The sequence below is a fragment of the Enterobacter cloacae complex sp. P40C2 genome (assembly GCF_014930695.1).
GTDB lineage: Bacteria > Pseudomonadota > Gammaproteobacteria > Enterobacterales > Enterobacteriaceae > Enterobacter > Enterobacter pasteurii.
In genome coordinates this window covers 1-57,671 of sequence record NZ_JADBRP010000018.1, presented here as the reverse complement: position 1 = coordinate 57,671, position 57,671 = coordinate 1, and the positions used below count along the sequence as shown (strand labels likewise).

General features: G+C 57.5%; 45 protein-coding genes (1 of these 45 running past the window's edge). 23 read left to right on the top strand and 22 right to left on the bottom strand.

All coding sequences use genetic code 11. The features are described from left to right. Together ilvD and ilvA are read left to right on the top strand one after the other, a co-directional pair. Positions 1-464 carry the end of a dihydroxy-acid dehydratase gene (gene ilvD, locus IM304_RS21445; RefSeq protein ID WP_193355539.1) on the top strand. It extends 1,387 nt beyond the left edge of the window, so the window shows 464 of its 1,851 coding nt (coding positions 1,388-1,851); the start codon falls outside the window, past its left edge; its stop codon occupies positions 462-464. 2 nt (positions 465-466) lie between these two features. Next, complete coding sequence (gene ilvA / locus IM304_RS21440; protein WP_176611159.1) at positions 467-2,011, top strand: threonine ammonia-lyase, biosynthetic; 1,545 nt, start codon at positions 467-469, stop codon at positions 2,009-2,011. Here ilvA and ilvY read toward each other — a convergent pair. Continuing rightward, on the bottom strand, positions 2,008-2,898 hold the full coding sequence (ilvY, locus tag IM304_RS21435; protein WP_148422466.1) for an HTH-type transcriptional activator IlvY: 891 nt from the start codon (positions 2,896-2,898) through the stop codon (positions 2,008-2,010). The two genes, ilvA and ilvY, sit on opposite strands and share 4 nt — an antisense overlap. Positions 2,899-3,050: 152 nt before the next feature. On the opposite strand from ilvY, the gene ilvC reads away from it, so the two are divergent. Further along, positions 3,051-4,526 carry a ketol-acid reductoisomerase gene (ilvC, locus tag IM304_RS21430; protein WP_148422467.1) on the top strand — a complete coding sequence of 492 codons (1,476 nt, stop codon included), beginning with the start codon at positions 3,051-3,053 and terminating at the stop codon, positions 4,524-4,526. A 39-nt stretch (positions 4,527-4,565) separates the two neighbouring features. On the opposite strand, the gene trmL is transcribed toward ilvC, so the two are convergent. From trmL to lldP, 5 genes are all read right to left on the bottom strand, one after another. Next, a complete protein-coding gene (gene trmL, locus IM304_RS21425) occupies positions 4,566-5,039 on the bottom strand; it encodes a tRNA (uridine(34)/cytosine(34)/5-carboxymethylaminomethyluridine(34)-2'-O)-methyltransferase TrmL (RefSeq protein ID WP_193355538.1) in 474 nt (157 codons plus the stop codon). 45 nt (positions 5,040-5,084) lie between these two features. Further along, on the bottom strand, positions 5,085-6,425 hold the full coding sequence (locus IM304_RS21420; RefSeq protein WP_193355537.1) for an aromatic acid/H+ symport family MFS transporter: 1,341 nt from the start codon (positions 6,423-6,425) through the stop codon (positions 5,085-5,087). Positions 6,426-6,604: 179 nt separating this feature from the next. After that, positions 6,605-7,792 carry an FMN-dependent L-lactate dehydrogenase LldD gene (gene lldD / locus IM304_RS21415; protein ID WP_193355536.1) on the bottom strand — a complete coding sequence of 396 codons (1,188 nt, stop codon included), beginning with the start codon at positions 7,790-7,792 and terminating at the stop codon, positions 6,605-6,607. Next, positions 7,789-8,562, bottom strand: coding sequence for a transcriptional regulator LldR (gene lldR / locus IM304_RS21410; protein ID WP_148422470.1), 774 nt, complete (start codon positions 8,560-8,562; stop codon positions 7,789-7,791). Before lldR ends, lldD begins: the two co-directional genes overlap by 4 nt. Continuing rightward, complete coding sequence (gene lldP / locus IM304_RS21405) at positions 8,559-10,214, bottom strand: L-lactate permease (protein ID WP_003860175.1); 1,656 nt, start codon at positions 10,212-10,214, stop codon at positions 8,559-8,561. Before lldP ends, lldR begins: the two co-directional genes overlap by 4 nt. A 1,098-nt stretch (positions 10,215-11,312) precedes the next feature. Between lldP and IM304_RS21400 the strand changes: the two genes are divergently transcribed. Genes IM304_RS21400 through IM304_RS21385 form a run of 4 tightly spaced genes read left to right on the top strand, consistent with a single transcriptional unit; the run spans position 11,313 to position 16,185 of the window. After that, entirely contained in the window at positions 11,313-11,894 is a 582-nt protein-coding gene (locus tag IM304_RS21400) for a fimbrial protein (RefSeq protein ID WP_193355535.1), read from the top strand. A gap of 31 nt (positions 11,895-11,925) precedes the next feature. Next, the gene (locus tag IM304_RS21395) at positions 11,926-12,597 is read left to right on the top strand and encodes a molecular chaperone (RefSeq protein ID WP_193355534.1); all 672 of its coding nucleotides are present in this window, start codon (positions 11,926-11,928) and stop codon (positions 12,595-12,597) included. 3 nt (positions 12,598-12,600) lie between these two features. After that, the gene (locus tag IM304_RS21390) at positions 12,601-15,081 is read left to right on the top strand and encodes a fimbria/pilus outer membrane usher protein (RefSeq protein WP_193355533.1); all 2,481 of its coding nucleotides are present in this window, start codon (positions 12,601-12,603) and stop codon (positions 15,079-15,081) included. Between the two features lie 9 nt (positions 15,082-15,090). Further along, positions 15,091-16,185, top strand: coding sequence for a fimbrial protein (locus tag IM304_RS21385; RefSeq protein WP_193355532.1), 1,095 nt, complete (start codon positions 15,091-15,093; stop codon positions 16,183-16,185). Between the two features lie 33 nt (positions 16,186-16,218). On the opposite strand, the gene IM304_RS21380 is transcribed toward IM304_RS21385, so the two are convergent. The 4 genes from IM304_RS21380 to IM304_RS21365 form a co-directional block, all read right to left on the bottom strand. Continuing rightward, positions 16,219-16,581 carry a YibL family ribosome-associated protein gene (locus IM304_RS21380; RefSeq protein WP_148422476.1) on the bottom strand — a complete coding sequence of 121 codons (363 nt, stop codon included), beginning with the start codon at positions 16,579-16,581 and terminating at the stop codon, positions 16,219-16,221. A gap of 58 nt (positions 16,582-16,639) precedes the next feature. Beyond that, a complete protein-coding gene (gene mtlR / locus IM304_RS21375) occupies positions 16,640-17,230 on the bottom strand; it encodes a mannitol operon repressor MtlR (RefSeq protein WP_193355531.1) in 591 nt (196 codons plus the stop codon). After that, positions 17,227-18,375 (bottom strand): mannitol-1-phosphate 5-dehydrogenase, encoded by a 1,149-nt coding sequence (gene mtlD / locus IM304_RS21370; RefSeq protein WP_193355530.1) that lies wholly within the window; start codon positions 18,373-18,375, stop codon positions 17,227-17,229. The genes mtlR and mtlD overlap by 4 nt, the downstream gene beginning before the upstream one ends. A 102-nt stretch (positions 18,376-18,477) precedes the next feature. Then, on the bottom strand, positions 18,478-20,385 hold the full coding sequence (locus IM304_RS21365) for a PTS mannitol transporter subunit IICBA (protein WP_148422479.1): 1,908 nt from the start codon (positions 20,383-20,385) through the stop codon (positions 18,478-18,480). Between the two features lie 436 nt (positions 20,386-20,821). Between IM304_RS21365 and IM304_RS21360 the strand changes: the two genes are divergently transcribed. The 3 genes from IM304_RS21360 (at position 20,822) to selB (ending at position 24,754) form a co-directional block, all read left to right on the top strand. Further along, on the top strand, positions 20,822-21,430 hold the full coding sequence (locus IM304_RS21360; RefSeq protein ID WP_148422480.1) for a glutathione S-transferase: 609 nt from the start codon (positions 20,822-20,824) through the stop codon (positions 21,428-21,430). Between the two features lie 103 nt (positions 21,431-21,533). Next, positions 21,534-22,919 (top strand): L-seryl-tRNA(Sec) selenium transferase, encoded by a 1,386-nt coding sequence (gene selA / locus IM304_RS21355; protein ID WP_193355529.1) that lies wholly within the window; start codon positions 21,534-21,536, stop codon positions 22,917-22,919. Continuing rightward, positions 22,916-24,754, top strand: coding sequence for a selenocysteine-specific translation elongation factor (selB, locus tag IM304_RS21350; RefSeq protein WP_193355528.1), 1,839 nt, complete (start codon positions 22,916-22,918; stop codon positions 24,752-24,754). The genes selA and selB overlap by 4 nt, the downstream gene beginning before the upstream one ends. A 3-nt stretch (positions 24,755-24,757) precedes the next feature. Here selB and IM304_RS21345 read toward each other — a convergent pair whose 3' ends face one another. Beyond that, on the bottom strand, positions 24,758-25,642 hold the full coding sequence (locus IM304_RS21345) for an ROK family protein (protein WP_176609219.1): 885 nt from the start codon (positions 25,640-25,642) through the stop codon (positions 24,758-24,760). Between the two features lie 166 nt (positions 25,643-25,808). Between IM304_RS21345 and aldB the strand changes: the two genes are divergently transcribed. Next, the gene (aldB, locus tag IM304_RS21340; RefSeq protein WP_176609220.1) at positions 25,809-27,347 is read left to right on the top strand and encodes an aldehyde dehydrogenase AldB; all 1,539 of its coding nucleotides are present in this window, start codon (positions 25,809-25,811) and stop codon (positions 27,345-27,347) included. A gap of 87 nt (positions 27,348-27,434) precedes the next feature. Here the strand turns inward: aldB and IM304_RS21335 are convergent, their stop codons facing one another. Both IM304_RS21335 and IM304_RS21330 read right to left on the bottom strand, forming a co-directional pair. After that, on the bottom strand, positions 27,435-29,384 hold the full coding sequence (locus IM304_RS21335; protein WP_193355527.1) for a glycoside hydrolase family 127 protein: 1,950 nt from the start codon (positions 29,382-29,384) through the stop codon (positions 27,435-27,437). A gap of 10 nt (positions 29,385-29,394) precedes the next feature. Beyond that, entirely contained in the window at positions 29,395-30,795 is a 1,401-nt protein-coding gene (locus IM304_RS21330; RefSeq protein WP_193355526.1) for an MFS transporter, read from the bottom strand. A gap of 220 nt (positions 30,796-31,015) precedes the next feature. Here IM304_RS21330 and IM304_RS21325 point away from each other — a divergent pair, with 220 nt between their 5' ends. Beyond that, positions 31,016-31,834 carry an AraC family transcriptional regulator gene (locus IM304_RS21325; protein ID WP_193355525.1) on the top strand — a complete coding sequence of 273 codons (819 nt, stop codon included), beginning with the start codon at positions 31,016-31,018 and terminating at the stop codon, positions 31,832-31,834. Positions 31,835-31,927: 93 nt separating this feature from the next. After that, positions 31,928-32,383, top strand: coding sequence for a 4Fe-4S dicluster domain-containing protein (locus IM304_RS21320; RefSeq protein ID WP_193355524.1), 456 nt, complete (start codon positions 31,928-31,930; stop codon positions 32,381-32,383). A gap of 7 nt (positions 32,384-32,390) precedes the next feature. On the opposite strand, the gene avtA is transcribed toward IM304_RS21320, so the two are convergent. Both avtA and IM304_RS21310 read right to left on the bottom strand, forming a co-directional pair. After that, positions 32,391-33,644 carry a valine--pyruvate transaminase gene (gene avtA, locus IM304_RS21315; protein ID WP_148422487.1) on the bottom strand — a complete coding sequence of 418 codons (1,254 nt, stop codon included), beginning with the start codon at positions 33,642-33,644 and terminating at the stop codon, positions 32,391-32,393. Positions 33,645-33,842: 198 nt separating this feature from the next. Beyond that, a complete protein-coding gene (locus tag IM304_RS21310; protein ID WP_193355523.1) occupies positions 33,843-35,873 on the bottom strand; it encodes an alpha-amylase in 2,031 nt (676 codons plus the stop codon). A gap of 314 nt (positions 35,874-36,187) precedes the next feature. On the opposite strand from IM304_RS21310, the gene IM304_RS21305 reads away from it, so the two are divergent. Next, positions 36,188-37,012: a protein bax gene (locus tag IM304_RS21305; RefSeq protein ID WP_148422489.1), complete on the top strand. Its 825-nt coding sequence runs from the start codon at positions 36,188-36,190 to the stop codon at positions 37,010-37,012. 35 nt (positions 37,013-37,047) lie between these two features. On the opposite strand, the gene xylR is transcribed toward IM304_RS21305, so the two are convergent. The 4 genes from xylR to xylF form a co-directional block, all read right to left on the bottom strand. Beyond that, positions 37,048-38,226, bottom strand: coding sequence for a D-xylose utilization transcriptional activator XylR (gene xylR, locus IM304_RS21300; protein WP_148422490.1), 1,179 nt, complete (start codon positions 38,224-38,226; stop codon positions 37,048-37,050). Between the two features lie 34 nt (positions 38,227-38,260). Continuing rightward, positions 38,261-39,442 carry a xylose ABC transporter permease XylH gene (gene xylH, locus IM304_RS21295; RefSeq protein WP_193355522.1) on the bottom strand — a complete coding sequence of 394 codons (1,182 nt, stop codon included), beginning with the start codon at positions 39,440-39,442 and terminating at the stop codon, positions 38,261-38,263. Next, the gene (locus IM304_RS21290; protein ID WP_193355521.1) at positions 39,420-40,961 is read right to left on the bottom strand and encodes a xylose ABC transporter ATP-binding protein; all 1,542 of its coding nucleotides are present in this window, start codon (positions 40,959-40,961) and stop codon (positions 39,420-39,422) included. Before IM304_RS21290 ends, xylH begins: the two co-directional genes overlap by 23 nt. Positions 40,962-41,033: 72 nt before the next feature. Further along, the gene (gene xylF, locus IM304_RS21285) at positions 41,034-42,026 is read right to left on the bottom strand and encodes a D-xylose ABC transporter substrate-binding protein (protein ID WP_176609227.1); all 993 of its coding nucleotides are present in this window, start codon (positions 42,024-42,026) and stop codon (positions 41,034-41,036) included. 370 nt (positions 42,027-42,396) lie between these two features. Here xylF and xylA point away from each other — a divergent pair, with 370 nt between their 5' ends. Next, positions 42,397-43,719: a xylose isomerase gene (gene xylA, locus IM304_RS21280; protein WP_148422505.1), complete on the top strand. Its 1,323-nt coding sequence runs from the start codon at positions 42,397-42,399 to the stop codon at positions 43,717-43,719. A gap of 58 nt (positions 43,720-43,777) precedes the next feature. After that, the gene (gene xylB, locus IM304_RS21275) at positions 43,778-45,232 is read left to right on the top strand and encodes a xylulokinase (RefSeq protein ID WP_193355520.1); all 1,455 of its coding nucleotides are present in this window, start codon (positions 43,778-43,780) and stop codon (positions 45,230-45,232) included. Positions 45,233-45,284: 52 nt separating this feature from the next. Here the strand turns inward: xylB and IM304_RS21270 are convergent, their stop codons facing one another. Further along, entirely contained in the window at positions 45,285-46,280 is a 996-nt protein-coding gene (locus IM304_RS21270) for an acyltransferase (RefSeq protein WP_193355519.1), read from the bottom strand. A gap of 184 nt (positions 46,281-46,464) precedes the next feature. On the opposite strand from IM304_RS21270, the gene IM304_RS21265 reads away from it, so the two are divergent. The 3 genes from IM304_RS21265 (at position 46,465) to glyS (ending at position 49,921) form a co-directional block, all read left to right on the top strand. Continuing rightward, a complete protein-coding gene (locus IM304_RS21265) occupies positions 46,465-46,770 on the top strand; it encodes a YsaB family lipoprotein (protein ID WP_148422496.1) in 306 nt (101 codons plus the stop codon). A 160-nt stretch (positions 46,771-46,930) separates the two neighbouring features. Further along, complete coding sequence (glyQ, locus tag IM304_RS21260; protein WP_003860141.1) at positions 46,931-47,842, top strand: glycine--tRNA ligase subunit alpha; 912 nt, start codon at positions 46,931-46,933, stop codon at positions 47,840-47,842. A gap of 9 nt (positions 47,843-47,851) precedes the next feature. After that, on the top strand, positions 47,852-49,921 hold the full coding sequence (gene glyS / locus IM304_RS21255) for a glycine--tRNA ligase subunit beta (RefSeq protein ID WP_148422497.1): 2,070 nt from the start codon (positions 47,852-47,854) through the stop codon (positions 49,919-49,921). Between the two features lie 79 nt (positions 49,922-50,000). Here the strand turns inward: glyS and fadA are convergent, their stop codons facing one another. Further along, a complete protein-coding gene (gene fadA, locus IM304_RS21250; RefSeq protein WP_193355518.1) occupies positions 50,001-51,164 on the bottom strand; it encodes an acetyl-CoA C-acyltransferase FadA in 1,164 nt (387 codons plus the stop codon). Between the two features lie 9 nt (positions 51,165-51,173). Beyond that, positions 51,174-53,363 (bottom strand): fatty acid oxidation complex subunit alpha FadB, encoded by a 2,190-nt coding sequence (gene fadB / locus IM304_RS21245; protein WP_148422499.1) that lies wholly within the window; start codon positions 53,361-53,363, stop codon positions 51,174-51,176. 190 nt (positions 53,364-53,553) lie between these two features. Between fadB and pepQ the strand changes: the two genes are divergently transcribed. The 4 genes from pepQ to hemG are packed head-to-tail and all read left to right on the top strand — an operon-like array spanning position 53,554 to position 57,548. Beyond that, complete coding sequence (gene pepQ / locus IM304_RS21240) at positions 53,554-54,885, top strand: Xaa-Pro dipeptidase (protein ID WP_148422506.1); 1,332 nt, start codon at positions 53,554-53,556, stop codon at positions 54,883-54,885. Next, the gene (locus IM304_RS21235; protein WP_176609233.1) at positions 54,885-55,499 is read left to right on the top strand and encodes an IMPACT family protein; all 615 of its coding nucleotides are present in this window, start codon (positions 54,885-54,887) and stop codon (positions 55,497-55,499) included. Before pepQ ends, IM304_RS21235 begins: the two co-directional genes overlap by 1 nt. A gap of 41 nt (positions 55,500-55,540) precedes the next feature. Further along, positions 55,541-56,992, top strand: a complete 1,452-nt coding sequence (gene trkH, locus IM304_RS21230) for a Trk system potassium transporter TrkH (RefSeq protein ID WP_193355517.1) — start codon at positions 55,541-55,543, stop codon at positions 56,990-56,992. 10 nt (positions 56,993-57,002) lie between these two features. Continuing rightward, complete coding sequence (gene hemG / locus IM304_RS21225) at positions 57,003-57,548, top strand: menaquinone-dependent protoporphyrinogen IX dehydrogenase (RefSeq protein WP_193355516.1); 546 nt, start codon at positions 57,003-57,005, stop codon at positions 57,546-57,548. The last annotated feature ends 123 nt before the right edge of the window (positions 57,549-57,671 follow it).

The following is a 57,671-nucleotide window of genomic DNA, read 5'->3' as shown; positions in this document are numbered from 1 at the left end:
AGGCCATCCTCGGCGGCAAAGTGGTGGAAGGCGACGTGGTGGTCATCCGCTACGAAGGGCCGAAAGGCGGTCCGGGCATGCAGGAGATGCTCTACCCAACCACCTTCCTGAAATCCATGGGCCTCGGTAAAGCGTGTGCGCTGATCACCGACGGTCGTTTCTCCGGCGGCACGTCTGGCCTCTCCATTGGCCACGTTTCCCCGGAAGCGGCAAGCGGCGGCAACATCGCGATCATCGAAGATGGCGACCTCATTGAAATCGACATTCCGAATCGCGGCATTCAGCTCAAGCTGAGCGACCAGGAAATTGCGGCCCGTCGTGAAGCGCAGGAAGCGCGCGGCGACAAAGCCTGGACGCCGAAAGATCGCCAGCGTGAGGTCTCCTTTGCCCTGCGCGCTTACGCGAGCCTGGCCACCAGTGCAGATAAAGGCGCGGTGCGCGATAAATCTAAACTTGGGGGCTAATGATGGCCGAGTCACAACCCTTATCCGCCGCCCCCGAGGGGGCGGAATATTTAAGAGCGGTGCTGCGCGCGCCGGTCTATGAAGCCGTGCAGGTCACGCCCCTGCAAAAAATGGAAAAACTCTCCTCGCGCCTCGACAACGTGATCCTGGTGAAGCGCGAAGACCGCCAGCCGGTGCACAGCTTCAAGCTGCGCGGCGCCTACGCGATGATGGCCGGGCTGACGGACGAGCAAAAAGCGCGCGGCGTGATTACCGCCTCGGCGGGCAACCACGCGCAGGGCGTGGCGTTCTCCTCTGCCCGTTTAGGGCTGAAGGCGCTGATCGTGATGCCGGTCGCTACCGCGGATATCAAGGTTGACGCGGTGCGCGGGTTCGGCGGCGAAGTGCTGCTCCACGGCGCCAACTTCGACGAAGCGAAAGCCAAAGCGATCGAGCTGGCGCAGCAGCAGGGCTTTACCTGGGTGCCGCCGTTCGACCACCCGATGGTGATTGCCGGGCAGGGCACGCTGGCGCTTGAGCTGCTGCAGCAGGACGCCCATCTCGACCGCGTCTTCGTCCCGGTAGGCGGGGGCGGCTTAGCCGCGGGCGTGGCGGTGCTGATCAAACAGCTGATGCCGCAGATCAAGGTCATCGCCGTTGAAGCGGAAGATTCTGCCTGCCTGAAGGCGGCGCTGGATGCCGGACATCCGGTGGATCTCCCGCGCGTCGGGCTGTTTGCCGAGGGCGTGGCGGTGAAACGCATTGGCGATGAAACGTTCCGTCTGTGCCAGGAGTATCTCGACGATATCGTCACCGTCGACAGCGACGCAATCTGTGCGGCGATGAAAGATCTCTTCGAGGACGTGCGTGCGGTGGCGGAACCGTCCGGCGCGCTGGCGCTGGCGGGCATGAAAAAGTACGTTGCCCGGCACAACATTCGCGGCGAACGCCTGGCGCACGTGCTGTCTGGTGCCAACGTGAACTTCCACGGCCTGCGCTACGTTTCCGAGCGCTGCGAACTGGGTGAACAGCGTGAAGCGCTGCTGGCGGTGACCATCCCGGAAGAGAAGGGCAGCTTCCTGAAGTTCTGCCAGCTGCTGGGCGGCCGCTCGGTGACGGAGTTTAACTACCGCTTCGCCGATGCCAAAGACGCCTGCATTTTTGTCGGCGTGCGTCTGAGCCGCGGCGTGGAGGAGCGCAAAGAGATCCTCAGCCTGCTGCATGAAGGCGGCTACAGCGTGGTCGATCTTTCTGACGATGAAATGGCGAAGCTGCATGTGCGTTATATGGTCGGCGGTCGTCCGTCGAAGCCGCTAAAGGAGCGCCTGTTCAGCTTTGAGTTCCCGGAATCGCCGGGCGCGCTGCTCAGGTTCCTGCACACGCTGGGCACGCACTGGAACATCTCGCTGTTCCACTACCGCAGCCACGGCACCGACTACGGCCGCGTGCTGGCGGCGTTCGAGCTGGGCGATCACGAGCCGGATTTCGAAACGCGCCTGAACGAGCTGGGCTATGAGTGTCACGACGAAACCCACAACCCGGCGTTCCGCTTCTTCCTGGCGGGCTAGTGGTTCGGCAGAATGTTCCAGAACGCATCGATAAGCGGCTCATGCAGCCGCTTTTTTTGTGCGCATACGCCAAGCTCGAACGGCGTCTTCTCGTCGCTGCGCTCCAGAATCATCACGCGGTTGCGCACCGGCTCCGGGCTGTTTTCCAGCACCACTTCCGGCAGCAGCGCCACGCCGCAGCCGAGCGCCACCATTGACACCATCGCCTCATGGCCGCTGACCGTGGCGTAAATTGACGGGTTGCTGATCTTCTGACGGCGGAACCACAGCTCAATGCGGCGGCGCACCGGGCCCTGATCGGCCATGATAAACGGCACCGTCGACCAGTCCGGTTTCTCCACCGAAACCTGATTACGCACCGGGCAGGGCAGCGCCGGGGCAATCAGCACCACCGCCAGATTCTCCAGCATCGAGAATGCCACCGCGCCCGGCAGCGTTTCGGGCTTCCCGGCGATGGCGAGATCCGCTTCGCCCGTCACCACTTTTTCCATCGCGTCGGCGGCGTCGCCCGTGGTGAGCTTAATTTCAACCGACGGATGCGCCGCGCGGAAGCGGTCAAGGATGGGGGGAAGATGGCTGTAGGCGGCGGTCACGGAGCAGAAAATATGCAGCTCGCCGGAGAGCGACGGCCCCTGCTGGTCGATGGTGTGCCGCAGCTGCTGATACTGCAGCAACGTCTGCTGGGCAAAGATGCGCAGCTCCTCACCGGCCTCCGTGAGCGTGACGGTGCGGTTATCGCGCACGAACAGCGGCTGGCCAAGGTCTTCCTCAAGGCGCTGGATCTGGCGCGAAAGCGTGGAGGGGCTAACGTGCATCGCCCGGGCGCTGCGGCCAAAGTGACGGCTTTCCGCCAGATGCAGGAACATTTTCAAATCGCGTAAATCCACCGATTCCACTCCCTCTTTTTATATTGCAAAAATTGCAACATGACGTTGTGAATATATCAATTTCCGCAATAAATTTCCTGTTGTAATGTGGGTACATTCTCGCTGAAACGCGAACCGAACAATAAGACACACAACATCACGAGGTATCACCCATGGCTAACTACTTTAATACACTGAACCTGCGCCAGCAGCTGGCGCAGCTGGGCAAATGCCGCTTCATGGCGCGCGATGAATTTGCCGATGGCGCGAGCTACCTTCAGGGTAAAAAAGTGGTCATCGTCGGCTGTGGCGCGCAGGGTCTGAACCAGGGCCTGAACATGCGTGACTCCGGGCTGGATATCGCCTACGCCCTGCGCAAAGAAGCGATTGCTGAGAAGCGCGCCTCCTGGCGTAAAGCGACCGAAAACGGCTTTAAGGTGGGTACCTACGAAGAGCTGATCCCGCAGGCAGATTTGGTGGTAAACCTGACGCCAGACAAGCAGCACTCTGACGTTGTGCGTTCCGTACAGCCGCTGATGAAAGACGGCGCCGCGCTGGGTTACTCCCACGGCTTTAACATCGTTGAAGTGGGCGAGCAGATCCGTAAGGACATCACCGTGGTGATGGTGGCACCAAAATGCCCGGGTACGGAAGTACGCGAAGAGTACAAGCGTGGCTTCGGCGTGCCGACGCTGATCGCGGTTCACCCGGAAAACGATCCAAAAGGCGAAGGTATGGCCATTGCCAAAGCATGGGCAGCGGCCACCGGCGGCCACCGTGCGGGCGTGCTGGAATCCTCCTTCGTTGCTGAAGTGAAGTCTGACCTGATGGGCGAGCAGACCATTCTGTGCGGCATGCTCCAGGCCGGCTCTCTGCTGTGCTTCGACAAGCTGGTGGAAGAGGGCACCGACCCGGCATACGCGGAAAAACTGATTCAGTTCGGCTGGGAAACCATCACCGAAGCGCTGAAGCAGGGCGGCATTACGCTGATGATGGACCGCCTGTCCAACCCGGCAAAACTGCGCGCGTTCGCACTCTCTGAACAGCTGAAAACCATCATGGCGCCGCTGTTCCAGAAACACATGGACGACATCATCTCCGGTGAGTTCTCCTCCGGCATGATGGCGGACTGGGCGAACGACGATAAGAAACTGCTGACCTGGCGTGAAGAAACCGGTAAAACCGCGTTCGAAACCGCACCTCAGTTCGACGGTAAAATCAGCGAGCAGGAGTACTTCGATAAAGGCGTACTGATGATCGCGATGGTGAAAGCGGGCGTTGAGCTGGCGTTCGAAACCATGGTGGATTCCGGCATCATCGAGGAGTCTGCGTACTACGAATCACTGCACGAGCTGCCGCTGATCGCGAACACCATCGCCCGCAAGCGTCTGTACGAAATGAACGTGGTTATCTCTGATACCGCAGAATACGGCAACTACCTGTTCTCTTACGCCTGCGTACCGCTGCTGAAAGAGTTCATGACTACCCTGCAGGCAGGCGATCTGGGCAAGGCAATTGCGGAAGGTGCGGTAGACAACGCGCAGCTGCGTGACGTAAACGAAGCCATTCGCAGCCACGAAATCGAGAAAGTGGGCCAGAAACTGCGCGGCTACATGACCGACATGAAGCGTATCGCGGTAGCAGGCTAACAACGACGAATCGGGTGGCGCAAGCCACCCGACTTGCTTTTAGCTACGCAGTATCGCGCCGGGATATCCCAGCTGGCGCCACGCCTCATACACCACCACCGACACCGCATTCGACAGGTTCATGCTGCGGCTGTCCGGCATCATCGGAATACGAATTTTTTGTTCAGTCGGTAAAGCATCAAGAATAGTGGCCGGCAGGCCGCGGGTTTCCGGGCCAAACATCAGATAATCCCCGTCCTGATAGCTTACCGCGCTGTGCGCAGGCGTGCCTTTTGTGGTCAGGGCGAACATGCGCTGCGGCTTCTCTGCTTCCAGAAACGCGGCGTAATCGTGATGGCGAACCACGGCGGTAAATTCATGATAATCCAGCCCCGCGCGGCGCAGGCGTTTGTCGTCCCACGTAAAGCCCATCGGCTCAATAATGTGCAGACGAAAACCGGTGTTGGCGCACAGGCGGATGATATTGCCGGTATTGGGTGGAATTTCTGGTTCGAATAAAACGATGTTAAGCATGCTGCCCCCTTAATTGCGGGGGCAGAATAGCAGAAAAGAGAGCGACTAGGCGACGCCGGGTTCATGCGCGCGGCAGCGCAGCATTTTGTAGCAGGTAGCCGCCGCGGCCACCAGGGCGGGCACGCTGAGGATCATTAAAATACTGTCCGCCTGCCACTGCATGGAAAGCAGCTGGGCGCTGGTCATGGTTCCCGCCACGCCGCCAAAGCGGCCGATCCCCTGCATCCAGGCGATGCCCGTCGCGCGGCATTCGGTAGGGTAAAAGGTGGCGGCCAGGGTTTGCATTCCCGACTGTGCGCCGTTCATCGCGATCCCCATCAGGAAAATCAGGCCGCCAAACAGGGCGATATGGTTCTGCTCAAGGCCAAGCAAAAGAATGAGGCACATCGTCAGCATGAATCCTCCCGCGACCACCTTGTGCGCCTCCCAGCGGTCCATCATCCAGCCCGCAAGCAGAATGCCTGCGGTACCGCCGAAGGTGAACAGCGAGGTGAGCCAGGCGGATTCCGCCAGCGCATAGCCCATCCCCTGCATCAGCGTCGGCATCCAGCTAAGCAGGACGTAGTAAATGACCAGCCCCATAAAGTAGGTGACCCACAGCATCAGCGTGCCGGGAAGCCAGGGCATGGAAAAAAGCTGTGCCACGCTCCCCTTTTTAGCGGCAACCTTTTCCTCCGCCAGGAAAAAGCCCGTGACGCCGTCAAGCGTGCTGCGGGCAAACCGGCCGGCGATGCGGCGAACCTGCGCGACGTCTTTCCCGCGCTGCACCAGAAACTTCACGGACTCCGGCAACAGCAGCGCCAGCAGCAGCGTTAAAACCAGCGGAGCAATCGCGCCGGTCAGCAGCACGCTTCGCCAGCCGTGATGAGGGATCAGCCAGGAAGAGATCGCGCCGCCGCCTGCCGCACCCAGAGGGAAGCCGCAGTACATGGTATTAATCGCCATGGCGCGGCAGCGCCTGGGGGCAAACTCTGAGATCAGCGTGATGGCGTTAGGCATCGCGGCGCCGAGCCCCAGGCCCGTCAGGAACCGCCACAGCGTCAGAGTATTCAGACTTTGCGCCCAGGCCGTGCCCAGGCTCGCAAGGCCGAAGAACAGGCACGAAAAGATCAGCACGCGCTTGCGCCCCATCCGGTCCGATACCGGACCTGCTATAAGCGCCCCGAGCGACAGCCCCAGCAGCGCCGCGCTCAGCACCGGCCCCAGGTCCTGTTTTTGTATACCCCACTCCGCCGACAGCGTCGGCGCGATGTAACCCATCGCTGCGGTATCGAAGCCGTCGATCGCCAGAACCAGGAAGCCCAGCACAATAAGAAGCCAGTGAAACCCTGAAAAGCGACTTTCATCGATCACCTGCTGAATATCCACCCGACCTGAATACGTCATACGCTCCCTCCGATGTAATGTTGTTTTTGTGTTCTTGTATTTGCTTGTCTATACAATTGCGGAGAGGCGTGGCGTGTCAAATTTTCTTATCCAGAATGTTACGTAGGTGTTATTTTCGACAAAAAAAAGCGCCCGAGGGGGAGTCGGGCGCCTGAGAAACGTATATCAACTAAAAACGATCAGGCCGCGTTCTCCTGGGAAAGGGGAGCCAGCGCCGCCGGCAGCTTGCTGAGTTCCTGCACCAGCGAATCCTTGCTGATTTCTTTTATCGTCTTCGCGCCGGTCAGGGTCATCGCCACCTTCATCTCTTTCTCAATGAGGTTCAGCAGGTTCGCCACGCCCGCCTGGCCGCTGGTGGCCAGCGCGTACAGGTAGGCCCGGCCCAGCAGCACGCTGTCGGCGCCGAGGGCAATCATGCGCACCACGTCCAGCCCGTTGCGGATGCCGCTGTCGGCCAGGATCGCGATATCGCCCTTCACCGCATCGGCAATGGCGGGCAGCGCGCGGGCGGAAGAGAGCACGCCGTCGAGCTGGCGTCCGCCGTGGTTAGAGACCACGATCCCGTCCGCGCCGAAGCGCACCGCGTCGCGCGCATCTTCCGGATCGAGGATCCCTTTGATCACCATTGGGCCGTCCCAGAATTCGCGGATCCACTCCAGGTCCTTCCACGAGATCGACGGATCGAAGTTATTCGCCAGCCAGCCGATGTAATCCTCAAGCCCGGTCGGCTTACCGAGGTAGGCCGAAATATTGCCCAGATCGTGCGGACGACCGTTCATGCCTACATCCCACGCCCACTGCGGATGCGTAACCGCCTGCCAGTAGCGGCGCAGGGCGGCGTTCGGGCCGCTCATGCCGGAGTGCGCGTCGCGGTATCGCGCGCCGGGCGTTGGCATATCGACGGTAAAGACCAGCGTTGAGCAGCCCGCCGCTTTGGCGCGCTCGAGCGCGTTACGCATAAAGCCGCGATCGCGCAGGACGTACAGCTGGAACCACATCGGGCGCTTGATGGTCGGCGCGACCTCTTCAATCGGGCAGACGGACACGGTGGAAAGGGTAAACGGAATGCCTTTGGCATCCGCCGCGGCGGCAGCCTGCACCTCGCCACGACGGGCGTACATACCGCACAGGCCAACGGGCGCAAGGGCCACCGGCATGGAGAGCGTCTCGTTAAACAGTTTTGTCTCAAGGCTCAGGTCAGACATATTCTTCAGCACGCGCTGGCGCAGAGCCACTTCCGAGAGATCTTCCACGTTGCGGCGCAGGGTGTATTCGGCATACGCCCCGCCGTCGATGTAGTGAAAGAGGAACGGCGGCAAAATGCGCTGCGCCGCGGCGCGGTAGTCACTGGCTGCTGAAATAATCATGCTTTGTTCTCCCTGGAAATATCACTGTCGCCGGGCAGACGGGTAATACGCGCCTGTCGGGCCTGATCTTCATCGAATCGTTTAATGGTGGTGTGCACGAAGCCCAGGTGCGCCATCATCGCCTTACGCGCAGCTTCGGCATCGCCGGCCAGAATGGCGTTGAGCACCGCTTCGTGCTGTTCGGTCAGCTGAGCAAACACGGGCGGAACCAGATACATGCGCTGGCGGCTCTGCTTCACGGAGGATTGCAGCAGGTCGAAGAACCCGCGCATGGTTTGCAGCAGCACCACGTTGTGCGACGCCTCGGCAATCGCCAGATGAAAACGCACGTCGGCCTGGGAGGCGATATCGGGGTCGCTGCTTTGCGTGGCCTCAAAGCAGGCTTTGAGCTTCTCTTTGTCGGCCTCGGTTGCCCGCATCGCCGCATGCCAGGCGGTACTGGTTTCGATGGCGTGGCGCGCTTCGAGGATATCGAAGCTGTAGTCCGGATCGTTTTCCATCAGCGTTTTCAGCGGCTGAACGATGTTTTGCTCGGACCAGTCATCATGCTGCCAGCGCACGAAGGTGCCGCCGCCGCGACGGCTCAGCAACACCCCTTCGCTGACCAGCGTCGCCAGCGCTTCGCGCAGCGAATTACGCGATACGCCAAGCTGGGCGGCAAGCTGGCGCTCGGCGGGCAATCTCATGCCCGCCTCCAGCTGTTGTTCTTCAATCAGCGCCCGCACGCGAGTGGCAATCTCGTCGGACAGGCGTCTGGGCATCACTATCATGGGATCATCCAGGTTAAGACATAGGCCTGCAGGGTGGTAATAACGCCCACCATGCAGGTAAATATCAGGCTGTGCTTAACGGTAAAGCGGAACAGATCCGACTCTTTACCCACCAGTCCCACCGCGGCACAGGCAATGGCGATGGACTGCGGGGAGATCATTTTGCCGGTCACGCCGCCGGTGGTGTTCGCCGCGACCAGCAGCACATCCGAGACGCCAATCTGCTGCGCGGCCGTTGCCTGCAGGGCGGCAAACAGGGCGTTTGAGGACGTATCTGAACCGGTCAGGAACACCCCCAGCCAGCCGAGGAACGGCGAGAAGAAGGTAAACGCGTGACCGGTATGGGCTAATGCCAGCGCCAGCGTTGACGACAGGCCGGAGTAGTTCGAGATAAACGCGAACGCCAGCACCATGCCGATGGAGTAAATCGGCAGCATCAGCTCTTTAATCGTCGCCGCAAAGGTCTGCACGGCGGCGGCCGGCTTCATGCGCAGCCACACCACGGAAAGGATAGCCGCAAACAGAATGGCCGTACCGGTTGCCGAGAACCAGTCAAACTTAAACACCGCCGCATACGGCGTGGCGTCGTGCACCACCGGCGGCATGCGGGCGACCATTTTGTCGAGGAACGGCACGGAGATGTTAATCACCATGTCGTACAGCGCGCCGCCCGGGGCGAACAGGGCCTTAAACGGCGGGATGCTCCACAGCGTTACGGTGGCGGTCAGGAACAGGAACGGTGACCACGCGCGGACGATCTGCCCGGCGGTATAACCCGTGCGGGCGAGCGTCTGATCCACGTGCGACGCGCCCATATCGGCAAAGCGGAAGATGCGCACCGGCTGCCAGCGTTTCAGGAACAGCGTCAGACAGACCAGCGACACCAGGGAAGAGATGATGTCCGGCAGCTCAGGCCCAAGGAAGTTGGAGCTGAGATACTGGGCAATCGCGAACGAACCGCCCGCCACCATTACCGCAGGCCAGGTCTCCTTCACGCCGCGCCAGCCGTCCATAATCGCCATGATCCAGAACAGCACGATAATGGTCAGGAACGGCAGCTGGCGGCCAACCATCTGGCCAATCTCAAAGCTGTCCAGCCCGGTCACCTGTCCGGCCACCAGAATCGGAATACCCATCGCGCCAAACGCCACCGGCGCGGTGTTCACGATCAGGCACAGGCCAGCGGCATACAGCGGATTAAAGCCCAGCCCGACCAGCAGCGCGGCGGTGATCGCCACCGGCGCGCCAAACCCTGCCGCCCCTTCAAGGAACGCCCCGAAGGAGAAGCCGACTATCAGCATCTGTAAACGCTGGTCCGGCGTAATGGAGAGAATCGACGAGCGAATGATGTCGAACTGCCCCGTTTTCACCGAAATTTTGTAGACAAAGACCGCGGCGATGATGATCCACGCAATCGGCCACAGGCCGTAGAAGAAGCCATACACCACGGAGGCCAGCGCGCGATCGACCGGCATTTTGTAGAAAAACAGCGCCACCAGCAGGGCGATGGCAACGGTATACGTCGCGGCGAGGTAGCCCTTCAGCTTGAGCTTAATCAGCGCAAAGAAGAAGAACAGGATCGGAAGCGATGCGATCAGGCTGGAAAGCCAGATATTCCCGGCCGGATCGTAGTTTTGTTGCCAGAGGCTCATGCAGGTCTCCTGAGGACCACACGGCTTGCGCTGCGGGTGAGTCTCCGCTCATCTCTGCGTCACACGCTGTGTAAAAGTGGTCCATCCAATATTGTGATGTAGGGGTAATGACAATGAATGGTTAATCAAGTGTTGCCATTCAGCAATGCTTTTGTGAAGTGAAGCAGTAAAACTGTGAAGGATGGTTCGCTTTGGAGTCGATTGGTAGGACCAAAAGGCCTGCGCAGATCGTTCATTTATGACGCAGACGTAGGCTGCGGGTTGAGCAGCGTTCCGCCACCGTGGGCGGGCACGGCGGGTAAAATATGATGATGAAAATGCCTGTTTGCGCTATTTACGTTAATCGCCTAAGGTGTTTTTGTTTTATTCGAGTTTACGATAAAGGTCTAATTTGTAAACGGCATGATTTATTTAAGAGAAATATAAATTTTTTTTAGGTAAAAATGCGAAATATAATATGTAGCAAAAAATTTTAATTAAGATAAATTTCACATATAGATTTTAACAGCGTATTACAAACGATCAATTGCTGATCAATAATGAAAAATTCTGCGTTTAATTGTTTTTGCAGAATAATCGCAAAGATGTCTCTCCTGCTTTAACTTTTCATCCTAATAATGATCTGAAAAAAATTGATCAAACATTGATCAGTCAACTGTTTTTTTAATTTCATAACGGAACTAGAAGGGCGGGAATAGTTTTGTGGGTAAGCAAAACAGGTAAAAATTGTTACATTGCTGTTAATTCCAAAAGGTTTATAAAACATGCTGCACCCTTTTCGATACGTAGACGTTATTAGGTATTTGATTTACTATTTATGTCGATGCTGCGTTACGGAAGAAAATAAATTCCTTTTTTAACCTTAAAGTATTCATTGTTATTTTCTGCCTAGGGTATTTCTCTCCTGTGGGATATACATTTATGGCTTAAGGAAAATATATGGATTATCACATCGGGATGGACCCCATGCTTTACTAAGAGGTCGCATCACCAACTCTATTAGTACCCTTTGGTGACGTTTCTAAGTTCTTATAGCGATTATTCGATCAGGTACGACAAATCTATATCTGTTTTATTTACAGAGGGTTTTACTTTCAAATGAAAATCAAAAATGTGGCGCTGGCATTTGCCGCGGCGGGGCTTCTGTTATCTTCTCAGGCGGTGCTGGCAAGCAATGATTCAGGTGTCAATACTAACCTGGATACAGGCGCAGGTACGCAGGGCACAGGCGGGGTAATCAACTTCACCGGTAAGATAACCCTTATTTCCTGTGATATTACTCCAGCGTCAAAAAACAAAACCGTAGACCTTGGGGCGTGGGCGAAGAGCTACTTCGATGAGCACGTCGAAACAACGCCGCGTGAGTTCAAAATCAACGTCGAAAAATGCCCGGAAACGGTTGAATCCGTTGCGGTGCTGTTTGACGGAAATAAAGATGCGGAAGATGACTCGCTGCTGCAGGTTACGCCTGGCACGGGCATGGCGACGGGCGTCGGGGTGAAGCTTTATAACAGCGACCGCAGCACGGCTATTAAGCCGGGCACGGTTTCAAAAACCACCGCACCAGATGAAAAAGGCAATGCAGAATTAACGTTCTATGCCGCACTGGACAAAGATGGAGCGGAAATCAAAGCGGGTGATGTCAACGCCGTTTCCAACTTCCTGATGGTTTATAACTGATTTTTTTCAGCCACCTCCAGAGATAATAGAGATGAAACGTTTATCGTATATTATGCTCACTGCATTAATGGTTAGCTCTGCGTCAGTTTCCGCAGGCGTAGTAATGGGCGGGACACGGATCGTATACCCGCAAAACAGCAAGGAGGTGGCATTTTCTGTTTCTAATATGGAAAGTGCAGTTCCCTATCTGATTCAGTCGTGGGTTGAGAATGACGCCGAAGGGAAAAATCACGCCGCGCCATTTATCGTCACGCCGCCGCTGTTCAGGCTTGATCCGGATCAGACCAATACGCTGCGTATTCAATATACCGGCGCGCCGCTGCCCGCAGATCGCGAATCCGTATTTTGGCTCGATATAAAAGCCATTGCGCCAAAGCCAAAAGAGAGCAGCAACGAATTACAAATTAACGTTAAATCGAAATTTAAAATATTCTACCGCCCTGAAAACCTGAAAGGCGATGCCGCAACGGCCTGGCAAAAGGTGAGGTTTTCACATACGCCAAAAGGGCTTAAGGCCACCAACCCGACGCCGTATTTCGTCTCTTTTTATCGCCTCAGCGTCTCGGGGCATAAAATTGAGCAACCGGGCATGATCGGCCCAGGCGAAACCCGCGAATGGCCTGTGCCAGCCTCCGGCAGCGTTACCTGGTCGGCTATAAATGATTTTGGCGCGATTACCGCTACCCGGTCGCAGCCTCTTTAAACCATGCCTTCTCGCCTGTTTCGTTATGCGCCACTGTCGGTGCTGCTGCTCAGCTTCAGCCGCACAGGATGGGCCGAGGATTATTTCGATCCCGCCGCGCTGGAGCTCTCCTCTGCCGAACAGAAAACGGCGGATCTGCACTATTTCTCCGAAAAGGGCGGGCAGATGCCCGGCACGTGGCTCGTAACGATTGAGGTTAACGGACGCGAGGAACGGCATCAGGAGCTTACCTTCGTCAATGAGAAAGGCAGCCTGCAGCCCGTGCTTAGCGTGCCGCTGCTGGAGGCGCTCGGGGTGAATGTGGGGGCGATCCCGGCGCTTTCCCGGTTGCACGAGGGAGAAACCTTCACGCATATCGCCGATTTTATCCCGGCGGCGCGAACCTCCTATGATTTTAACCAGCAGCGCCTGTTTATCAGCCTGCCGCAGGCGGCGATGACGCACCGCAGCCGTGGCTATGTGCCCCCCTCGCAGTGGGATGACGGTATTCCGGCGGCATTTGTTGATTACAGCCTCACGGGCGGGCAGGCCCATCATCAAAACGGCGACACGACGTCAAGCTACCTCAGCCTGCGTAACGGCGTAAATCTGGGACCGTGGCGTCTGCGTAATACGTCGGCCTGGAGCTACAGCAACGCGGGCGGCAATCGTTTTCAGTCACAAAGCAGCTGGCTGAGCAGGGATATTCGCAGCCTGAACAGCCAGCTGCGGATCGGCGATGCCTGGACTGCCGGCGATCTGTTCGATAGCGTGGCGTTTCGCGGGGTTCAGCTCTCGTCCAGCGAGAGCATGTTACCCGACAGCCAGCGCGGCTTCGCGCCGACAATCCGCGGCGTCGCGCACAGCTATGCCAGGGTTTCCGTTTCGCAAAATGGCTATGTGATATATGAAACCTGGGTTGCCGCCGGGCCGTTTGTTATTAACGATCTGTTTCCCGGCGCGCAAAGCGGCGATTTGCAGGTGACTATCACCGAAAGCGACGGCTCGAAACGCGTATTTACCCAGCCTTATTCTGCGGTGCCGTTTATGCGCCGCCAAGGCAGCCTGAAATACAGCCTCAATGCCGGACGCTTTCACTCCGGCGCCAGCGATGCCCGGTCGCCGGACTTTGTTGAAGGCGCTTTTTTCTACGGCCTGTTCTCCAGTATGACGGTGTACGGCGGCTTTCGTACCGCGAATAACTACCAGGCCGGCGCCATTGGCGTGGGCAGAGGGTTTGGCGCGTTCGGCTCGCTGGGCGTTGACGATACGCTGGCAAAAAGCCGTTTACCTGACGGCAAAAGCGTAATGGGGCAGGCGTGGCGCGTTCAGTATCAGAAGGATTTTAATACCACCGGCACCGCCTTCAACCTGGCGAGCTATCGCTATGCCTCGCGCAACTTTTATGAGTTTAGCGAGCTGAATCAGTCTGACAGCCAGCAGCTACGGCTCAATAACCGCCGCAGCCGCTCGCAAATAACCTTCTCCCAGACGCTGGGGGAGTTCGGCAGCCTTAGCGTTTCGGCGTGGATGCAGGATTACTGGCATACCTCCGGGCAGGACAAAACCATACACCTTGGCTGGTACACCAGCTGGCGGGGCATTTCATGGGGAGCGGGGTATGACTACACCGACTCAGCGCGTGAGCAACATCCCGATCGCACCGTGTCGTTTAACATCAACGTCCCGCTCGGTAACTGGCTGCCGGGCAGTTCGGTCAGCTACTTCATCAATAAAAATAACCGTGGGATGTCCACGCAGCAGGTTTCACTCAACGGCAGCGCGCTGGCGAACCGCAACCTCAACTACAGCGTTCAGCAGAGTAAAGCCAGCGGGGGACAAGCCGACAGCACCAGCCTGGCGCTGCAATACAACGGCGGCTACGGCAACGTAAGCCTCGGTTACGACCGCAGCCGAAACGGCGATAATGCCAGTCTCGGCCTCGCCGGGGGCGTTATCGCCACCCGGTATGGCGTCACGCTCAGCCAGCCGCTGGGCGATAGCGTCGCCATCCTGCGCGTGCCGGGCGCGGCGAACGTTGAGCCGGAGGGCTACAGCGGCATCCACACCGACAGCCGCGGCTACGCGGTCATGCCCGCGCTTTCGGCCTATCGTAAGAATACCGTCAATCTTGATACGGCGACGCTTGGCGAAAACGTCGACGTTGAGCAGAGCGGGCTGACGCTCGTTCCCACCAGCGGCGCGGTGGTGCTGGCCAATTACGCAACGCACATTGGCTATCGCGTGCTGTTCTCCCTGCGATACCACGGCGAGCCATTGCCGTTTGGCGCGCAGGCCGAGGTGGTGGAGCAAAACCGCCGTTCAGCCAACCGAAGCATGGTGGCTGACGGCGGCCAGGCTTACCTGAGCGGAGTACCGGAGCGCGGCACGCTGCGCGTAACCTGGTATGAAGACGGGGAGCCGCGTCAGTGCCAGACGCCGTTCAGGCTGGGGGCGGCTCATATGGCCCCCGGCATCGCTACGCTGTCTCTTGAGTGCCACTAGGGGAATATCATGCGTCACTTTATTCAATGGATTTTCTATCTCAGTCTGCTTTCTCTTTTTGGCATGCTGAGTTTTCACGCGCACGCTCAGGCCTCGCCCTGTCGCACCACGCGCAATCAGTGGGTTGTCCAGGTACCTTACGCCATTGGATATGCTCCCGGCACCGCGGACTGGACGCCGGTTTCCGCGCCGATACAGTCTACCGGGGCGGATTTCTACAGCTGCGATGGCGGAAATGACGCCTGGCGAAGTATCGGATTTGTCGAGCAGGATAACCCCGTCGGCACCGTGATGGGGGAAGACGGTGCGTCGCGGCACGTCTACAAAACCCAGATTGACGGCATCGGCTACGCGCTCGGGTTCCGCGAGCAGCAGTACTGTGGTGCGGATGCCGTGCGGTATATTGACGGCACCAGCCCGGTAGACGGCAACGAGTCCCGGCGTATCTGCGATGCCTCACAGAATCCAGCCTTTGCCAGCGCCCCAACGTATAAATTGCAGTTCTGGGTGGTGTTTTACAAAATCCCGACGACCAGCGCCATGCCTGACGATAACGCCAACTCCCAGGAGCAAAACGTCGGATCGCTGATATTGCAGGCGGGAGAAAACAAAGCCAGCGCGACTAACGTCGCGACGCCGGTGCAGATCCGTCTCGCCAGCTTCACGGTCAGGCATACCAGCTGTTCCGTTGGATCCCGCAGCATTCTGGTACCGATGGGAACCGTAAGCCAGCGTGAATTTCACGGCACTGGCTCCCGCGCCGGAGGCGGACGCTTCAGCATTCCGGTGACCTGTGAAAATAACACGACGGTGAAGATGGGCTTCTTCGGCGATACCGCGCCGGGCAACGATCGGGCGCTGGCGTTAACGAAGCAGCAGGACAGCGCCAGCGGCGTCGGAATCGAACTGCTTTACGGCGACAATACCGGTGCGGTTCAGGGGCAGGTGGTGCCGTGGAACACCCCGCAGGTATCGGCGCTTGGGCAGGTGGGCGATAACCAGACGCAGACCTTCTGGTTTGATGCGCATTATATTCAGACGGAAGAGAACGTGACGGCTGGAAAAGCGGATGCGATGGCCACGTTTAACCTGATTTACAACTGAGTTTCCCCTGCCGCTGCGGCAGGGGAAGCGGGATCAGAATGCGGTCTTACTAAAACCCGTCATCTCTTTCAGGCCCATTTCGCGGCCAAGCTCGGTCATCGGGTGCACCACCACCAGGCCACGGACGCTTTTCTTCAGCTTGCCCATATCGGCCTGCTCTTTTTTGGTGATCGCGCGGCGGTGCGGCATGTTCATCAGCTTCTGCGCTTCTTTACTCAGCTTCTGGCCTTTCACTTCGCGCAGGCGCTCGATTTCCGCTTCCAGCTTCACGGACTCTTTTTCCAGCTCGGCATACTTCTCGGCGGCATCGACCAGAGAGAGGTCGGCCATCTGGTGGCGGATCAGATCCAGGCGGTCGCTCAGGCGTTTAATTTCGTTCTTTTCGACTTCTTTCATGACAAATAACTCTGAAAACGGGGGATTTACAGGGAAGGATACACCAATGTGTGCGGGCTTACTTCTGAAACGCTTTTTTTAAGCTGATTTTAGAAATCAGCTCGGTCAGGGAAAGCACCATGGTGGAGCGGACAACCTGCTGATAACGCTGCTTTTGCATCGCGTACAGCTCAGGGTCGCTTTTATCAAACTGAGGTGAGGGGGGAAGCGCGGATACGCAGTGCAGTTCGCCGAAGGGCCCCAGAATCTCGTCATCGGTAAAGGTGTATTCATTACCGTCATGATTCAGCTCTTCGCGCAGCGCCATCAGCAGCTCGGCGTCTTCATACTCTTGTCGGTTCAGCACGCCAAGACCATAGATCAGCTTCAGCCGCACCGACAAATCGCCCAGCGGTCCGTCTCCGTCCAGTAACGGTTCTACAGCATACTTGACCGCGTAGTCGTCTTTGCGAAACACCTGAAGCACCAGAATGTTCACCGCCTCGGTTAACAGCTCGACGGCGGCAATCAGGAAACTTCGTACGGTTTTGCCAGCATTCAGACGCTCAAGCACACGATTTTCAAAGGCCTGGGTTTGTTCCATTATTGCCTGCATATCTGACAATCTGTTATTCGGGCGCAGGCTAACCTGCGCCGGACTCTGCATCATTTGGTTGCGTTATATGCGCTTACCGCCTCCGCAACCACGTCGCTGCTGGCTTCCAGATCGGAGATCTGCGCCAGCGCAGCCTGCGCGCCTTTGCTGTCAATCAGCTGGGCCAGCTCAATCGCCTGCGGATCCTGCTCGCTGCGGTAGTGCATCGCCGCGGCAATGCCCTTCACCAGGTTAGCGTGCGGCAGGCCGTACTCCAGCGTGCCCAACAGCGGTTTAATCAGGCGATCGCCCGCGCTCAGTTTACGCAGCGGCTGACGCCCAACGCGCTCAACGTCATCTTTCAGATACGGGTTTTCAAAACGACCGAGGATTTTCTGGATGTATGCTGCATGTTTGTCAGCATCAAAACCGTAGCGTTTGATCAGCACCGCGCCGCTCTCTTCCATTGCCCCTTTGACCACCGCACGGATGTTCTCATCAAGGATCGCGTCGCGAATAGTCTGGTGACCGGCCAATTTCCCGAGGTACGCGGTTATAGCATGCCCGGTGTTCAGCGTGAAGAGTTTACGTTCGACAAATGCCATCAGGTTATCGGTTAATTCCATTCCCGGAATGGTCGGCAGCGCGCCTTTAAACTGGGTTTTATCGACGATCCACTCGCTGAAGGTTTCCACGGTGACTTCCAGCGGATCGTGAGTGGCGGATTCGGACGGCGGGACGATGCGGTCTACGGCGGAATCCACAAACCCGACGTGCGCTTCAACCCAGGCTTTGTCTTCGTCTGCGACAGCCGCAAGTACATGGCCTTTCAGCTGCGTAGTGCCGCGCACCATGTTTTCACAGGCGATGATGTTCAGCGGCGCGTCGTTACCCTGCGCCTTACGCTTCGCCAGGCCTTTTGCGATCGCCGGGGCGATACGCTCAAGCACCACCGGACCCACTGCCGTGGTGACGAGATCGACGCTCGCGATGAGGTCAATCACGTCGTCGCCAATGCTGCTGACCGCGTTCACGCCGGAGACCGTTTCAACCTGTTCGTTTTCACCCACCACGTGAACCTGATAGCTATGACGGGCATTCAGGGCATCCAGAACCACCTGATTCACATCGGCGAACGTCAGGGTAATGCCCGCATCTGCCAGCAATTTACCGATAAAGCCACGACCAATATTACCTGCGCCAAAATGTAATGCTTTCATAGTGTTAACCTTCATCAATGTTTTTACCCGAGAGGGCTGGGGTGAGAAACGTTATCCCCTCACCCTAGCCCTCTCCCCGGAGGGGAGAGGGAGGAGACGCTGTTATTTGTTAAGCAGTGCCAGTACTTCTTCCACGCTGGTGGTATTGGCCAGACGCTCAATGACGGTTTCGTCGTCCAGGGCGTTGGTCAGGCTGGTAATCACCTGAATGTGCTCGTTGTTGCGAGCGGCGATACCAATCACCAGACGGGCGATGTCGTCCTCTTCTTCACCGAAGCGCACGCCGTCCGGATACTGGCAGAACACCACGCCGGTTTTCAGCACGCGGTCTTTCGCTTCAACCGTACCGTGCGGCACCGCGATGGATTCACCCAGGTAGGTTGGGGTCAGTTTTTCGCGTTCCAGCATGGCGTCAACGTATTCAGGCTGAACGTAGCCGCCTTTCACCAGCTGCTCGCCGGCAAAGCGAATGGCCTCTTCTTTATTGGTCGCGGTGCGGCCAAGGAAGATGTTTTCTGCGCCCAGCCTGAACAGGTGCGCGTTGCTCTCGTCGAAGCTGTCCTGAAGGCTGGTACGCACCTTCACTTCGTTATCTTCATGGCGCTGCGCCGCCACCAGACGTTCGGTCAGGCTGGAGTACAGGCCGCTGTCCAGGAAGTTGGTCAGGGAAATGTGCTGCGCCTGCGGCACCTGACGCATGGCGCGTTCGGTCAGATCGCGGTGCGTGATGACCAGGTCAACGTCCGGCGGCAGGCTGTTAATCGCGCTGTTGGTAACGGAGATGTTGGTCAGACCCGCATCCTGCACTTTCTTACGCAGCACGCCCGCACCCATTGCGCTGGAACCCATACCGGCATCGCAGGCAACGATGATTTTACGCACGTGGCTCAGGTCGTTAGAGACATCACCGGCCGCCAGCGGGGTCGCTCCTTTGGATTCCGCCTTCATGTCATGCATACGACGGGTTGCCGCTTCGATATCGTCGTCTTCTTTCACTTTGCTGGTTTTCAGCAGGATGGCAGAGACAACGAAGGAGACCGCCATGGCCGCACAGATCGCCGCGATATTGGCGAAGTAGGCGCCTTTCGGGGTCATCGCCAGCACCGCCAGGATAGAGCCTGGAGAAGCCGGAGAGACCAGACCGCCGCCCAGCACGCTCAGGGTGAACACGCCGGTCATACCGCCGAGGATAACGGCCAGGATCAGGCGTGGGTTCATCAGCACGTACGGGAAGTAAATTTCGTGAATACCGCCCAGGAAGTGGATGATTGCCGCGCCGCCAGCAGACTGCTTCGCGCTGCCGCGACCGAAGAACATATATGCCAGCAGAACGCCCATGCCCGGACCCGGGTTGGCTTCAATCAGGAAGAAGATGGACTTGCCGAGATCGTGAGACTGCTGAATACCCAGCGGCGAGAAGATACCGTGGTTGATGGCGTTGTTCAGGAACAGGATTTTCGCCGGTTCAACAAAGATAGACGCCAGCGGCAGCATATCGTGCGCCACCATGAAGTTAACGCCCGCCGCCAGCAGCTTGGACAGCACTTCAACGGCCGGACCAATGCCGAGGAACGCCAGAATCGCGAGGATCATCCCGATGATGCCCGCGGAGAAGTTGTTCACCAGCATTTCGAAGCCGGACTTGATTTTGCCATCAACCCAGACGTCGAATTTCTTAATGGCCCAGCCGCCCAGAGGACCGGCAATCATCGCGCCGAGGAACATCGGCATATCCGCACCGACGATAACACCCATGGTTGTGATGGCACCCACTACGCCGCCACGGTCACCGCCTACCAGACGACCACCGGTATAACCGATGAGCAGCGGCAGCAGGTAAGTAATCATTGGGCCAACAAGCTTCGCCAGCGTTTCGTTAGGCAACCACCCTGTCGGAATAAACAATGCGGTGATAATACCCCACGCGATAAACGCGCCGATATTTGGCATCACCATGTTGCTGAGGAAACGACCAAAGCTTTGAACTTTGATCTTGAAATCGGATGACATAAAACACCCCTTCTTATGTTTACGCTTAGGCTTGCGGCCCGAGGTTTATCGTTAATGTGCGGCGGCAGAGGTAGCCGGGCCCTGTTCTGATGCTGTGAAATCTGGCACTGAATCGTTCAACTGTCCAGACAGCGAGATTTTGTGTGATCGTCGTCACGTAAATGTAGGGGGTGAGGATATTAATGAAGTGATCGTGATCACATATCAGGTGTGTAAAAAAAATACATCGCACGAAATTTCATCAGAACAGGCGCTTTTTTGTGATGATTATCACATTGTCAGGTTGGCGCTTTGTTTTCGAGTTGTGACTGAATTCACAAAATATTTTTATGCAGATTTCTCCCGTATCACCTAAGGGCAGGAATGCGATACGCCTGCCTGCCTTTTTTCCCGGCTTGATCCATACTGACCTCTTTGTGGGCATTAAGGATAAGCAATGAAACTCATCGGCAGTTATACCAGTCCTTTCGTGCGTAAAATTTCGATTCTCCTGCTGGAGAAAGGGATCGAATTTGAATTTGTGAATGAACAGCCGTACAGCGCTGAGAACGGCGTTGCGCAGTACAACCCGCTGGGGAAAGTTCCGGCGCTGGTAACGGACGAGGGCGACTACTGGTTTGACTCCCCGATTATTGCGGAGTACGTCGAGCTGCTCGGCGTTGCGCCAGCCATGCTGCCAGCGGATCCCAAAGCGGCGCTGGCGATGAAGCAAATCGAGGCCCTGGCGGATGGTATTATGGATGCGGCGCTAGCCTCCGTGCGCGAGCAGGCAAGGCCTGCCGCACAGCAGTCAGAGAACGAACTGCTGCGCCAGCGTGAAAAAATCAGCCGCAGCCTCGATATGTGCGAACAGCTGATCCGCGACGGCAAAATTCAAAGCGATAGCCTGAATCTGGCGACGATTGCCATCGCCTGCGCCATTGGCTACCTCAATTTCCGCCGCGTCTCTCCCGGTTGGTGCGTGGATCGTCCCCTGCTGGTCAAACTCGCGGAGACGCTCTTCCAGCGCGAAAGTTTTGCCCGTACTGAACCACCAAAGGCTTGACGCGGGTTATAACACTTCCTGGCGGGAGGCGGTACAATCCCCCCACATGTTAACTCCCTCTCCCGTCGGGAGGGGGGAAGATATTTACTCGCCAGGCGCATTCATGACTACTCATCATTCCCTCTACAGCCAGATCCCCGCTACCGATCGTCTGCTTCGAGATCCGAACATTGCCGCGGTGCTGGCGCGGTTCGGCCACGCTGCGACGGTCGACATGCTACGCCAGCTTCAGGGCGACGCGCGTCGCCATATTCAGGCTGAAAACGCGCTTCCCGGCTGGTGCGCGGGGTGGGTGCAGGAGGTTGAACGCAGGCTGAGCGAGCACGCGCAAAGCGCCTTGCGCCCCGTTATTAACCTGACGGGCACGGTACTGCACACCAATCTCGGCCGGGCACAGCAGGCGGAAGACGCCATTGAGGCAGTGGCCCAGGCCATGCGCTCGCCGGTGACGCTGGAGTACGATCTGGACGGCGCCGGGCGCGGGCATCGCGATCGCGCGCTGGCGGATCTTCTCTGCCAGATTACTGGCGCGGAAGATGCCTGCATTGTGAATAACAACGCGGCGGCGGTGCTGCTGATGCTGGCGGCCACCGCGAGCGGGAAAGAGGTTGTAGTATCCCGCGGCGAGCTGGTCGAAATTGGCGGGGCGTTTCGTATTCCGGATGTGATGCGCCAGGCGGGATGCACGCTGCATGAGGTGGGCACGACCAACCGCACCCATGCAAAAGATTATCGCGCCGCGGTAAATGAGAACACCGCGCTGCTGATGAAGGTGCATACCAGCAATTACCACATCGAAGGGTTTACCAAAACGGTGGAAGAAGCCGGGCTGGCCGCCATCGGGCGCGAGCTCGGCGTGCCGGTCATTGTCGATCTGGGCAGCGGTTCGCTGGTGGATATGCGCCAGTACGGTTTGCCGAAAGAGCCAATGGTGCAGGAGGCGATCGCCGCAGGCGTGAGCCTGGTCAGTTTCTCCGGCGACAAGCTGCTGGGCGGGCCACAGGCGGGAATTATTGTCGGCAAGCGCGAGCTGATCGCGCAGCTACAGCAGCACCCGCTGAAGCGCGCCCTGCGTGCCGATAAAATGACGCTGGCCGCGCTGGAAGCGACGCTGCGGCTCTATCTGCATCCGGAAAAACTGGCTGACCGCCTGCCCACGCTGCGGTTGTTAAGCCGTGATGCGGCTTCCATTCGCGCGCAGGCGCAAAGGCTGCTGCCGCAGGTTGCGCCGCATTACCCTGAGTTCGAGGTGCGGAGTGAACCCTGCCTTTCGCAAATTGGCAGCGGCTCGCTGCCCGTGGACCGGCTGCCGAGCGAAGCGCTGACGTTCACCCCGCGCGACGGGCGCGGAAGCCAGCTTGAGGCGCTGTCGGCGCGCTGGCGCACCTTACCGACGCCGGTCATTGGCCGTATCGGTGATGGTCGCCTGTGGCTGGATTTACGCTGTCTTGAAGATGAAGTGCGGTTTCTGGAGATGATGTTGAAATGATTATTGCCACCGCCGGTCACGTTGACCACGGCAAAACCACGTTACTGCAGGCGATTACGGGCGTAAATGCCGACCGTCTGCCGGAAGAGAAAAAGCGCGGCATGACCATTGACCTGGGCTATGCCTACTGGCCGCAGCCCGATGGCCGCGTGCTGGGCTTTATTGACGTGCCCGGCCACGAAAAGTTTCTTTCCAATATGCTCGCGGGCGTGGGCGGTATCGATCACGCTTTGCTGGTGGTTGCGTGCGACGACGGCGTGATGGCGCAAACGCGCGAGCATCTGGCGATCCTCCAGCTGACGGGAAACCCGCAGATAACCGTAGCCCTCACCAAAGCGGACCGCGTGGACGACGCGCGTATCGACGAGGTACGCGCTGAGGTGCAGGCGACGCTACGCGAATATGGTTTTATGGATGCTGCGCTTTTTGTCACCGTGGCGACAGAAGGGCGCGGTATCGACGCCCTTCGCGACCATTTGCAGCAGATCCCGTCTCGTGAGCATGCCGGCCATCACCGCTTCCGCCTGGCCATCGACAGGGCGTTTACCGTTAAGGGGGCGGGGCTGGTGGTAACCGGCACCGCGCTGAGCGGGGAAGTTAACGTGGGCGATACCCTGTGGCTGACGGGCATTAATAAACCCATGCGCGTGCGCGGGCTTCATGCGCAAAACCAGCCGGTAGAGCGGGCCCACGCCGGGCAGCGTATCGCCCTGAACATTGCGGGTGATGCGGAGAAAGAGCAGCTCAGCCGCGGCGACTGGCTGATGTCTGACGCCCCGCCAGAGCCGTCTGAGCGGGCGATCGTCTCTCTTCAGACCCACACGCCGCTGGCCCAGTGGCAGCCGCTGCACATTCACCACGCGGCCAGCCATATCACCGGCCGCGTGTCGCTGCTGGAAAACGATCTCGCCGAGCTGGTGTTCGATTCCCCGCTCTGGCTTGCGGATAACGACCGCCTGGTTCTGCGCGACATCTCCGCCCGCGAAACCCTGGCGGGCGCCCGCGTGGTGATGCTGAATCCGCCCCGTCGCGGCAAGCGTAAGCCCGAGTATTTACAGTGGCTGGCCGCGCTGGCCAGGGCCCATGATGATAAATCCGCGTTAGATGCCCATCTTGAGCGCGGTGCGGTGGATCTGACCGCGTTCGCCTGGGCGCGCCAGCTCAGCGGCGAAGGGCTGCGCCTCCTGACGCAGGAGCCCGGCTTTATTCAGGCCGGTAACAGCCTGCTGAATGCGCCGGTGGCGGCGGGCTGGCAGCGCAAAGTGCTGAGCACGCTGGCGACCTACCACGAACAGCATCAGGATGAGCCAGGCCCGGGCCGTGAACGTCTGCGGCGCATGGCGTTGCCGATGGAAGACGACGCGCTGGTGCTGCTGCTGATTGAAAACATGCGCGCCAGCGGGGCGATCGCAAGCCACCACGGCTGGCTGCACCTGCCCGATCACAAGGCCGGTTTTACCGCCGACCAGGAAGCGGTCTGGCAGAAAGTGGCGGCGCTGTTTGGCGATGAACCCTGGTGGGTGCGCGATCTGGCGCGTGAAACCGGTACCGATGAGCAGCTGATGCGTCAGGTGCTGCGCCATGCGGCGCAGCAGGGCATGATTGTGGCGATCGTGAAAGATCGTTATTACCGCAACGATCGGATCGTGGCGTTCGCGAACCTGATCCGGGAGCTGGATCGGGAGCGCGGATCGACCTGCGCCGCCGACTTCCGCGATCGGCTGAACGTGGGGCGCAAGCTGGCGATTCAGATCCTGGAGTACTTCAACCGCATCGGGTTTACGCGTCGCCGGGGCAATGACCATGTGTTACGCGACGCGCAGCTGTTCCCGTAAGCGCTAAGCGCTGCGCGCCTGCTTCTGTTTAGCCAGCCAGACCGCGCCCAGCCTTCCCGCCTGGTTACCCAGCTCGCAGGGGAGGATGGGCACCCGGAGCGCTTCCCACTCCTCGAATCGCTGTAGATATTTGTCCAGTAGGAGATAGATTTTCTCCTGCTCGCTAATGCCGCCGCCAATCAGCACCGCCTGCGGATCGAACATGGAGATCACGCTGTAAACGCCGCGCGAAAGACAGTGCGCCCACTCTTCAATGGCCTCGCGCAGGTGCACGTCGCTGTCCATGCGCTTAAACAGCTCCTCACCGTCAGGCATTTCGTCCTCCGACACGGCCAGCGCGCGGCGGCAGGCTTTCATCAGGCCGCTGGCAGACGCCACTTCATGCATCGGCTCGCCCTCATTGCCCACGGGCAGCACGCCAAACTCACCCGCCCGGTAGTGCGACCCGCGGTAGAGATCGCCCTCCATGACGATACCGCCGCCGATGCCGGTACCGATGGTGATGCAGACGAAATGCTCATAGTCTTTACCCGCGCCCTGCCAGCGCTCGCCCAGCGCCGCGCAGTTGGCGTCGTTTTCGATTGTCACAGGGAGATCGGTCAGCTCCGCGAACAGTTCGCACAGGTTTTCCCCGTCAAGGTAATCCAGCGCCCCGGCCTTAGCCGCTTCGCCGGTGTGGTGATTGATATGCCCTGGAAAGCTTACGCCGATTCCGACGATGTCATGTTCCCGGCTGTACTCATCCACCACGGCCTTCCACTTCTGTTTGAAGGTGCTTTCATCGTCAGGCGTATCATATTCATCGGATGTCAGTTCTTCGCCGTTTTCGTTAATTACGCCGTGTTTGATATGGGTTCCACCCACGTCAAAGCCGATAAATAGCTGCATTGCATCGTTCCTCATGAGCCCTTGAGCTATTAAGTATGGCTCCGGCGGCAGAAACGAAACGTAAAGTACGGTAATCCGTGATACGGCTCGTAAACCCGTTACCGACTGGCGAGAAAATCACCTGCCGGAACTACCCTTGTTGTACACCAACAGCAAGGAGACGGACATGACAAACAATCCTCCCTCATCGCGCATCCAGCCTGGCGAGTATGGTTTTCCCCTTAAGCTCAAGCCCCGCTATGACAACTTTATCGGCGGCGACTGGGTGGCACCCGTCGACGGTGAATACTATTCCAACCTGACGCCCGTCACCGGCCAGCCGCTGTGTGAAATTGCCAGCTCGGGCAGGCGGGATATCGATCTGGCGCTGGACGCGGCGCATAAGGTGAAAGATAAATGGGCGCACACCTCCGTTCAGGACAGGGCGGCCATATTGTTCAAAATCGCCGATCGCATGGAGCAGAATCTGGAGCTGCTGGCGACCGCGGAAACGTGGGACAACGGTAAGCCGATCCGGGAAACCATGGCGGCGGACGTCCCGCTGGCGATTGACCATTTCCGCTATTTTGCGTCCTGCATTCGCGCCCAGGAGGGCGGGATCAGCGAGGTGGACAGCGACACCGTGGCGTATCACTTCCACGAGCCGCTCGGCGTGGTGGGGCAAATCATTCCCTGGAATTTCCCGCTGCTGATGGCGAGCTGGAAGATGGCCCCGGCGCTGGCGGCGGGGAACTGCGTTGTGCTGAAGCCCGCACGCTTAACGCCGCTTTCGGTGCTGCTGCTGATGGAGGTGATTGGCGACCTGTTGCCGCCGGGAGTCATCAACGTGGTCAACGGGGCCGGGGGAGAGATTGGCGAGTATCTGGCAACCTCAAAACGTATCGCCAAAGTGGCGTTCACCGGCTCAACGGAAGTGGGCCAGCAGATCATGCAGTACGCGACGCAAAACATCATTCCGGTCACGCTGGAGCTGGGCGGGAAATCGCCAAACATCTTCTTTGCCGACGTGATGGATGAAGAAGATGCCTTCTTCGACAAGGCGCTGGAAGGGTTTGCGCTGTTTGCCTTTAACCAGGGCGAAGTCTGTACCTGCCCGAGCCGCGCGCTGGTGCAGGAGTCCATTTATGAGCGCTTTATGGAGCGGGCAATCAGGCGCGTGGAGTCGATTCGCAGCGGTAACCCGCTCGATAACGTCACCCAGATGGGGGCGCAGGTATCGCATGGCCAGCTGGAAACCATCCTCAACTACATCGATATTGGTAAGAATGAGGGCGCCGACGTTCTGACCGGCGGCCGCCGCAAGATGCTGGGCGGCGATTTACAGGAGGGCTATTACCTTGAGCCGACCATCCTGTTCGGTAAAAACAACATGCGTGTTTTCCAGGAGGAAATTTTTGGGCCGGTGCTGGCCGTAACCACCTTCAAAACGATGGAGGAGGCGCTGGAGATCGCCAACGACACGCAGTACGGCCTGGGGGCGGGCGTCTGGAGCCGTAACGGTAATCTGGCCTATAAGATGGGGCGCGGCATTCAGGCCGGACGCGTATGGACCAACTGCTACCACGCCTATCCGGCTCACGCGGCGTTTGGCGGGTACAAGCAGTCGGGCATCGGACGAGAAACCCATAAGATGATGCTGGAACATTACCAGCAGACCAAATGCCTGCTGGTGAGCTACTCCGATAAACCGCTGGGGCTGTTTTAAACTTCCGGCTCAGGCCGTCCGTGAACGGCCTGAGCTGGCCTACTCCTTCTCCCGTGAGAGAGGGTGAGGGCAACAGGCCGCAGCTGTTCAGCCTTCATTAACCCATATGCGCATTTCTCCTTCTCCCCGGTTTGCCCAGCTAAACCAGGGTATAAAGGTCAACGTCTGGGGCTGACGTTGTACCGGTGAGCGGTCGTATTGCCATAGCGCGTCGGTGTCCTTCGCGTGGTAACCGCTCCCTTCTGCCTGTATCAGTATCTTGTGCGCGAAAATGCCTTTCCCTTCAAACACCCGGAACTCGCTGTCCGAAGGCAGAGAAAGATGGTGCAGACCGGCGCCGTTATCGGCTTCCTCAAGGCAGTACACCAGCGGCCCGCGCTGAATGGCGACCTTCCCCGCCTGCTGGCGCACGTGCGGGTTGCCATACACGCGGCGAACCGGCATGGGTAACGTCAGGGTCAGCGTGTCGCCTTCCTGCCAGCGTCGGTTGAGGTAAACGTAACCGTGGGATACCTCGCCTGAAAGGGCTTCTCCGTTCAGCGAAACGGCCGGTTGCGCGCACCAGTCCGGGAGCCTCAGGGCCAGCGTGTGGGTGACCGGAACAGGCGACGTTATCTCGATTTTGACCTGCTCCTGCCACGGATAGTTACCGCTAATTCGCAGCTGCAGGGTCTTATCCCCAACCGGTATGGCGACGTCGTTCCCCACGTACAGGTTGATCAACAGCGCATCCGGGCGAACGGTATAGATATAGTGTCCCAGCGAGGTCAGCACGCGGGCGATATTTGGCGGGCAGCAGGCGCAGCCGAACCAGCGCTGGCGCACCGGTTTTACGTGGTCATAGATATGGTTAAACGCCAGCGTCTTCGGGTGCACTTCCAGCGGATTCACGTAAAAAAAATGCTTCCCGTCCAGCGCCATTCCACCCAGCACCGTATTGTATAGCGCGCGCTCCATGACGTCGGCGTACCGGCTGTCTGCCTCCATTTCCAGCATCCGCCGGGCAAACATCATCAGGCCAATGGAGGCGCAGCTTTCCGCGTACACCGTATCGTTGGGCAGATCGTAATCGCTGCTGAACGCCTCGCCGCTGCTTTGCGAGCCGATGCCGCCGGTAATGTACAGCTGGCGCTGGGCCATATTGTTCCACAGCCGCAGGCAGTCCTGGCGTTTACCCTCGTCGTTGCTCAGGCGCGCCAGGTGCGCCATGCCCGCCATCAGATAGACAAAACGCACGGCGTGGCCGATGGCCGTTTGTTGTTCCGCAAGCGGCTGATGCGCCTGGCTATAGGCTTTGTCGTTAACCATCCACGCCGGTCCATAGGTGTTCCAGTACGACGTTCTGCCGCGCTTCTCGTATTCGATATCGTAGAAGTGAGGCTGCGCGCCGCGTTCCTCAATAAAATATTTCACCAGACTGAGGTAACGAGGTTCCTGCGTGACGTCGTACAGCCGCATCAGCGCCAGCTCGATTTCCGGATGGCCCGGATAGCCGTGCAGCTGGCTTTCACCAGGGCCAAACACGCTGTCGATATGGTCCGCCAGCCTGCACGCCACGTCCAGCAGGTCGCGCTTACCGGTTCCCTGAAACCAGGCCACGCCCGCTTCAATCATATGTCCGGCGCAATACAGTTCATGGCATTCGGCCAGATTGGTCCAGCGTGCCTCGGGGGCTTTCACCGTAAAGTAGGTGTTGAGGTAGCCATCTTCACACTGTGCCGCCGCGACCAGTTTAATTACCTCGTTGGCGGTTTTTTCCAGCTCTGCGTCGGGCTTCTGGCACAGCGACCACGCCACGGCTTCCAGCCATTTCGCCACGTCGCTGTCCTGAAATACCATTCCGTAGAACTCTCCCTGTTCCAGACCGGCCGCTATGCGGAAGTTGGTGATGGCATGGCTGGGCTCGGCCTCCGCCACCCGGTCGTTCAGCGCATCCCACTGGTAGGGGATCACCACATCGCGAACCAGGCGTTGATACTGACCAAGAAACGGGTCGTTGATTTTCAGCTTGTGCAGGTCGGCTTCCATTATGGACATATCGTTCTCCTCAGGACGGTACATGACGCTGGCGCAGGTCGGTAGCAATGCGCGACATCGTGGGATTGTTAAGCCTGCACCGACGGATAGCGAACGCCAGCAGCAGGTGGAAAAGGGCAGGGAGCAGCGTCTCCATGGCGGTTATGCCCTGCAGTGAGGCTGGCGTCTGGTTGCCGGAGCCGGGCTGATAGGCTACGGCGATGAATACCAGGCTGATGATCCCGGCGCTGGACGCCCACGCGAGCTTGATGAAAAACAGGTTGAAGGCGAAGTTCATTCCCGATGAGCGCACGCCGGTTTTCCATTCGCCGTAGTCGTCCGCAAAGGCCATTAGCGAGAAGTGCAGCGGCAGGGTGAAGCCCAGGATCACGCCGTTGCTTAAGATGACGATCAGCCAGAGCGTCTGGTGCGCCGGACCACCCGGCAGGAACCACATACCAGCCGCAAGTGCGGCGAGCACAAGGTTGGTGCGGTAGTAGAGCTTGACGGTATCAATACGGCGCGACAGCGGGTTAACGATCACCGCGCCCAGAATGGCGGCAAACGTCACCATGGTGAAAAACAGCGAGGTATACGCCGTACTGCCCTGGAGAACGTAGGTAATGAAGTACATATACCCGCCGCCTCGAATGTTGAAGACGTTAATCAGCAGGAACGACATTACCAGCATCAGCAGCAGCTGATCGTTTTTACGCAGGCCCGCCAGGTGCTCGCGCAGCGTGAATTTACCCATCAGCGCCAGCGGGACGCGCTCGCGCACCCAGAAGAAGCAGCACAGGAACATCACCACGGCGATGGCGCACAGCACGCCAACACCCAGCTGATAGCCCCGGGCGGCATTGCCCTGACCAAGCTCCGCGACCAGCCACGGCAGACCAACGGAGACCAGAAACCCCGCCACGCCGCACAGTACAAAACGCCATGACTGGCAGGAGATCACCTCGTTATGGCGAGTGGTCATGGTGTTGATCAGGGCACAGTACGGCACGTTGATGGCGGTATAGCCTACAGACAGCAGTAAATAGGTGCCGAACGCCCAGGCGATTTTCACCCCCATGCTGGCTTCCGGAACGGTGAAGGTCAGTACGCCGACGATCCCGATGGGCAACGCAACCCACAGTTGCCAGGGGCGAAAACGTCCCCAGCGGCTCTGGGTGCGGTCAGCAATCACGCCCATCACCGGATCGGAAATAGCGTCGAACACCCGCAGGGCAATGAACAGCGTGCCGACGAGCGCAGGAGTCAGGCCGAAAACATCGGTATAGAAAAAGGTCAGAAAATTCATGATCAGGCAGGTAATTACCGTTCCGCCCGCGTCGCCCAGGCCGTAGCCAATTTTTTCGCGGACTGACAGCCGGTCATCGACCGTCTGTTTGGCAGCTTCTGCCTCTGTAATCGGTGTGGAAGTCATGGGGTAACTCCTCGTTAACGATTTTTATCGTATTTGTAGGTACCCCATTTATTCTGCATCCAACGGGCAGACCAACAAGGGAAGGGAAAAGTATAAAAAGGTGACGATTCCGACCTTGTGATAAAAGTGTGAGTTTGATCGAGCCGTTAAGCTGATATTTATTAATAATCAAGGAATAAAGGCAATATTCACCCTCATAAAAGCGGAAAAATGAATATCCATGCTTAATTTATCCATAGCGCTTCCGATTAAGGTACAAAATGGCGGGTTATTTATATCCCGGGGCGTGGGGCGTCATCCTGCCCGGAAATTAACCTCCTGGGAGATTATTTTTGTCGAAAAAGGGACATTAACGATCCAGGAGGAGAATACGCAGTTTCAGGTTAACGCCGGAGAGAGTTTATTGCTCTGGCCGCAGCGACGGCACGTGGGCGTGGAGGATTTTCCCGAGGATCTGAAATTTTACTGGCTGCACTTTGAGTTGGATGAACGATTTCCCGCATTGCCGAACGCGGCGCCGCTGGCGATAGAACAACACTGTCACGTGCGCGATCCCGATTATGTCATAGCGTTATTTCGTCAGTTTTTAAGCGAGCAGGAAAAATTACATCGCAGTCAGGCGCTGGAGATGATGTTGCTGTTAATTTTGCAGCAAATATCGCTCTCGCCGGGATATGAAGACAACGCGGATGACGCGGGAGCGGCAATAGCGTGGAAGGCCAGGCAGCTTATCCGCACGCAATTTCATTTGCCTATGTCTACCTCGCAGCTGGCAAAAGCGCTGCACTGCAATGCGGATTATCTGGGGCGCGTATTTCGCCGGACATTCCATTTAACGCTGACGGAGGCCATCCATCGCCAGCGCGTCAGGGCGGCGGAAAAGCTGTTGCTGAACGATGCGGCCTCGTTAACCGAGGTGGCAGCCCGCTGCGGCTTTAATGACGTGGGCTATTTTCGGCAAATCTTCTCGAAGCATACCGGCTTAACCCCCGCCGTCTGGAAACGACGGTACTGTAAGGAACATATTAATTCCGGCTGAGCGCCTCCTCTTTGACCCATAACACCTTCGCTGGCTCAGACGTTTTGTATGATGTGCGCAGAACCGGGTTTTACTGCACGCGAGGCGTAACTGATGAACCGATTTATCCTGGCGGATCCTGAAAAATGCATCGGGTGCCGCACCTGTGAAGTGGCTTGCATGATGTCGCACCAGGATGCCGCTGCGCCAGATGCACTGACGTCCCGCATCAGGGTAGTTAAGGGTGGCACCTTCACTACGGCCGTGGGCTGCCATCAGTGTGAAGATGCGCCCTGCGCTAATGTCTGCCCGACGGGGGCAATCCGACGCTCAGCCGAAGCCTGGCTGGTGGATCAGGCGCGCTGTATCGGCTGTAAAAGCTGTATGGTGGCGTGCCCGTTCGGAGCGATGCAGGTTCGGTACGTGGCGGAACGCGCTCGGGCGCTGAAATGTGATTTATGCGCGCATCGCGAGGGCGGGCCCGCCTGCGTTGAAGCCTGTCCTACCCGCGCGTTGAGCTGCGTCGACCCTGCCAGATTACGCGCTGAACGGCTGCGTAATCTGGCCTGAGGTCTGATTAACCGGCCTCGCGCCAGGCGTTTTCAATCTCTTCGGCGAGAATTTTCACGCCCGCTTCAATTTTTTCCGGGTCCGGGACGTAGTTCATGCGCATGCACTGATGCGTGTGCGGCCACGGCTTATCCAGCCCGGGGAAGAAGTAATCCCCCGGCACCATCAGCACGCCACGCTTTTTCAGGCGCTGATAGAGCAGTTCCGTCGTAATCGGCAGATCTTTAAACCACAGCCACAGGAAAATCGCCCCTTCCGGTTTGTGGATCAGGCAGCGCTCTTCCGGTAAATAGCGGCGCAGAATAGCGATGGTTTCCTGAACGCGCTGAGAGTAAAACGGCTTAATCACCTCATTCGACAGGCGCAGCAGGTCGTTACGCTTGATCATTTCGCACATCATCGCCGGGCCGATCCCGCCAGGAGACAGGCTGATAATGCCGTTCATGTTGGTAATGGCGGTGATGATCTTTTCGTTCGCGATAATAATGCCGCAGCGGCTGCCCGGCAGGCCCAGTTTGGAAAGGCTCATGCAGAGGATGATGTTCGGGTTCCACAGCGGGCGCGCGTCGCTGAAGATAATTCCCGGGAACGGGACGCCATAGGCGTTGTCGATGACCAGCGGAATACCGTGCTGATTCGCCAGCGCATCCAGCTTCATCAGCTCCTCGTCGGTGATCACGTTGCCCGTCGGGTTGGTAGGACGCGACACGCAGATCATGCCCGTCTCTTCGCCGATATGCAGATGTTCAAAATCGACGTGGTATTTGAACTGGCCTTCCGGTAACAGCTCAATGTTCGGGCGCGCGGAGACAAACAGGTCTTCTTCGAGGCCGGAATCGGCGTAGCCGATATACTCCGGCGCCAGCGGGAACAGCACTTTTTTCGTGGTGCCGTCGGCGCGGCGTCCGGCGAACAGATTAAACAAGTAGAAAAACGCGCTCTGGCTGCCGTTTGTTAGCGCAATATTCTGTGGTTCGATATCCCAACCCAGCTCTTCCCGCAGCATCGCCGCCAGCACCGTCAGCAGTTCTGTTTTGCCCTGCGGGCCGTCGTAGTTGCACAGCGCATCGGTCGCTTTACCGTTTTCCAGCATGTCTGCCAGCAGCGTCTGGAAGTAAGTATTCATCTCAGGAATCTGAGCCGGGTTTCCGCCGCCGAGCATGATGGCGCCTGGCGTGCGCAGCCCGTCGTTGAGGTCCTCCATCAGGCGGGTAATGCCTGAATGGCGGGTAAATTTGTCGCCGAAAAGTGAAAACGTCATAGCAGGTGATCTGTCGGGCTTATGATGAAAGGCAGTCACCATAACGCCAGCACCGTCCTGGTGCAAATCGGGAGGTGTGGTCGGATTTGTTGTTTTATCTTGTGGGTTTGGATTTGTGTAGTGAATCATTCTGGTGAAAGGCACGAGCCGTGCAGCCCCCTCTCCCTTTGGGGAGAGGGTTAGGGTGAGTGGGGCGACCTACTGATTCCCCGCCCACACCACCATCACCTTATCGCCCTTATGTTCGCGCACAAAGCCATACCCGTCTTTCAGCGAAAGCGTGGTTTGCTTGCCTTCACCCATCGCCGGATGGCGGGCGCGGAACTGCCCCAGAAGCTGCCAGTGGGCGACGGTCAGAGCCTGTTTACCCGTTACGTCCTGCCAGTTCATATCCGAGCGGGTGCCCTGTAGCGGGTCGGAGCCCGTCGGGCCAAAGGGGCGCTCTGATTCATCGCCGTAAAAGATCTGCACGCTTCCCGGAGCCAGCAGCAGCAGCTCAGCGGCGCGCTGGCCGCCTTCCCGGAACAGGCGCGTATCGTGCGAGGAGAGATAGCTCAGCACGTTAAAGCTTTGCAGCTTTTCGGCCATCTGCTGCCAGGTTAAATCCATATCCGCCAGGCACTCCACCGCCTTCGCGGCCTGCTCCTGATAGTCAAAGTTGATCATCGCATCGAAGCCGTGGCGATAATAATCGCTCTGCATTACGCCGTGGCCCCAGGATTCACCGGTCATCCAGAACGGCGCATTATCGAGTTTTTTGTCGGGGTTGGCGGCTTTCCACGCGGCCAGCGCCTGGCTTGCCTGATCTTTCAGCTGCTGCCAGGCTCCATGCTCAACGTGTTTTGCCGTGTCGACCCGAAAACCGTCGATGCCGTAATCACGCACCCACTGGCTGAGCCAGTGGGTCAGGTAATCGCGCGGCGTAAACCCGGCTACCGCTTTCGCGCGGGTATCGGGCTTGTGTTGATAAAAGTTGGGCAAGCCGGATGGCGTGGTCGATTCCGTTTTCAGGTCCGGCAGAAATGCCAGGGACATGGTCAAATCGTCAAAGCCGGGGTTGTCGTAATCGCCGATATCGGTGCGGATCCATTTTTTACCCCACCATTTTTCCCACGCGGCCTTATCACTGAAGTTGATATAGTCGTTGAAGCTGTGCCAGCTTTGTCCCGCGCCTGGCTTCCAGTCGGTCCAGCGCTCGCCGAGCGTTTTTTTCAGCTCATCGCCCTGCACATACAGCGCGCCAAACTGATACTCCTGCATATCCGCAAGCGTCGCATAGCCCGCGTGGTTCATGACGATGTCAAACAGGATGCGGATACCGCGCCTGTGCGCTTCATCAACAAGCTGGCGTAAATCATCTTCGCTGCCCATGTTGGCATCGAGTTTCGTCCAGTCCTGGGTGTAATAGCCGTGGTAAGCGTAGTGGGGGAAATCTCCTTTGGTTCCGCCGCCAACCCAGCCGTGGATCTGCTCCAGCGGAGAACTTATCCAGAGCGCGTTCACGCCCAGCTGCTGGAGGTAATCCAGCTTGCTGGTCAGCCCCTTCAGATCGCCGCCGTGGAAGGTGCCAATCTCCTGCATTCCGTCCTTATGGCGGCCGTAGCTGTTGTCGTTGGCGGGATCGCCATTCACAAAGCGATCGGTCAGCACGAAATAGACGGTGGCGTTTTGCCAGCTGAACGGCGCGGGTTTGTCGGTTTCGGCGCGCTCAAGCAGCAGCAGGCCGTTGCTGTTTGCGGCTGGCTGGAGGGTAACTTTGCCATTCAGGACGGTTGCGGTCTGTTTGCTGTAGAAATCACGCACCACCGTTCCTTCCGGGAAGGTGTCAGCCACGTCGAGGGTGAGCGGTTTCCCGTCCCACTTCGGACACTGGCGAATGACGTTTGCGACGAGCTGCCGGGCCGCACTTTGCACCGTCAGCATCAGGGTTGGCGTTCCCGAACGCGTATCGATACGCATCTGGTAATCACCGTCACGGAATACCCGCCACTGAGGAGGCGTGCCTTCGCACGGTTTGAGCGACAGCATTTCATTGAGCTTAATGGCGCCCGTCGGCTGCCAGCACGCGTTGTCAAGACTCAGCGTCAGCGGACGGGTACCCTTCGCAAGCGTTGCCTGACCGGTAAAGACGCCGGTACCTTCAGCGCTAAACGCGTCAAACCCCGGCGATGACCAGCCGGCATGGGCGAGTGCGGGTAACATCAGAAAAGCTAATGCAGTGCGTTTCATTCCATTTTCCTGTCGCGGCATTTTTAACCAGTGTGCCATTCGGCTCAGGGGAAAAACTCCTCCTGCGGCGCTTTCTGCCGGGAGGACGCGAAGGGATGAGTGATCCCGCGCAAATTTAGGCAGTTATCTGCGATATCGCACACATTTTTTCAGTATTGATGGTTAATTGAGCACGTCCGGGATGACATAGTTTCGGAATTGGACTATTTGTATACGTGCTCTTGAGGACTATTTTTGGTATGATTTGAGATTCCGCTCTCAAATTTTTAAACAAAATAAGGTGTTGGAATGTTTATATCCGACCAGGAGACCTAATGATATCGACTCCCATTCGACGATATGGGGCCGCGATACTCATGTTACTCACCATGGCGTTTTCAGGTGAGGTGCTTGCAAAGACGCACACGGATACAACGAGTAAGAAAGCCCACGTAATAAAGACGACAAGCAGTAAGGTTAGCAGTAAACAAGAGTATTCTCGCAATAGTGCAAAGAGTAGTTCACTTCCTGATTTGCGAAAATACCCTTCCGGGACACCACGAAAAAAAGCGTTTCTCCGGACGGTAATGCCTTACATTAAAAGTCAAAATGCCGCGATTACGGCGGATCGTAACTGGCTGATCTCCAAACAGTACGATAGCCGCTGGTCGCCGTCCGAGCGTACGCGCCTGAAAGACATTGCCAAACGCTATAAGGTGAAGTGGAACGGGAACACGCGTCGCGTGCCGTGGAACTCGCTGTTAGAGCGCGTGGACATCATTCCGGGCAGTATGGTCGCGACGATGGCCGCCGCTGAAAGCGGCTGGGGCACCTCGAAGCTGGCCCGCAGCAACAACAACCTGTTTGGTATGAAATGCGCAAAAGGTCGTTGCACCAATGCGCCAGGCAAGGTGAAGGGCTATTCACAGTTTGAATCGGTGAAAGATTCCGTACATGCCTATGTGGTGAATCTGAACACCCACCCGGCCTACTCTTCGTTCCGTAAGTCGCGCGCGCAGCTGCGTAAGGCGGATCAGGAAGTGACGGCTACGGCGATGATCCACAAGCTGAAAGGTTATTCCACCCAGGGACAGCGCTACAACAACTACCTGTTCTCAATGTACCAGGATAACCAGCGTCTGATTGCCGCGCATATGTAATGAAAAACGCCTTCCATCGGAAGGCGTTTTTATTTCTAAAGCAGGACTTCGCTGTACCGTTCACGGTACTCTTTCGGCGTGGTGTCGTACTCTTTCCTGAACACCGAATAGAAATACTGTAACGACGGGTAGCCGCACATCTGTGAAATCTCGTTAATCGACAGTGAGGTGGAGATCAGCAGACTGCGAGCTTTCTCCAGCTTTTCCGCGTGAATAACGGCGTGGATCGTCTCGCCCACTTCCTCCTTGAACCGCTTTTCGAGATTCGAACGTGAAATGCCGACCGAATCCAGCACCTGATCGACCTTAATCCCTTTGCAGGCGTGGTTACGAATGTAGTGCATCGCCTGGATCACGGCCGGATCGTTTAACGAACGGTAGTCGGTTGAACGACGCTCCACCACCCGAACGGGCGGAACCAGCTGCCGCTGAAGCGGCAGGGACTCGTTGTCTAACAGCCTGTGCAGCAGCTTCGCGGCCTGATAGCCCATCTGACGGGTACCCTGCGCCACCGATGAGAGCGCCACGCGAGACAGATAGCGCGTAAGCTCCTCGTTATCGATACCAATCACGCACAGCTTTTCAGGCACCGGAATGTGCAAATGTTCGCATACCTGCAGTACGTGGCGGGCGCGGGCGTCCGTCACGGCGATAATTCCGGTCTGCGGCGGCAGCGTTTGCAGCCAGTCAGCCAGCCGGTTTTGCGCGTGCTGCCAGTTTTCTGGTGCGGTTTCCAGCCCCTGATACACCACGCCGCGGTACTTTTCCTGAGCCACCAGCTGGCAGAAGGCATATTCACGCTCCATCGCCCAGCGCTTTCCGCTGGTGGCGGGCAGCCCGTAAAACGCAAAACGATGTACGCCTTTCTCTTTTAGATGGAGAAAGGCGGCCTCGACCAGGGCGTGGTTATCCGTGGCGATGTAATGGACGGGGGGATAATGTTCCGGCGAATGGTAGGAGCCGCCAACGCCCACGATAGGGACGTCGACGCCGTTGAGCAGCTGCTCAATCACGGGATCGTCAAAGTCAGCGATGACCCCATCTCCCAGCCAGTCTTTAATGTTCTCCAGACGGGTGCGGAAATCTTCTTCGATGAAAATATCCCATTCAGATTGCGACGCCTGCAAATATTCACCAACCCCTTCAACCACCTGGCGGTCATAGGCTTTATTGGCATTGAATAACAACGTAATGCGGTGACGCTTTTCAAACATGGTTCACTTTCCCAAATTAGTCACGATACTGTTATCAGGCGCGCCGCTTGGTGGCCGAGTCCATCCAGACTGCCAGCAAAAGAATGGCACCCTTGACGATATACTGCCAAAACGTCGGCACGTCCATCATACTCATCCCGTTATCCAGCGAAGCCATAATAAATGCGCCCATTACCGCACCCGCCACGCTGCCAATGCCCCCGGCAAGGCTGGTTCCGCCAATCACGCAGGCGGCGATGGCATCCAGCTCGGCAATATTACCGGCGGAGGGGGAACCCGCGCCCAGACGCGAGCTAAGGATTAGCCCGGCGATGGCCACCATCAGCCCGTTAATGGCAAAGACGGCGAGTTTGGTGCGCTCCACGTTGATGCCCGACAGACGCGCGGCTTCAAGATTGCCGCCGATGGCATAAATACGGCGACCGAAGGCGGTACGTGTGGCCATAAACATCCCACCTAACAGCAACAGCGCCAGCAGCAGAACGGGCGTCGGGACACCGCGATAATCGTTCAGCAGCCAGATGGCCCCCAGCACAATTACGGCGGTAAGCGCCTGACGGCCAACAACCGAGGTTGAAGCAGGGGAGACCAGTCCCAGCGCCTGACGACGCATGCGTCCACGCCATTGCCACGCGATAAACGCCATCATCCCAACCACGCCGATCGTAAAGCCGACCCCGTCTGAGAGGTAGCTTTGGCCGATCTGGGACATGGAGGCGCTGGTGGGGGAGACGGTGGTGCCGTTGGTAATACCAATCAATATGCCGCGGAAGGCCAGCATCCCCGCTAAGGTGACGATAAACGACGGGACTTTACGGTAGGCTACCCACCAGCCATTCCATGCCCCAAGCAGCAGGCCCAGCACCAGCGTCACCGCAATCGTCAGCGGCAGCGGCCAGCCGAGCCAGACGTCAAAGATGGCCGCCACGCCACCGAGCAAGCCCATCATCGACCCTACCGACAGGTCAATTTCCGCGGAGATAATGACGAATACCATCCCCACCGCCAGGATGCCGGTGATGGCGGTCTGACGCAGCAGGTTTGAGATGTTACGCGCGCTCAAATAGGAGCCATCGGTCATCCAGGTAAAGAACAACATGATGACGATAATGGCTGCAATCATCACAAAAACTTGCAGGTTCAGCGATTTAAGTCCTGCGAACGCACCGGGCGTCGGAACAGCGACTTTGATATCAGACGGATTGCTTTTCGACATGGCGTTCGCTCCTTAAGGCAGCTTCCATCACCTGCTCCTGCGTCAGGTTCTGGTTGTTCAGGTTGGCTTTGAGTTTCCCTTCGTGCATGACCAGCACGCGGTCGCTCAGCCCCAGCACTTCCGGCAATTCCGACGAGATGACAATAACGGCAATCCCTTGCTGCACGAGCTGGTTGATCAGCTTGTAGATTTCATACTTCGCGCCGATATCGATCCCGCGGGTGGGTTCATCCAGGATTAAAATGCGCGGATTAAGCAGCAGGCAGCGCGCCAGAATGGCCTTCTGCTGGTTGCCGCCGCTCAGGCGCCCTATCGCCAGCTCCGGCGAGGACGTTTTCACCTTAAGCCTGGCGAGCGACTGGAGAATACACTGCTGTTCTGCGGCATCATCCAGGCTGCTCAGCGCGCCGGTAAACTGTCCGAGCGCCGCCAGCGTGATATTTTTTCCCACCGCCATCACCGGCACGATGCCGTCTTTTTTGCGGTCTTCAGGCACCATGGCAATGCCTTTGGCAATGGCCTGCTGGCAGCTGTCGATTTTCACCGGCTGGCCGTCGATATAGATTGTGCCTTCCCAGCGTCCGGGCCAGACGCCAAACAGACACTGCACGGCCTCGGTCCGTCCGGCACCCACTAAACCCGCAATGCCGAGAATTTCACCGCGGTGCAGCGAGAAGGAGATATTGTTTACGCGTCTGATGTGGCGGTTGACGGGGTGCCACGCCGTCAGGTTTTCCACGCGCAGGATCTCTTCGCCGATGGCGTGCGGTTCGTTGGGGTATAGCGCGGTCAGTTCGCGGCCTACCATCATGGTGATGATGTCATCCTCACTCATGCCTTCCGCTTCACGGGTGCCGATGTGCTGCCCGTCGCGGATCACGCAGATGGTGTCTGAAATGGCCTTGACCTCGTTGAGCTTGTGCGAAATATAGATGCAGGCGATGCCGTGATGTTGCAGGTCGCGGATGATGTTGAGCAGTACGGCAGTTTCCTGTTCGGTGAGCGAGGCGGTCGGCTCATCGAGGATCAGCAGGCGTACCTGTTTATTGAGCGCCTTGGCAATCTCCACCAGCTGCTGCTGGCCCAGACCCAGGTCGCCTACGCGGGTATCCGGTGAAATGGTAAGGCTCACCTGCGCCAGCAGCTTTTCGCAGCGCAGCGTCATGGTGTCGTAATCCAGCACGCCGTGGCGCGAGAGTTCGGCCCCGAGGAAGATATTTTCCAGCACGGTAAGGTGCTTCACCAGCGCCAGCTCCTGGTGAATGATGGCGATGCCCTTACGCTCGGTATCGCGAATGTGCGTGGCCTGGAGCACCTCACCGGCAAAAACGATTTCGCCCTCGTAGCTGCCGTGCGGGTAGATCCCACACAACACTTTCATCAGGGTGGATTTCCCCGAGCCATTTTCGCCGCACAGGGAGAGTACCTCGCCAGCGTTCAGGTGCAGGCTTACATTGTCGACGGCTTTCACCGCCCCGAAGGCTTTAGTGATGCTTTTCATTTCAAGTAAATAAGACATAACTGCTCCACATAGCCCGACAGATGAACAGGGCAGAACGATGCGCCCCTGCCGGGCAGGGGCTGCGCTGGATTACAGTTCACTCTTCTTATGGAAACCGTCTTTTACCACCGTGGCGTCAATATTCTCTTTGTTGACTTCAATAGGGGTTAACAGGCGAGCAGGCACGTCTTTCAGGCCGTTATTTAGCGTTGCATCTGCTTTAGGCTGTTGGCCATTGCCCAGCTCAACGGCAATTTCAGCGGCCGTATTGGCAAGCTCGGTGATGGGTTTATAAACCGTCATGGTCTGGGTGCCCGCGATAATGCGTTTCACACCCGCAAGGTCTGCATCCTGGCCGGAGATAGCGACTTTTCCGGCAAGCCCCTGAGCGCTCAGCGCCTGAATGGCGCCCCCCGCCGTGGCATCGTTAGAGGCTACCACCGCGTCGATTTTGTTATTATTCGCGGTTAGCGCGTTTTCCATGATTTTCAGCGCGTTTTCCGGTAACCAGCCGTCAACCCACTGGTCGCCGACGACCTTAATTTTGCCCTCGTCGATATATGGCTTAAGCACTTTCATTTGCCCCTGGCGGAACAGCTTGGCGTTGTTATCCACCGGCGAGCCGCCCATCAGGAAATAATTTCCCTGCGGCACTTTAGCCACCAGGCTTTTAGCCTGTAATTCACCGACTTTCTCATTGTCGAACGAAATATAATAATCAATATCCGCATTATTAATCATGCGGTCATAGGCCAGAACTTTTATGCCTTCCTGTTTAGCTTCTTTCACCACGTTGCTTAATACCTGGCCGTTATACGGGATAATGACCAGCACATCGACGCCCCGGTTGATCATATTCTCGATTTGCGACATTTGCGTCTCTTCGTTGCCGTTAGCGGACTGAACGAACACCTCCGCACCGAGAGATTCCGCTTTTTTAACAAAGATATCGCGATCTTTTTGCCAGCGCTCCAGGCGTAAGTCGTCAATCGCCATGCCGATTTTGACCTCTTTGGCGTGCCCGGCAAAGCTTGCAAGCAGGAGAGTAGTGCAGAGCGTTAGGGTCAGGTTCTTTATCTTCATAATTATTAGGCCTTTTTGTAGGGTATGTGTAGCTGAGATAAAAGAAACGTTCACTGCTGAGACGCAGCAAATTTTTAACGTGGAAAGGCCTGCTGGCAATTACAGATTTTTATCTTCTCATTACGATATTTGGTTTATTTCTGAATTTATGACCGCGATCGGATTTTAAAAAGCGTAACCTATTAATTACATTTGATTCTGGAATATGCGCCGAAAAATAGTTTGTCTGCACATTATTTTGCGAGCCAGCGCACAGTTGTGCATTCTCTCAATAGCAGTGTGAAATAACGTAATTGAGCAACCCAAAATGTCTATTCACTATTACTCCAGAAGCAATACCACGCCGCATACCCTGATTATGGAGCTCAATATGCAAGCTTATTTCGACCAACTCGATCGCGTTCGTTTCGAAGGCACGAAAACGACCAATCCTTTAGCATTTCGTCATTACAACCCGGATGAGCTGGTGCTGGGTAAGCGCATGGAAGATCACTTGCGCTTTGCCGCCTGTTACTGGCACACCTTCTGCTGGAACGGTGCCGATATGTTCGGTGTGGGCGCTTTTGACCGCCCCTGGCAGCAGCCGGGCGAGGCCATCGAGCTGGCAAAGCGTAAAGCCGACGTCGCGTTCGAGTTCTTCCATAAGCTGAACGTGCCGTACTACTGTTTCCACGACGTGGACGTGTCGCCGGAAGGGGCGTCGCTGAAGGAGTATCTGAACAATTTTGCGCAGATGGTCGACGTGCTGGCTGAAAAACAGCAACAAAGCGGCGTGAAGCTGCTCTGGGGTACCGCTAACTGCTTTACTAACCCCCGCTACGGCGCGGGTGCGGCAACCAACCCGGACCCGGAAGTCTTTAGCTGGGCGGCTACTCAGGTCGTGACCGCGATGAACGCCACGCATCAGCTGGGTGGCGAGAACTACGTTCTCTGGGGCGGTCGCGAAGGCTATGAAACGCTGCTCAATACCGACCTGCGTCAGGAGCGCGAGCAGATTGGCCGCTTCATGCAGATGGTGGTGGATCACAAACACAAAATTGGCTTCCGCGGCACGCTGCTGATTGAGCCAAAACCGCAGGAGCCAACCAAGCATCAGTATGACTACGATGTCGCCACCGTGTATGGCTTCCTGAAGCAGTTTGGTCTGGAAAAAGAGATCAAAGTGAACATTGAGGCTAACCACGCCACCCTGGCGGGCCACTCCTTCCATCACGAAATTGCCTCTGCGATTGCGCTGGGTATCTTCGGCTCGGTGGATGCGAACCGTGGCGACCCGCAGCTGGGCTGGGACACCGACCAGTTCCCGAACAGCGTGGAAGAGAATGCGCTGGTGATGTACGAAATCGTCAAAGCGGGCGGTTTCACCACCGGCGGCCTGAACTTCGACGCCAAAGTGCGTCGCCAGAGTACCGACAAATACGATCTGTTCTACGGCCATATTGGGGCGATGGACACGATGGCGCTGGCGCTGAAAGTGGCGGCCCGTATGATTGAAGACGGAGAGCTGGATAAGCGCGTGGCGAAGCGTTACAGCGGATGGAACAGTGAGCTGGGCCAGCAAATACTGAAAGGTCAGTTATCGCTTGCGGAGATCGCGAAGTACGCTGAACAGCATCAGCTGGCGCCGCAGCATCAGAGCGGACACCAGGAGCTGCTGGAAAACCTGGTTAATCACTATCTGTTCGATAAGTAAAAACACAGGCCCGGCTCGCCGCGCGCTGCCGGGCATTTTTGTCAAAGGAGTCACCGCAATGTATATCGGGATCGATCTTGGCACGTCGGGTGTGAAAGCCATCCTGTTAAGCGAGCAGGGCGAGGTAGTCGCAACGCAGTCTGAAAAGCTACAGGTTTCACGCCCGCATCCGCTGTGGTCTGAGCAGGATCCGGAGCAGTGGTGGCAGGCGACGGATCGCGCATTGAAAGCGTTGGGCGAGCAGCACAGCCTGCGCGACGTGAAAGCGCTGGGCATTGCCGGGCAAATGCATGGCGCCACGCTGCTGGATAGCCAGCACCGCGTCCTGCGCCCGGCGATTCTCTGGAATGACGGGCGCTGTGCAGAAGAGTGCGCGCTGCTTGAAGAGCGCGTGCCTACGTCCCGCGACATCACCGGCAACCTGATGATGCCCGGCTTCACGGCCCCCAAATTACTGTGGGTGCAGCGCCATGAACCCGACGTTTTTCGTCAGGTGGCGAAGGTTCTGTTGCCAAAAGATTACCTGCGTTTTCGCATGACGGGGGATTTTGCCAGCGATATGTCTGACGCCGCCGGCACCCTGTGGCTCGACGTGGCGAAACGGGACTGGAGCGAGGCGATGCTCGATGCCTGCCATCTGACGCGCGAGCACATGCCTGCGCTGTTCGAAGGCAGTGAAATAACGGGCGCTTTGCAGCCATCCATTGCCGAACGCTGGAATATGCCGGCCGTGCCGGTTGTTGCCGGCGGTGGCGATAACGCGGCGGGTGCCGTCGGCGTGGGGATGGTGGACGCAGGGCAGGCCATGCTCTCACTCGGCACTTCTGGCGTCTATTTTGCCGTGAGTGACGGCTATCGAAGTAACCCTGAAAGTGCTGTACACAGCTTCTGCCACGCGCTGCCGGGAAAATGGCATCTGATGTCGGTGATGCTGAGCGCGGCGTCCTGCCTCGACTGGGCGGCGAAGCTCACCGGAATGGCGGACGTCCCTGCGCTTATCGCAGCGGCACAGCAGGCGGATGAAAATGCCGGTGCGGTCTGGTTTTTACCCTATCTTTCCGGCGAGCGGACACCGCACAACAATCCGGAAGCGAAAGGGGTATTCTTCGGTCTTACCCATCAGCACGGCCCGGCGGAGCTGGCGCGCGCGGTGCTTGAAGGTGTCGGTTATGCGCTGGCGGACGGAATGGATGTGGTGCATGACTGTGGCCTGAAGCCATCCAGCATTACGCTCATTGGGGGCGGTGCGCGCAGCAGCTACTGGCGGCAAATGCTTTGCGATATCAGCGGACTCACGCTGGACTACCGCACCGGGGGAGACGTCGGCCCTGCGCTCGGTGCGGCGCGACTGGCGCAAATTGCGCTTAACCCGGATAAGCCACTGAACCAGCTTTTGCCGCAGCTGCCGCTTGAACAGCAGCATCTTCCCGATGCGAAAAACCACGCCCGCTATGCCGAAAGACGGGACGTGTTCCGCAAAATCTATCAGCAGCTTTTGCCGCTAATGTCATAAACAGGAGCCGGGGGGCGCTAACGCTTACCCGGCCTGCCAGCCTTCAACCGGGTTAGCTCACAAACCTGCGCGTATCGATGCGTTGCAGCAGCATCGAGAGCAACAGGCTGATGGCCAGCGTGGCGGTAAAGATCCAGACAATATCCAGCACCGGCCAGCTTTTAAGCTCAAAGCCGCGCGTACGCAGGGCGTGGATCGCCAGCGCGTGAAAACCGTAAATGCCCAGCGAGTGGCGTGAGATGAACCCCAGCACCGGAAGCGGACGTTCGTTCAGGGTGTTTTTCACCAGGGTCAGCAGGGAAACCGCGCAGATAAAGACCATCGGACCGCAGTACAGATACCAGGTATCGGCAAAGTTGCCGCGCCATTGCAGCTCGTGCAGCGTCCCGCGAGAGATAATAAACACGCTGGCGATAAACGCTGCCGCGCAAAGCCAGTTCATTCCCCGCTTTTGCGTGGCCATCATGCCAATGGCGCGCCCCAGCATGCCGTACAGCACGTAGTAGAACGTGTCGCCGTTGATATAGAGATTGACGGGCAGCCACTCAAAGCCCGCTATTTTCTGCGAGACGGTATTCGGGTTCGCCACAATCCCGATGACCACCATCATCGCCAGCAGCATTTTACCGCTGACGTTTTTTACCTGAATTAACGGTGAAACCAGATAAATGACGATTATCGCGAAGAAAAACCACAGATGATAGAACACGGGCTTTTGCAGCAGGTTGGTCAGGGAAAGGCCGGCGTTAATTGAGGTGAACAGGGTAATGTAGAGCAGAGAAATGGCGCTGTAGAAAAGCAGACACGAGGCGATACGGATGAAATGTCTCGGCTGCGCGCTCCGCTCGCCAAAAAAGAGAAAACCGGAAATCATAAAGAACAGCGGGACGCTCACGCGGGAGGCCGAGTTCAGGATATTGGCGACATCCCAGTTAACGGGGCTGATACTGTGCGCGTTTGTGACATACCAGGTCGTCGTGTGGATCATCACCACCATCAGACAGGCTATTCCCCGCAGGTTATCAATCCAGTTAATTTTTGACTGCATCAGTTCCTCTGTATTCCTGATAAAGAAAGTGTGACTGCGTTTGGGTAAATCTTTTCCCTTGGAAAATTCTGAGTTTAGCCAGGCTATCTTGTAGGGAGCAGGCGAGATTCGCAGAATGAAGGACTTTACTCTATAAACGTATTGCTACTAAAAATAACAGCCACTGGCCAGGGCGGTAATAAAAATGATGATGAAGCGTGGGGCGTCACTCTTTCTGCTGCTTTTATTAGCGGGATGTAGTGCTTCTGAGGAGGCACCTGCACAAAAAGCGCAGCAGGGAAAAATCAGCCCGGAGCGCTCCCTGAACATGGAGCAGCTGTGCAAAGATCGGGCGGCTCACCGCTATAACGCCGATGCACAGAAAATAAACGTGACCGGCTTTGAGCGCTTTCAGGGCAGCTATGAGCTTAAAGGCTATACTGCACGTAAAGAGGGCTTTGTCTGCTCTTTTGATGCAGACGGCCAGTTTTTACATCTCTCAATGCGCTAAACTGCTTGCATAATCAGCAGCCAGAGCCCTTACAGGTTCTGGCTACGCGCCTTATTCCCCAATTTATCTTAAACAACCCCGTTTCGTACTGTATATCTTGCAGCCAGCGGGTATACTGATCCCTTCCATTTAAATCCACACGTATCCAGCACGAAATACTATGCAAAAGTTTGATACCAAGACCTTCCAGGGCCTGATCCTGACCTTACAGGATTACTGGGCTCGTCAGGGCTGCACCATTGTTCAACCTTTGGACATGGAAGTTGGCGCAGGCACCTCACACCCGATGACCAGCCTGCGCGCGTTAGGGCCAGAGCCAATGGCGACCGCCTACGTGCAGCCATCCCGTCGTCCGACCGATGGCCGTTACGGCGAAAACCCGAACCGTCTGCAGCACTACTATCAGTTCCAGGTGGTGATTAAGCCATCACCAGACAATATTCAGGAACTGTACCTCGGGTCACTGAAAGAGCTGGGTATGGATCCGACCATTCACGACATTCGTTTCGTGGAAGACAACTGGGAGAACCCAACGCTGGGTGCCTGGGGTCTGGGTTGGGAAGTGTGGCTGAACGGCATGGAAGTGACCCAGTTTACCTACTTCCAGCAGGTTGGCGGTCTGGAATGTAAGCCGATCACCGGTGAAATCACCTATGGTCTGGAACGTCTGGCAATGTACATTCAGGGCGTAGACAGCGTTTACGACCTGGTCTGGAGCGACGGCCCGCTGGGTAAAACCACCTACGGCGACGTGTTTCATCAGAACGAAGTGGAGCAATCCACCTATAACTTCGAATACGCGGACGTGGACTTCCTGTTCACCTGCTTCGAGCAGTACGAGAAAGAAGCGCAGCAGCTGCTGGCGCTGGAGACTCCGCTGCCGCTGCCTGCCTACGAGCGTATTCTGAAGGCCGCCCACAGCTTCAACCTGCTGGATGCCCGCAAAGCAATCTCCGTGACTGAACGTCAGCGCTACATTCTGCGTATTCGTACCCTGACCAAAGCCGTTGCAGAAGCTTACTACGCGTCCCGTGAAGCCCTTGGCTTCCCGATGTGCAACCGAAACAAATAAGAGGCGGCCATGTCTGAGAAAACTTTCCTGGTGGAAATCGGCACCGAAGAGCTGCCACCAAAAGCCCTGCGCAGCCTGGCTGAGTCTTTCGCTGCGAACGTCACTGCTGAGCTGGATAACGCCGGCCTGGCGCACGGTAAAATTGAGTGGTTTGCTGCCCCGCGTCGTCTGGCGCTGAAGGTGGCAAATCTGGCGGCGTCCCAGCCGGATCGTGAAGTCGAAAAACGTGGCCCGGCGATTGCCCAGGCGTTCGACGCGGAAGGCAAGCCAAGCAAGGCGGCTGAAGGCTGGGCGCGCGGCTGCGGCATCACCGTTGACCAGGCCGAGCGTCTGACAACCGATAAAGGTGAATGGCTGCTGTATCGTGCCCATGTGAAAGGCGAAAGCGCAGAAGCGCTGCTGCCGAACATGATCGCGACCTCGCTGGCTAAGCTGCCGATTCCTAAGCTGATGCGCTGGGGCGCGTCCGACGTTCACTTCGTGCGTCCGGTTCACACCGTAACCCTGCTGCTGGGCGACACCGTTATTCCGGCAACCATTCTGGGCGTGGCGTCCGATCGCGTCATTCGCGGCCACCGCTTTATGGGCGAGCCAGAGTTCACCATCGACAATGCCGACCAGTATCCGCAGATCCTGCTGGAGCGCGGTAAGGTCATTGCTGACTACGAACAGCGTAAAGCCAAAATTAAAGCGGACGCAGAAGAAGCGGCGCGTAAGATTGGCGGAAACGCCGATCTGAGCGACAGCCTGCTGGAAGAAGTCACCTCTCTGGTTGAATGGCCCGTTGTGCTGACCGCGAAGTTCGAAGAGAAATTCCTCGCCGTTCCGGCAGAAGCGCTGGTGTACACCATGAAGGGTGACCAGAAGTACTTCCCGGTTTACGCCAACGACGGCAAGCTGCTGCCAAACTTCATCTTCGTCGCGAATATCGAATCCAAAGATCCGAGCCAGATTATCTCCGGTAACGAGAAAGTGGTGCGTCCGCGTCTGGCGGATGCCGAGTTCTTCTTCAATACCGACCGTAAAAAACGTCTGGAAGATAACCTGCCGCGTCTGCAAACCGTACTGTTCCAGCAGCAGCTGGGTACGCTGCGCGACAAGACCGACCGTATCGCGGAACTGTCCGGCTGGATTGCCCGTGAAATTGGCGCGGACGTTAACCACGCCACCCGCGCGGGCCTGCTCTCCAAGTGTGACCTGATGACCAACATGGTGTTCGAATTTACCGACACCCAGGGCGTCATGGGCATGCACTACGCGCGTCACGATGGCGAAGCGGAAGATGTGGCGGTAGCCCTGAACGAGCAGTATCAGCCGCGCTTTGCCGGTGACGATCTGCCGTCTAACCCGGTTGCCTGCGCCGTGGCGATTGCCGATAAGATGGACACCCTGGCGGGTATCTTCGGTATCGGTCAGCATCCAAAAGGCGACAAAGACCCGTTCGCGCTGCGTCGTGCCGCGCTGGGCGTGCTGCGTATCATCGTTGAGAAGAACCTGAACCTCGATCTGCAAACGCTGACTGAAGAAGCGGTGCGTCTGTACGGCGACAAGCTGACCAATGCGAAGGTTGTTGATGATGTTATCGACTTTATGCTCGGTCGATTCCGCGCGTGGTATCAGGACGAAGGCTACAGCGTCGATACCATTCAGGCGGTGCTGGCGCGTCGTCCAACCCGTCCGGCAGATTTCGATGCGCGAATGAAGGCGGTATCGCACTTCCGTACGCTGGAAGCGGCATCAGCCCTGGCCGCGGCCAACAAGCGCGTCTCGAACATCCTCGCGAAATCCGACGAGACGCTGAACGAGCGCGTAAACGCCGCGACGCTGAAAGAGCCGGAAGAGATCGCTCTGGCGATGCAGGTTGTCGTGCTGCGTGACAAGCTGGAACCGTACTTCGCGGAAGGCCGCTACCAGGAAGCGCTGGTGGAGCTGGCGGAGCTGCGTGACGTGATCGACGCCTTCTTCGAGAAAGTGATGGTGAACGTGGAAGATAAAGAGCTGCGTATTAACCGTCTCTCTATGCTTGAGAAGCTGCGTGAGCTGTTCCTGCGCGTGGCGGATATTTCGCTGCTGCAATAATGCAAAAAACCCGCCCCTGACAGGCGGGAAGAACGGCAACTAAACTCATGCCGGGCGGCAAAAGCAGCCCGGCTTTTTATTACACTCTCTCAAATACCGTTGCGATACCCTGACCCAACCCGATACACATTGTTGCCAGACCAAACTGGGCATCTTTGCGTTCCATCAGGTTAATCAGCGTGGTGCTGATGCGCGCCCCGGAGCAGCCCAGCGGGTGGCCGAGGGCAATCGCGCCGCCGTTGAGGTTAATCTTCTCGTCTACCTGATCCATCAGGCCCAGATCCTTAATGCACGGCAGGATCTGCGCGGCGAAGGCTTCGTTCATTTCGAACAGATCGATGTCGCTGGCGGTTAATCCCGCTTTTTTCAGCGCCAGTTTTGACGCCGGAACCGGACCGTAACCCATGATGGAAGGATCGCAGCCCACGACCGCCATCGAACGCACGCGGGCACGCGGGGTCAGGCCTAGCTCGCGGGCGCGGCTTTCGCTCATCACCAGCATTGCGGCGGCGCCGTCGGACAGGGCAGACGAGGTGCCCGCCGTTACCGTGCCGGTGACCGGATCAAATGCCGGACGCAGGGCAGAAAGCGCTTCGACCGTGGTTTCAGGGCGGATCACTTCGTCGTAGCTGAACTGCTTCAGTACGCCGTCTGCGTCGTGGCCGCCGGTTGGGATAATCTCATTCTTAAAGGCGCCGGACTGCGTGGCGGCCCAGGCGCGGGCGTGCGAGCGCGCGGCGAAGGCATCCTGCATTTCACGGCTGATGCCGTGCAGGCGGGAGAGCATCTCGGCGGTCAGGCCCATCATACCGGCGGCTTTCGCCACGTTGCGGCTCATGCCCGGGTGGAAATCGACCCCGTGGCTCATCGGCACGTGGCCCATGTGCTCCACGCCGCCCACCAGGCAGGCCTGCGCGTCGCCGGTCATGATCATGCGCGCCGCGTCGTGCAGGGCCTGCATTGACGAACCGCACAGGCGGTTGACGGTAACCGCCGGAACCGAATGCGGGATCTCCGCCAGCAGAGACGCGTTACGGGCGATGTTGAAGCCCTGCTCCAGCGTCTGCTGGACGCAGCCCCAGTAGATATCGTCCAGCGCTGTTGGGTCCAGCGCCGGGTTACGCGCCAGCAGGCTACGCATCAGGTGCGCGGAGAGATCTTCCGCCCGCACGTTACGGAACGCGCCGCCTTTTGAACGGCCCATCGGGGTGCGAATCGCATCAACAATGACAACCTTTTCCATTGTGACTCCTTAAGCCGTTTTCAGCGCGCCAACCGGACGGGCTGGCTCGACTGCTGGATAGTAGGGTTCGTTATGGCGCGCTTTGTTACGCAGACCTTCCGGCACGTCATAAAGCGGGCCGAGGTGCTGATACTGCTGAGCCATATCGAGGTAGCGGGCGCTGCCGAGCGTATCCAGCCAGCGGAACGCGCCGCCGTGGAACGGCGGGAAGCCCAGACCGTACACCAGCGCCATATCCGCTTCTGCCGGGCTGGCGATAATGCCTTCTTCCAGACAGCGCACCACTTCGTTAATCATCGGGATCATCATGCGGGCGATGATTTCATCGTCGGTGAAGTCGCGTTTCGGCTGACTGACGTCGGCCAGCAGGCCATCCACCGCCGGATCTTCTTCTTTCTTCGGTTTGCCTTTGCTGTCTTCCTTATAACGCCAGAAGCCCAGGCCGTTTTTCTGACCAAAGCGGCTGGCATCGAACAGGGCGTCAATCGCGTCGCGATAGTCTTTCTGCATACGCTGCGGGAAGCCGGCAGCCATGACCGCCTGGGCGTGATGCGCGGTGTCGATCCCGACCACGTCCAGCAGGTAGGCCGGGCCCATCGGCCAGCCGAACCGTTTTTCCATCACTTTGTCGATGTTGCGGAAGTCCGCGCCGTCGCGCAGCAGCTGGCTGAAGCCGGCGAAGTACGGGAACAGCACGCGGTTAACGAAGAAGCCCGGGCAGTCGTTAACGACGATTGGCGTTTTGCCCATTTTGCTGGCCCACGCCACCACTTTGGCGATGGTGTCGTCAGAGGTTTTTTCCCCACGGATCACTTCGACCAGCGGCATACGGTGCACCGGGTTAAAGAAGTGCATCCCGCAGAAGTTTTCCGGACGCTTCAGCACGCTCGCCAGTTCGCTGATGGGGATGGTGGAGGTGTTGGAGGCCAGCACGGTTTCCGGACGAACCTTCTCTTCGGTTTCGGCCAGCACCGCTTTTTTAACGTTCGGGTTCTCGACGACCGCTTCAACCACCACGTCAACGCGATCGAAACCGCTGTATTCCAGCACGGGCTGAATGGTGGAGATCACGCCGGAGAGCTTCAGTCCGTCAATTTTGCCGCGCTCAAGCTGTTTATTCAGCAGCTTGGCCGCTTCGGTCATGCCCAGCGTCAGGGATTTTTCATTGATGTCTTTCATCACAACCGGCACGCCTTTCCAGGCGGACTGGTAAGCGATGCCGCCGCCCATAATGCCGGCGCCGAGCACCGCCGCGTGTTTTGGCGTCTCAACGTTTTTGGTCAGCTGTTTAGCCTTTCCCTTAACGAATTGATCGTTAAGGAAGATGCCGACCAGCGCGCGGGCTTCACTGGTGTGCGCCAGCGGGACAAAGCTCTGATTTTCAAGCTTCAGGGCTTCATCGCGACCCAGACGGGCTGCGGCTTCGATGGTTTTTACCGCCGTGATGGGCGCCGGGTAGTGTTTACCTGCCGTCTGCATCACCATGCCTTTGGCGATGGTAAAGCTCATGGTGGCTTCAATTTTGCTGAGCTTCAGTGGCTCGAGCTTCGGCTGGCGTTTGGCTTTCCAGTCGAGGTCGCCGTTAATCGCCTGTCGCAGAATGGCGACGGCACCGTCGACCAGTTTCTCAGGTTTGACGACGCCGTCCACCAGGCCGATTTTCTGCGCCTGCTCCGCGCCAACGTCTTTACCGGCGGCAATGATTTCCAGCGCGCTGTCTGCGCCCAGCATGCGCGGCATACGTACGGAGCCGCCAAAGCCCGGCATAATGCCCAGTTTGGTCTCCGGCAGGCCGATGCGCAGGTCAGGGGTGGCCAGACGGTAATCAGTGGCTAACACACATTCGCAGCCGCCGCCCAGCGCGTAGCCGTTAACGGCGGAAATGGTCGGGACAGGCAGGTCTTCCAGACGATTAAAGACGCTGTTGGCGAAATGCAGCCACTGGCTCAGCTGTTCTTCCGGCACCATAAACAGCGACAGAAACTCGGTGATATCTGCACCAACGATAAAGGCCGCTTTGTTTGAGCGCAGCAGCAGCCCTTTCAAATCTGATTGCTTTTCAAGTACATCCAGCGCCTGGCCAAGACTGGCCACCGTCGCGGTATCAAGCTTGTTCACTGAGCCGGGGGCATCGAACACCAGTTCGGCAATGCCATCTTCCAGCCAGTCTACGTACAGGGTGTCGCCTTTGTAGAGCATGTCGGTCTCCTGAATCCAGCAATTGGATCTGGTCATACCAGATGAGACGGAGTGTGGAATTTATGTTAATAAAATGCAAATTACTCATTAAGAAAATGCTGCACTGATCACGGTCGGCGGAAATCACGCAGCCGGAGTGAGGTGTGCTAAGATGCGATGACTTGAGGTCAAAAAAACGAAAGGAAGAATGATGGACTCACTGGCTTCGCTCTATAAAAATCATATCGTTACCCTACAGGAACGTACCCGCGATGTACTGGCCCGCTTCAAGCTGGATGCCCTGCTGATCCACTCCGGCGAGCTGATGAATACGTTTCTTGATGACCACGCTTATCCCTTCAAGGTTAACCCGCAGTTTAAAGCCTGGGTGCCCGTCACGCAGGTTCCAAATTGCTGGCTGCTGGTGGATGGCGTGAACAAGCCGAAACTGTGGTTCTACCTGCCGGTGGATTACTGGCACAACGTGGAACCGCTGCCGACCTCTTTCTGGACCGAAGAAATTGACGTGATTGCGCTGCCGAAAGCGGACGGCATTGGCAGCCAGCTGCCAGCGGCGCGCGGCAACATCGGCTACATTGGCCCTGTGCCTGAACGTGCGCTTGGCCTGGATATCCCGGCCGATAAGCTCAACCCGAAAGGGGTGCTGGATTATCTGCATTACTATCGCGCTTATAAGACCGACTACGAACTTTACTGCATGCGTGAAGCGCAAAAAACGGCGGTGAATGGCCACCGCGCGGCGCATGAGGCGTTCCAGTCAGGCATGAGCGAGTTCGATATCAACCTGGCGTACCTGACCGCGACCGGTCATCGCGATACCGACGTGCCTTACAGCAACATCGTGGCGCTCAACGAGCATGCCTCGGTTCTGCACTATACCAAACTGGATCACCAGGTTCCGTCTGAGATGCGCAGCTTCCTGCTTGACGCGGGTGCCGAGTACAACGGCTACGCGGCAGACCTCACCCGTACGTGGGCGGCAAATGCGGATACCGATTTTGCGCACCTGATTAAAGACGTGAACGATGAACAGCTGGCGCTTATCGGCACCATGAAAGCGGGTACCAGCTATGTGGATTACCATATCCAGTTCCATCAGCGCATCGCTAAACTGCTGCGCAAGCATCAGATTGTCAAAGACATGAGCGAAGAGGCGATGGTTGAGAACGATCTGACCGGGCCATTTATGCCGCACGGTATCGGCCACCCGCTGGGTTTGCAGGTGCACGACGTTGCGGGCTTTATGCAGGACGATACCGGTACGCACCTGGCGGCGCCGTCGAAATATCCTTACCTGCGCTGTACCCGCGTTCTGGCACCGCGCATGGTATTGACCATCGAGCCGGGCATCTACTTTATTGAATCTCTGCTGGCGCCGTGGCGTGAAGGGCAGTTCAGCAAGCACTTCAACTGGGAAAAAATTGAAGCGCTGAAGCCGTTTGGCGGCATTCGTATCGAAGATAACGTGGTTATCCATGAGAACAGCATCGAGAACATGACGCGAGACCTGAAGCTGGCCTGATGGAAAGCTGGCTGATACCGGCTGAGCCGGTCACTTTTGTTGAGGAAATCAAGAAAAGCCGCTTTATCACGCTGCTGGCGCATACCGACGGCGTGGAGGCGGCAAAGGCGTTCGTCGAGTCCGTTCGCGCGCAGCACCCCGATGCCCGCCACCACTGCGTGGCGTGGGTAGCCGGGCCGCCGAACGACTCACAGCAGCTCGGGTTTTCTGACGACGGTGAACCGGCGGGCACGGCCGGAAAACCGATGCTCTCCCAGCTAATGGGCAGCGGCGTGGGCGAGATAACCGCCGTCGTGGTTCGCTACTACGGCGGCATTTTGTTAGGCACCGGTGGCCTGGTAAAAGCCTACGGTGGCGGAGTCCAGCAGGCGCTTAATCTTCTGACAACGACCCGCAAAACGCCGCTAACCGAATATACTTTGTTATGCGATTACGCCCAGCTTTCGGGTGTAGAAACACTGCTTAAACAGTTTAACGGCGTCATCGCGCACAGTGATTATCAGGCAATGGTGCAATTACGCGTGGCGCTTCCTCAGGCGGAACTGGCTGCTTTTTCAGCAAAACTCGCTGATTTTAGTCGCGGTTCATTGCAATTACTGCCGATTGAAGAATAATCCCCACCTCACAATTTTGAATACCTAAGGAAGCGGCAGAGATGCATTTTCGTGCCATTACCCGAATCGTTGGATTACTGGTGATACTTTTTTCCGGAACGATGATCATTCCCGGTCTGGTGGCGCTTATCTACCGGGACGGCGCGGGGCGTGCATTTACGCAAACCTTTTTTGTGGCGCTGACCATTGGTTCGCTGCTGTGGTGGCCAAACCGTCGTGAGAAAGGCGAGCTGAAAGCCCGGGAAGGTTTTCTGATTGTCGTCCTGTTCTGGACGGTGCTGGGAAGCGTCGGTGCGCTGCCGTTTATCTTCTCTGAACAACCGAATCTCACCATCACGGATGCGTTTTTTGAGTCGTTCTCCGGCTTAACGACCACCGGGGCTACCACGCTTGTAGGGCTGGACTCGCTCCCTCATGCGATCCTCTTTTATCGGCAGATGCTGCAGTGGTTCGGCGGTATGGGGATCATCGTCCTGGCGGTGGCTATTCTGCCGATTCTGGGCGTCGGCGGGATGCAGCTTTACCGGGCCGAAATGCCCGGCCCGCTAAAAGATAACAAAATGCGCCCACGCATTGCGGAGACGGCGAAGACCCTGTGGCTTATTTATGTCCTGCTGACGGTGGCCTGTGCGCTGGCGCTGTGGTTTGCCGGGATGCCTGCTTTTGATGCTATCGGGCACAGCTTTGCGACTATCGCTATCGGCGGGTTCTCTACGCACGATGCCAGCGTAGGCTACTTCGACAGCCCGACGATCAATACCATCATTGCTATCTTTCTGCTGATCTCAGGCTGTAACTACGGTCTACACTTCTCCTTGCTGAGCGGACGCAGCCTGAAGGTGTACTGGCGCGACCCGGAATTCCGGATGTTTATTGGCGTCCAGCTGACGCTGGTTGTCATCTGTACCCTGGTGCTGTGGTTCCACGATGTCTATAACTCGGCGGTTACGACCCTGAACCAGGCGTTCTTCCAGGTGGTATCAATGGCGACTACCGCTGGTTTCACCACGGACAGTATCGCGCGTTGGCCGCTGTTCCTGCCGGTACTGCTGTTGTGTTCTGCGTTTATCGGCGGCTGTGCCGGGTCGACGGGCGGCGGCCTGAAGGTGATCCGTATTCTGCTGCTGTTTAAGCAGGGGAACCGTGAGCTGAAGCGTCTGGTTCACCCGAACGCGGTTTACAGCATCAAGCTGGGGAACCGCGCGCTGCCGGAGCGTATCCTCGAAGCGGTGTGGGGGTTCTTCTCTGCGTATGCGCTGGTCTTTATTGTCAGTATGCTGGCGATTATCGCCACGGGCGTGGATGATTTTTCCGCCTTCGCCTCTGTGGTGGCAACGTTAAACAACCTGGGGCCAGGGCTGGGCGTAGTGGCGGATAACTTTGCCAGTATGAACCCGGTGGCGAAGTGGATCTTAATCGCCAATATGCTGTTTGGTCGTCTTGAGGTCTTTACGCTGCTGGTGCTGTTCACCCCAACATTCTGGCGTGAGTAAGGAGACATTAGTGAAAACGTTAATTCTTTTCTCAACGCGTGACGGGCAAACGCGTGAGATTGCTTCATATCTGGCTTCTGAACTCAAAGAGCTGGGCATTTACTCTGATGTGGTGAACCTGAATCGCACGGAGCAAATTTCCTGGCAGGATTACGACCGTGTGGTGATTGGCGCATCAATTCGTTACGGCCATTTCCATCCGGCGCTGGATCGCTTTGTGAAAAAGCATACGGCGGAGCTTGATAAGCTGCCCGGCGCATTTTACTCGGTCAACCTGGTCGCCCGTAAAGCCGAGAAGCGCACGCCGCAGACCAACAGCTATACGCGCAAGTTTTTGCTGAGTTCACCCTGGCAGCCCGATATCTGTTCTGTCTTTGCTGGTGCGCTGCGCTACCCGCGCTATCGCTGGTACGACCGCTTTATGATCCGCCTGATCATGAAGATGACGGGCGGCGAAACCGATACGCGTAAAGAGGTGGTTTATACCGACTGGGCTCAGGTTGCCAGTTTTGCCCGTGAAATTGCGCGTTTAACGGACGATTCGCGGGTTAAATAAGCGTTGAGTTTGAAAAGTGAGCGAACGAAAAGTTTTTTGTATTTTGTGCTTGTCACTTCGGAAGAACTCCCTATAATGCGCCTCCACTGACACGGAACAACGGCACGCAAGCCGCCGGGTCAG

Coding starts and splice junctions, on each gene's coding strand:
- IM304_RS21235 (WP_176609233.1), top strand. CDS start 54,885: ATGGAAAGCTGGCTGATACCGGCTGAGCCGGTCACTTTTGTTGAGGAA.
- IM304_RS21380 (WP_148422476.1), bottom strand. CDS start 16,581: ATGAAAGAAGTCGAAAAGAACGAAATTAAACGCCTGAGCGACCGCCTG.
- IM304_RS21395 (WP_193355534.1), top strand. CDS start 11,926: ATGAAACGTTTATCGTATATTATGCTCACTGCATTAATGGTTAGCTCT.
- IM304_RS21400 (WP_193355535.1), top strand. CDS start 11,313: ATGAAAATCAAAAATGTGGCGCTGGCATTTGCCGCGGCGGGGCTTCTG.
- IM304_RS21385 (WP_193355532.1), top strand. CDS start 15,091: ATGCGTCACTTTATTCAATGGATTTTCTATCTCAGTCTGCTTTCTCTT.
- IM304_RS21310 (WP_193355523.1), bottom strand. CDS start 35,873: ATGAAACGCACTGCATTAGCTTTTCTGATGTTACCCGCACTCGCCCAT.
- xylB (WP_193355520.1), top strand. CDS start 43,778: ATGTATATCGGGATCGATCTTGGCACGTCGGGTGTGAAAGCCATCCTG.
- IM304_RS21265 (WP_148422496.1), top strand. CDS start 46,465: ATGATGATGAAGCGTGGGGCGTCACTCTTTCTGCTGCTTTTATTAGCG.
- IM304_RS21290 (WP_193355521.1), bottom strand. CDS start 40,961: ATGTCTTATTTACTTGAAATGAAAAGCATCACTAAAGCCTTCGGGGCG.
- xylA (WP_148422505.1), top strand. CDS start 42,397: ATGCAAGCTTATTTCGACCAACTCGATCGCGTTCGTTTCGAAGGCACG.
- lldP (WP_003860175.1), bottom strand. CDS start 10,214: ATGAGCCTCTGGCAACAAAACTACGATCCGGCCGGGAATATCTGGCTT.
- mtlD (WP_193355530.1), bottom strand. CDS start 18,375: ATGAAAGCATTACATTTTGGCGCAGGTAATATTGGTCGTGGCTTTATC.
- IM304_RS21305 (WP_148422489.1), top strand. CDS start 36,188: ATGATATCGACTCCCATTCGACGATATGGGGCCGCGATACTCATGTTA.
- IM304_RS21270 (WP_193355519.1), bottom strand. CDS start 46,280: ATGCAGTCAAAAATTAACTGGATTGATAACCTGCGGGGAATAGCCTGT.
- pepQ (WP_148422506.1), top strand. CDS start 53,554: ATGGACTCACTGGCTTCGCTCTATAAAAATCATATCGTTACCCTACAG.
- IM304_RS21390 (WP_193355533.1), top strand. CDS start 12,601: ATGCCTTCTCGCCTGTTTCGTTATGCGCCACTGTCGGTGCTGCTGCTC.
- IM304_RS21365 (WP_148422479.1), bottom strand. CDS start 20,385: ATGTCATCCGATTTCAAGATCAAAGTTCAAAGCTTTGGTCGTTTCCTC.
- aldB (WP_176609220.1), top strand. CDS start 25,809: ATGACAAACAATCCTCCCTCATCGCGCATCCAGCCTGGCGAGTATGGT.
- fadA (WP_193355518.1), bottom strand. CDS start 51,164: ATGGAAAAGGTTGTCATTGTTGATGCGATTCGCACCCCGATGGGCCGT.
- IM304_RS21345 (WP_176609219.1), bottom strand. CDS start 25,642: ATGCAGCTATTTATCGGCTTTGACGTGGGTGGAACCCATATCAAACAC.
- IM304_RS21335 (WP_193355527.1), bottom strand. CDS start 29,384: ATGTCCATAATGGAAGCCGACCTGCACAAGCTGAAAATCAACGACCCG.
- selB (WP_193355528.1), top strand. CDS start 22,916: ATGATTATTGCCACCGCCGGTCACGTTGACCACGGCAAAACCACGTTA.
- avtA (WP_148422487.1), bottom strand. CDS start 33,644: ATGACGTTTTCACTTTTCGGCGACAAATTTACCCGCCATTCAGGCATT.
- xylF (WP_176609227.1), bottom strand. CDS start 42,026: ATGAAGATAAAGAACCTGACCCTAACGCTCTGCACTACTCTCCTGCTT.
- trkH (WP_193355517.1), top strand. CDS start 55,541: ATGCATTTTCGTGCCATTACCCGAATCGTTGGATTACTGGTGATACTT.
- xylR (WP_148422490.1), bottom strand. CDS start 38,226: ATGTTTGAAAAGCGTCACCGCATTACGTTGTTATTCAATGCCAATAAA.
- xylH (WP_193355522.1), bottom strand. CDS start 39,442: ATGTCGAAAAGCAATCCGTCTGATATCAAAGTCGCTGTTCCGACGCCC.
- IM304_RS21360 (WP_148422480.1), top strand. CDS start 20,822: ATGAAACTCATCGGCAGTTATACCAGTCCTTTCGTGCGTAAAATTTCG.
- IM304_RS21330 (WP_193355526.1), bottom strand. CDS start 30,795: ATGACTTCCACACCGATTACAGAGGCAGAAGCTGCCAAACAGACGGTC.
- lldD (WP_193355536.1), bottom strand. CDS start 7,792: ATGATTATTTCAGCAGCCAGTGACTACCGCGCCGCGGCGCAGCGCATT.
- mtlR (WP_193355531.1), bottom strand. CDS start 17,230: ATGATGCAGAGTCCGGCGCAGGTTAGCCTGCGCCCGAATAACAGATTG.
- IM304_RS21420 (WP_193355537.1), bottom strand. CDS start 6,425: ATGACGTATTCAGGTCGGGTGGATATTCAGCAGGTGATCGATGAAAGT.
- glyS (WP_148422497.1), top strand. CDS start 47,852: ATGTCTGAGAAAACTTTCCTGGTGGAAATCGGCACCGAAGAGCTGCCA.
- IM304_RS21320 (WP_193355524.1), top strand. CDS start 31,928: ATGAACCGATTTATCCTGGCGGATCCTGAAAAATGCATCGGGTGCCGC.
- trmL (WP_193355538.1), bottom strand. CDS start 5,039: ATGCTTAACATCGTTTTATTCGAACCAGAAATTCCACCCAATACCGGC.
- lldR (WP_148422470.1), bottom strand. CDS start 8,562: ATGATAGTGATGCCCAGACGCCTGTCCGACGAGATTGCCACTCGCGTG.
- glyQ (WP_003860141.1), top strand. CDS start 46,931: ATGCAAAAGTTTGATACCAAGACCTTCCAGGGCCTGATCCTGACCTTA.
- ilvA (WP_176611159.1), top strand. CDS start 467: ATGGCCGAGTCACAACCCTTATCCGCCGCCCCCGAGGGGGCGGAATAT.
- selA (WP_193355529.1), top strand. CDS start 21,534: ATGACTACTCATCATTCCCTCTACAGCCAGATCCCCGCTACCGATCGT.
- ilvC (WP_148422467.1), top strand. CDS start 3,051: ATGGCTAACTACTTTAATACACTGAACCTGCGCCAGCAGCTGGCGCAG.
- IM304_RS21325 (WP_193355525.1), top strand. CDS start 31,016: ATGCTTAATTTATCCATAGCGCTTCCGATTAAGGTACAAAATGGCGGG.
- fadB (WP_148422499.1), bottom strand. CDS start 53,363: ATGCTCTACAAAGGCGACACCCTGTACGTAGACTGGCTGGAAGATGGC.